Genomic DNA, 57,445 nt, shown 5'->3' with positions numbered 1-57,445 from the left:
CGTGGTGCAACTGGCCTGTCCCGGGGTGTTGTCCGGCGTAGATATCGATACCAGTTTCTTTACCGGTAATTATCCGCCGGCCGCGGCCCTGGAGGGCTGTCCGGCCGGTGCTGATCCGCTGCAGGCGTCTTCCTGGCAAGTGTTGTTGCCGGTGACCGCCTTGTCCGGGAATGCCCATCACCTGCTGCCGCTGCAAGGCACTGGGCAGCCGTTTAGCCATGTGCGGCTACAGATTTTCCCCGATGGGGGGGTCGCGCGCTTGCGCGTCTACGGGCAGCCCCGGCAGGGCGGGTTGCCGCCGAACGAGGAGGGCTTGTACGAACTATCCGCCCTGATCGGCGGCGCGCGGGCGCTGGCATGGAATGACGCGCATTTCGGACGGCCCGACAAGCTGTTGCTGCCGGGCCGTGGCCTGGACATGGGCGATGGCTGGGAGACGAGGCGGCGGCGCGAACCGGGGTACGACTGGTGTGTAATCAAGCTGGGCGTGCCGGGCGTTCCCGTGCTCGTCGAGGTCGATACCGTCCATTTCAAGGGGAACTTCCCGGATCGCTGCTCCTTGCAGGGGGCCTGGCTGCCGGACGCCGCGTCGGCTGCGTTGCCCGCGCAGTCGCAATTCTGGCCGACCTTGCTGCCCGAGCAGCCGCTCTCGGCCGACTTCATCCATAAATTCCGGCTGGAAGGCGCGAGTGCCGTCACGCATCTGCGTTTCAACCTGCATCCGGATGGCGGGGTCTCCCGCTTGCGCGTGTGGGGGCTGCCGGAGAACCTGTCGTGAACGCGCTACGGATGGAGCCGCTGACGGCGGGGGCCTTCGCGCCCTTCGGACAAGTGATCGAGGCCGGACAATTGGGCTGCCACTACCCGATCAACGGGGGCAGTTGCGTCCGCTATCACGATCTGGCCCGGCTGGACCCGGGCTTCGGGGGGGAGCTGATTGCCAGCGTGTTTCGTGCTCAGCCGACTGCGCTGCCTCGTTCGGTCGCCCAGTTCGAGCGGCATCCACTAGCGTCGCAGGCCTTTATCCCGCTATCGGGGCGGCCGTTTCTGGTCCTGGTCGCGCCGCCGGCGCCAAGGCCGGACCCACAGTCGTTGAGGCTGTTTCTGGCGGATGCCTCGCAAGGCGTGAACCTTGACCGTGCCGTCTGGCACCACGCCTTGCTGGCGCTGGAGGGCGTCAGCGATTTCCTGGTGCTGGACCGCAAAGGGCCGGGTGCCAACTATGACGAAGCCTGGCTGGACCAGCCCTTATGGCTGGACGCACTGGAGGTCGTGCGATGAAAACCCTGCTGTTGCACGCGGATGTGCTGGTGACCATGGACGATGCCCGTCGTGAGATTGCCGATGGGGCGTTGTGGGTGGACGGTGGCGTGATCCTTGCGGTTGGCCGTAGCGACGAGTTGTCCGGTTTCGCGGCGCTCGCAGACGAGGTGCACGATTTGTCCGGGTGCGTGTTGTTGCCCGGCTTTGTCAATACCCACCACCATATGTACCAGAGCCTGACCCGGGTCATCCCGGCGGCACAGGACGCAGAGTTGTTTGGCTGGCTGCAGGCACTTTATCCGATATGGGCGGGGCTGACCCCCGACATGATCCGTGTGTCGACCCAGCTGGCGATGGCGGAATTGCTGCTCTCCGGCTGCACGACCAGCGCGGACCACCTTTATCTTTTTCCCAACGGCAGCCGGCTGGACGACTCGATCGAGGCCGCGCAGCAGATGGGCATGCGCTTCCATGCCTGTCGCGGCAGCATGAGTGTCGGCGTTTCCCAGGGCGGGTTGCCGCCGGACGCGCTGACGGAGGATGAGGACAGCATCTTGGCCGACAGCCGTCGACTGATCGAGCGCTGGCACCAGCCGCAGCGCCATGCGATGACGCGGGTGGCGCTGGCGCCTTGTTCGCCGTTTTCCGTCAGTACCGACCTGATGAGGGAAACGGCTTCGCTGGCGCGTAGCTATGGCGTGATGCTGCATACCCATCTGGCCGAAAACGATAACGACGTCCGCTACAGCCTGGCGCGCTTCGGGATGACCCCGGCCGAGTATGCCCAGTCGCTTGGCTGGCTCGGGCCGGACGTCTGGCACGCGCATTGCGTCAAGCTGGACGAGGCTGCCATCCGGTTGTTTGCCCAGACGGGTACCGGTGTTGCCCATTGCCCCTGCTCGAACATGAGGCTGGCCTCGGGCATCGCCCCGCTGCCTGCCTTCCGGCAGTCCGGGGTCCGCGTCGGTCTTGGCGTGGATGGCTCCGCCTCGAACGACGGTGCGCACCTGCTGGGCGAGGCACGCCAGGCCCTGCTGCTGGCCCGCGTTGGGCATGGCCCTGCCGCGATGAGCGCGCGCGAAGCGCTCGAACTGGCGACGGTGGGTGGCGCACGGGTGTTGGGCAGGGATGATATCGGGGTGCTGGCGCCGGGGATGTCGGCGGACATCGCCGCATTCCGTGTGGACGATGTCGCGCATGCCGGCGCTGCGGTCCATGACCCGGTGGCTGCGCTGGTGTTTGCCACGCCCGGAAATGTCTGGAAGTCATGGGTCGACGGGCACTTGCTGGTCGACGAAGGGCAATTGCGGAAGGTGGATTTGCCGGCATTGGTGAGCAGCCATAACCGGCTGGCTCGCCGGTTGCTGGCAATTTGACAAGCAATTTACCCTGGATCGTTATCAGGGTAACCACAGCGGTCACGCCAAATCGCCCCCTGCCTGCAAGCGGCAGGGGGCAATTCATTTAAGCCGCGCCGAAGTTGGCTGCGATTCGCTGTTACAGATAATCACCTGCTGTTATCGCAGGGTATTTGCCGGCGGGTCCCTGGATCAGCATGTTTCGGTTGGCCTAGCAAAAGAAAGCGATGCTGCAGGGGGCTAGCAAAGCCCTTTTCGCTAATGGCAGGGTCGTGCTGTCGCTACTTTATTTGTGATTACATATAGTCACTATAACCACCGAATTATTGTATTCATCGCTGCACTGCAGCATATTAAATTCAATCCAACCATTTCATGGTTTGTGGTGATTTGGTGCGAGGTGTTTGAATATTAAGGCGAGAGTTTAATTTAATTTGCGTAGGCTGTTCTGAGTGCGCGCCTGAATTTGGTGGCGGTAGTCGGTTTTGATTGAACTTTCAGGCTGGGTGAGGGGTGAAAAATGGAAGATGTAACAGATGTCAATTCGTCGGGGGTGTTGCCAGGTAGGTTGCCTTTGCCCGTTTTGCAGGAAAACTTCCTGGACGCTATCCCGCCTTTAACTGTACGGCAAGCTGCAACAGAAGCAGAACGGTGCCTGTATTGCTTTGACGCGCCTTGCGTTACGGCCTGTCCGACGGCAATTGATATCCCGACATTTATACAGCGGATCGCTCAGGATAATCTGCGTGGTGCAGCAGAGAGCATTCTTTCTGCTAACCCGCTTGGCGGAACCTGTGCCCGAGCTTGCCCAACGGAGACTTTGTGCGAACAGGCGTGCGTACGTTGCGCAGCCGACCAGGCGCCGGTGGCGATCGGTCAATTGCAGCGTTACGCCACCGATGCGTTTTTCTCTCAGGCCGAAGTACCACCGCTTTTCATGCGCAAACCGGCAACCGGCCGGCAAATCGCGGTAGTCGGGGCCGGGCCGGCTGGCTTGTCGGTTTCACATTATCTGGCGCGACTGGGCCATCAGGTCGAGCTGTTTGACAGTCGCGCCAAATTGGGCGGGCTGAACGAATACGGGTTGGCCGCCTACAAGATGACTGGCGATTTCGCCAGTCGAGAGGTCGGCTGGCTGCTGTCGATCGGAGGCATTGCCGCCCGCTGCAATCACCGTCTTGGCCGTGACTTTTCCTTGTCGCAACTGGTCGCTGAGTACGACGCAGTTTTTCTCGGTCTGGGGCTGCAAGCAGTCAAGCCGCTGGTCCTGGCCGGCGAAGATGCTGGCCCAGTCATGGATGCTGTCGATTTCATCGCTGAGTTGCGCCAGGCCGAACGGCTCGACCAGATCGCAGTCGGGCGCAGCGTGGTGATTGTCGGCGGCGGCATGACGGCAGTCGACGCAGCGGTGCAGTGTCGAAAACTGGGTGCCCGCGAAGTCACGATCCTGTATCGCCGTGGACCGTCGCAGTTGAGCGCGTCGCTGGAAGAGCAGCGCTGGGCGCAAATCAACGGCGTCAATATCCGTTGCTGGGCGTCCCCCAAGTCGTTGCTGGCCGAGCAAGGCCAACTGCACGCTGTGCGTTGTGCGGTGACGGCCGAGCGAGGCGGTCAACTGGTCGAAACCGGCGAGTACTTCGAGCTGGCCGCGGACTTGCTGATCAAGGCGGTCGGCCAGCAGTTGGGGCCGGATGACCTTGAGGGTCTCGTCCTGCAAGACGGCCGCATTCTGACGGACTTCGAGGGTCGCACCAGCCACCCGCGAGTATGGGCTGGCGGCGATTGTCGCTTCGGCAGCCGTGATTTGACGGTAGAGGCTGTTGAGCATGGCAAACGCGCCGCGTTTGCCATCGATGCATACCTGATGGGAGCGTGACGTTATGGCTGACATTCGCAGCAATTTTCTGGGCATCAAGAGCCCGAATCCGTTCTGGCTGGCCTCGGCACCGCCGACCGACAAGGAAGTCAACGTGGTCAGGGCATTCGAGGCCGGTTGGGGCGGGGTGGTCTGGAAGACCCTTGGGGAAGACCCCGCTGTGGTTAACGTGAACGGCCCGCGCTATAGCACCTTGCTCGGTCCGGACCGCCGGGTGCTCGGGCTCAATAACATTGAATTGATCAGCGATCGCTCCCTGCGCACCAACCTGGATGAAATTGCCCGGGTTAAACGTGCCTGGCCCGATCGGGCAATGGTTGTCTCGCTGATGGTGCCTTGCAATGAGGAGAGCTGGAAACACATCCTGCCTTTGGTCGAGGATACCGGCGCAGACGGTATCGAACTGAACTTCGGCTGTCCGCATGGCATGAGTGAGCGGGGGATGGGCGCAGCGGTTGGACAGGTGCCCGAGTACATCCAGATGGTCACCGCCTGGTGCAAGCACTACTCGAAGCTTCCGGTGATCGTGAAGCTGACCCCCAATATTACCGACATTCGACAGCCTGCACGAGCGGCCAAGGCCGGCGGCGCCGACGCGGTGAGCCTGATCAATACGATCAATTCGCTGATGGGCGTGGACCTGGATCGCCTGGTGATGAATCCCAGCATCGACGGCTGGGGCTCGCACGGCGGCTATTGCGGTCCGGCGGTCAAGCCGATCGCGCAGAACATGGTGGCCGAGATCGCGCGTGATCTGCAGACAGCGGGCCTGCCGATCTCCGGCATCGGTGGTGTCACAACCTGGCGCGACGCTGCCGAATACATCGCGCTGGGCTGCGGCACGGTGCAGGTTTGCACGGCAGCGATGGTCTACGGCTTCAAGATCGTGCAGGACTTGTGCTCGGGTCTGTCCAACTACATGGACGAGAAAGGCTACGCCAATATCGACGCGATGAGGGGGCTCGCGGTCCCGACAGTGAAGAACTGGAACCAGCTCAACCTGAACTACGCGGAGAAGGCAGTCATCAAGCAGGAGAGCTGCATCCAGTGCGGGCGCTGCCACATCGTATGCGAGGACACCTCGCACCAAGCCATTTTCGCCAGCAAGGACGGGCAGCGCCATTTCGAGGTCAACGAGGCCGAATGCGTGGGCTGCAATCTGTGCGTGTCTATCTGCCCCGTGCCCGACACCCTCACGATGCGCCGCGTGATGCCCGGCGAGGTCGATGCGCGCACCGGCCACCGGGTCAGCGGCGAGTACGCCAACTGGACCACCCATCCCAACAATCCCGCGTGCGTCAGCGCCTGAGCTGCTGTTCAGCACCAACCCTCACTTCATCAAGGACGGAGAACCGGCATGAATACACAGACTGAAGCACTCGGCGGCAACGCTGCGGCACCGGCGGACAATCCGCTGGCCAACGAAGACCTGCTGCCTACTACAGCAGACCAGCGGCACTGGAACTGGAAGGATTACGCCGCGCTCTGGGTGGGCATGGTGGTGTGCGTGCCGACCTACACCATGGCCAGTTCGATGCTGGACCAGGGCTTCAGCTGGCAGATGGCGGTCTGGCTGGTCTTCCTGGCCAACGTGATCGTGCTGATTCCGATGGTCCTGATCGGCCGGGTCGGCCCCAAGTTCGGCATTCCCTTTCCGGTGCTGGCGCGAGCCTCTTTTGGTGTCAAGGGTGCCAACCTGCCGGCGGTGCTGCGCGGCTTGGTGGCCTGCGGCTGGTTTTCGATCAACTGCTACTTCGGCGCACTGGCGCTGCATGGCTTCCTGAATGTGCTGGGCTTCGGCCTGGCCGGTCCGGCAGAAGGCCAGACCATCAGCGGCTCGCAGTTCGCCTGCTTCCTGGCTTTCTGGGCATTGCACATCTGGTTCATCTGGAAGGGGCCAGAGTCGATCCGTAAGCTGGAGGTGATCGCCGCGCCGCTGATGATCGGCGCCTCGCTGCTGCTGGTCGTGGTGCTGATGCTGAAAGTGCCCGGCGGCCAGTTGCTGGAGCTGCCTGCCAAGGTGGTCGAGGGCGGGCCCAAGACCTGGGCTGCGCTGACCGGCCTGGTCGGCTTCTGGGCCACGCTGGCGCTGAACATCCCCGACTTCACCCGCTTCGCCAAGTCCCAGAAGGACCAGGTGCTGGGCCAGGCCATCGGTCTGCCGATTCCGATGGCGCTGTTCTCGATGGTCGGCGTGATCGGCTTCTCCGCCTCGGCCATCCTGTACGGCAAGGCGCAGCTGTTCCCGGACGGCCTGCTGACACAGATGGGCCCGGTGGCCGCCAGCATCGGCCTGCTGGTGATCCTGCTGGCCAACCTGACCACCAATGTGGCGGCCAACCTGGTCTCGCCCTCGTATGACTTCAGCCAGATCGCGCCCAGCAAGATCAGCTTCCGCATGGGTGGCATCATTGCCGCGCTGATCGGCCTGGTCTTCATGCCCTGGAAACTGCTGGCCACTTCGGGCGGCTATCTGTTCACCTGGTTGGGTGGCTACGGCACGCTGCTGGGCGCCATCGCCGGCATCCTGCTGGTCGACTATTACCTGGTGCGCAAGACCGAACTGAAGGTTGACGACCTGTATCGCCGCGGTGGCGACTACGAGTACAGCGGTGGCTGGAATATCCAGGCGCTGATTGCCTTCTCGCTGGGCGTACTGCCCTGCCTGCCGGGTTATCTGGCCGTGTCCGGCATCCTCGCCAAGGACAGCGTGCCGCCACTGATGCTCGCGCTGTTTGACTTCGGCTGGTTCTTCAGCCTGTCCGTGGCGGGTATCTATTACTACCTGACGGCCAAGAAGCGCTGAGGCGTATTGCCCGTTCGCATCGCGAGGAGACATCGATGAACAACAAACCCTTGTTGATCCGCGGCGGTACCGTGGTCAATGCCGACCGCGAGTTCGCCGCCGATGTACTGTGCGTAGCCGGCAAGATCGCCGCCATCGGTGCGCGTGCACTGTCCGAGGCGCCGGCGGGCTGCCAGACGCTCGACGCCTCAGGGCAGTACCTGCTGCCCGGCGGCATCGACCCGCACACGCATATGCAGCTGCCCTTCATGGGGACGGTGACGATGGACGACTTCTTCACCGGTACGGCCGCGAGCCTGGCCGGCGGAACGACCTCGATCATCGATTTCGTCATTCCCGACCCGCAGCAGCCGCTGATGGAGGCCTACCGGACCTGGCGCGGCTGGGCGGAGAAGTCGGCTGCGGACTACGGCTTCCATGTCGCGGTCACCTGGTGGGGCGAGTCGGTACATGCCGATATGGGGCGCCTGGTCCAGGAGGAGGGCATCAACAGCTTCAAGCACTTCATGGCCTACAAGAATGCCATCATGTGCGACGACGAGACCCTGGTGAACAGCTTCAGACGCGCGCTGGAACTGGGGGCGATGCCTACCGTGCATGCCGAGAACGGCGAGCTGGTCTACCTGTTGCAGCAGGAGGTGGCCAGGATGGGCATCACCGGCCCCGAGGGCCACCCGCTGTCGCGCCCGCCGATGGTCGAGGGCGAGGCGGCCAACCGAGCCATCGCGATCGCCGACGTGCTGGGCGTGCCGATCTACATCGTGCATGTAAGTTGCATAGAAAGTGCCGAGGCCATCGCCCGCGCCCGCGCCCGTGGCCAGCGCGTCTACGGCGAGGTGCTGGCCGGCCACCTGCTGATCGACGACAGCGTCTACCGCCACCCGGACTTCGCCACGGCGGCGGCCCATGTGATGAGCCCGCCCTTCCGCCCCAAGGTCCATCAGGACTTTCTGTGGCGCGGCCTGCAAAGCGGCCAGCTGCACACCACCGCCACCGACCACTGCACCTTCTGCGCCCGGCAGAAGGCCGCGGGCCTGGGGAGCTTCGCCAAGATTCCCAACGGTTGCGGCGGCATCGAGGAGCGCATGGCGGTGATCTGGGATGCGGGCGTCAATAGCGGGCGGCTCACGCCCAGCGAATTCGTCGCGATCACGTCGAGCAACACCGCCAGGCTCTTCAACCTGTATCCGCAAAAGGGCTGCATCGCCGAAGGCGCCGATGCCGACCTGGTGCTGTGGGACCCGCAGGGGACAAAGACGATCTCGGTCAAGACCCAGCACAGCAAGGGCGACTTCAATATCTTCGAGGGCCGCACCGTGCGCGGCATTCCCAGCCACACCCTGAGCCAGGGCCGGCTTGTCTATGCGAACGGCGAGCTGCGCGCCACGCCGGGCGTTGGCCGCTACATCAAGCGGCAGCCCTTCGGCCCCGACTTTGCTGCGGCCAAGACTCGCGCACAGGATCTGGCCCCGGCTGCCGTGGCACGCTGAAGGAGGGCAGTGTGATGGACACCAAGATCAAGCAGGACATCGGCGCACTGCGCATTGACGGTCAGCGGCTCTGGAGCAGCCTGATGGAGCTCGCCAGGGTCGGCGCCACCGATAAGGGGGGCGTCTGCCGCCTGGCGCTGACCGAACTCGACAGGCAGGGCCGTGACCTGGTGACGCGCTGGGCACGCGAGGCCGGCATGAGCGTCACGGTCGACAAGATCGGCAACACCTTCATGCGCCGTCCGGGCCGCAACAACAGCCTGCCGCCGGTGATGACCGGCAGCCATATCGACACGCAGCCCACCGGCGGCAAGTTTGACGGCAACTACGGCGTACTGGCCGGGCTGGAGGTGGTGCGCACGCTCAACGACCACGATATCCGGACCGAGGCGCCGATCGAGGTGGCGTTCTGGACCAATGAGGAAGGTTCCCGCTTCGTACCGGTGATGATGGGCTCGGGCGTGTTCGCCAAGGCCTTCTCGCTGGAACACGCCTATGCGGCGACCGACGCCGAGGGCTTGAGCGTCAGGGACGAACTGGCGCGCATCGGCTACCTCGGTGCCGAAGAGCCCGGCGACCACCCTGTCGGCAGTTACTTCGAGACGCATATCGAGCAGGGGCCGGTGCTGGAGGATCACGACAAGACCATAGGCGTGGTCAGCGGCGTGCTGGGCATACGCTGGTACGACTGCACCGTCACCGGCATGGAGGCGCATGCAGGGCCGACGCCGATGCACTTGCGCCGTGATGCCCTGCAAGTGGCCACCAGCCTGATGCAGCAGGTCGTGGCCTGTGCCGGGCGGCACCCCCCGCACGGACGCGGCACTGTTGGCCAGGTCTGCGTTTTCCCGAATAGCCGTAACGTGATTCCCGGGCGCGTCACTTTCAGTATCGACCTGCGTAACGCGACGGACGCCCTGTGCGACGCGATGGACGCGGATATTCGCGAGGTGGCCGCCAGGCTGGCAGAGAGTAGTGGCCTTTCGATATCAATCGAACAAGTATCGGCCTACCCGGCACAGTCTTTCCATCCGGAGTGCATGGCCGCAATCGGTCATGCTGCCGAACGATTGGGTTACAGCCCCATGAAAATTGTCTCCGGCGCAGGTCATGATGCGGTTTACCTGGCAAGGCTCGCCCGAACAGGCATGATCTTCATCCCATGCAAGGATGGCATCAGCCATAACGAGAGCGAGTCGGCGACGCCGGAGCATGTGGCGGCCGGCTGCAATGTGCTGTTGCAGACAATGCTGGCGCAGGCCGTGCTCGCCGGATAGTTGGCGATGGCCCCCTTGCGTGCCGTCTTGTCGCGATGTGTATGGCGCGGCGCAAATGGCAGGAGTGCGTGGATCCGGTGCCGGTTGATGAGGCAGGGCATTCGCATCTGGGCCCGGAAGCGAGTGGGCGCCGCTTGGCATGTGCGCTGGCTATGGTCGTCTGGTTTACTCGTCCTGCATGCGGGCGTCGGCGCTGGGCAGCTCGGCAAAGCGCGTGGTGTAGCACGGGCTCGGCTTGTCGCGGCGCATCTGCCATCCGCTAGCGATCGCCTCGGCGCCCAGCCTGAGCGTGCCGCGGCCGTAGCGGTGGTTGACGGTGTCTAGCGCGCCCAGTAGCGCCAGGCGTGCGGGGTCGGTCTCCGGCGCGAGCCAGTCGGCCTGCCGTGTGGCGCCCGTTTGCAGCTCGGCCAGCATCACGCCGACCTTCTTGTACGCGTAGCCCTTCCTGTAAAGCCGATCGAGCAGCGCGAGCGCCGCGCGGATGAGCGCGAGCGTGTCACTGCTTGCCACCGGCAACGGCCGCCAGTCGCAGGCGTGGTACTGCGCGTCCTGCTCACGGAAGCGGTGGGTGTGCAGTTGCACGCCAAGCAGGCCGGCCACGCTGCCTTGCGCGCGCAAGTCGTGTGCCGCCTGCGCGGTGTGGTGGGCCAGCGCAGCGGCCAGCGCGTCGCGTTCGTGGAGCAGCTTGCCGAAGCTGCGGCTGCGTACCAGTTGCTGGCGCGGCGGCGCGACGTCCTCCAGCGCGAGGCAGGAGACTCCGTTGAGTTCGCGCACCACCCGCTCGACCACCACGCCGAAGCGGCGGCGGATCAGCGCGGGGTCAGCGCGGGCAAGCTGCAGTGCGTTGTGGACGCCCAGGCCCGCCAGTTGCTCGGCAAGACGGCGCCCGATCCCCCACACCTCGGCCGCCGGCTCGCTCGCCAGCGCCTTCGCCTGCCGTTCCGGGCTGAGGCCGCCCCAGTCGAGCACGCCGGCGAGCTTGCCGTGCCGCTTGGCCAGATGGTTGCAGAACTTGGCCAGCGTCTTGCTCGGGCCGATGCCCACGCAGGTGGGCAGGCCCACCCACTGTTCGACGCGCGCGCGGATGCGCTGGCCAAGGTCGGTCGGGTCGTCCGGCAGGCCGGTGAGGTCGGCGAAGCATTCGTCGATCGAGTACACCTCGAAGCGCGGCACCAGCGAGGCTATGGTGTCCATCATGCGCCGGCTCATGTCGGCGTACAGCTCGTAGTTGCTGGAGAACACCGTTAGCAGCCCCTTGCGCTCCAGGTGCGCGACCTCGAAATACGGTGCGCCCATGCGGATGCCGAGCGCCTTCGCTTCGCGGGTGCGGGTCACCACGCAGCCGTCGTTGTTTGAGAGCACCACGATCGGCGTTTTGGCCAGGTCCGGCCGGAACACCCGCTCGCACGAGGCGTAGAACGAATTGCCGTCGATCAGCGCGAACGTGGGCATGCGTGCTTGATGATGAAGGTGACCACGCCGACGAGCCGCCATTCCTCATCGCCGCCCGGGCGCAGGATCGGGTAGGGCACCCGCGCGTTTTCCGGATGCAGCTCGAGGCCGGCCGGCGTCTTGCGCAGGCGCTTGACGGTGAATTCGGTGGCAAGCTGCACGATCACGATGTCGCCGCTCAGCGGCTCTCGCGCGCGGTCGACCACCAAGAGGTCGCCGTCGTCGATGCCGGCGTCGCTCATCGAGTCGCCCGCCGCGTACAGCGCGAAGGTCGCCGGCGGGTGGGCGACCAGGTACTGGTTGAAGTCGAGCGTGCCGGCGGCGTAGCTCTCCGCCGGTGACGGGAAGCCCGCCTGCACGCGCGCGTGCATCAGCGCGGTGGTGGCGGCAGCCGGCGCGAGGGCGACGGGGTTTAGGTGCGGTGTCATCGCGGCAATCTTGAAATGCGAAACATTATTCAAGTTTGCCGCAGCGAACGCCGCCGTGCAACGGCGCGGCGGTCTTGGCGTGCATGGCCGGCCGTTTGCCTAAAAAACAGGCAGAGCGTGCAAGGCAGGCGGGGCAAGGGTTGCGGGGGTGACAGGCGCCGTGGCGGCCGGGTTTTCAACAGAATCTGTGTATATCAGCCAGGGCTGAAGTTTGCCGGGCACGGCCCCGCGCGGGCGGGGCCGTGGTTCAGGCAGGTGCGCCGCGCGCGTGCAGCCAGGCGGCCTGCGCCGCGGCAGCGCGCTCGACGGCGGCTTGTTCATGTGCGGCAAGCGGACGGTCGTCGACATGGTGCGGGTCGTCGAAGTCCATCGTCAGGCCGGTGATGCCCTCGACCACCCCCAGCGTCGCGATCGGCAGGTAGGGCAGGCTGTAGCCGCCTTCCTGCAGGCAGACGAGGCGCCCCTGGCACAGCGTGCCGGCGACTTGGGCGAGGGTGGCGGCGAGCCGGCGGTAGCCCGTCCGCGTCAGCCGCATCCTTCCTAGCGGGTCGTAGGCGTTGGCGTCCTGTCCGGCCGAGACGATGATCAGCTCGGGCTCGAAGCGCTCGAGCGCCGGGATCACCACCTGCTCGAACGCGTGCGCGTACGCGGCGTAGCCGCTGCCTGCGGGCAGCGGCACGTTGACGTTGCGGCCCAGCCCTGCGCCGCTGCCGCATTCCTGCTCGCTGCCGCCCTCCAGCGGGTAATTGCCTTCCTCGTGCAGCGAGACGAACAGCACGCTCGGGTCGCTGTAAAACACGTCCTGGGTGCCGTTGCCGTGGTGGACGTCCCAGTCGACGATCGCGACCCGGGCAAGCCCGTGCACCGCCTGCGCGTGGCGCGCGGCGATGGCCGCGTTGTTGTAGTAGCAGTAGCCCATCGAGTAGTCGGGGCCGGCGTGGTGGCCGGACGGGCGGATCAGCGCGTACACGTTGCGCACGCGCCCCTCGAGCGCCGCGTCGACGGCCGCGCACGCGGCACCGGCGGCGGCGCGTGCCACCTGCTCGGTCGCTCGGTTGCCGCGTGCGTCTTCGCCCAGCTCGATGCCGTCTTCCTCGGCGGCTGCGCAGCGGGCCGCCAGCGTTTGCAGGTAGGCCGGCGCATGCACGCGCAGCAGCGCCGCGTCGGCCGCCGGCGTGTACGGGATGGGGCGCAGGCGCGCGCTCATGCCGGTCGCGTCGAGCAGCGCCTTGCTGTAGGTCAGCCGCAGCGGGGTGTCGAATTCCTCACCGGCGTCGGCCACGCCCGCGCTGCCACGGTAGGTCTGCCTGCCCGCGTTGTGCGCAAGGAAGAATTCGTCGTAGATCAGGCCGGTTGCTGTGTGCATGGTGCGTCCTCCCTTATTTAGCGGTCTTAAAGCGTTGCCACAGCCGGGTCTGCAGGCGCAACGTGGCGGGGTCGAACGGTTTCTGCACCCAGAAGGTCTGCATGCGGCGCGCGTCCGGGAAAATCATCGGGTCGCCGGTCAGCTCCTTGCTCATCAGCTTGACGGCCTGCGCGTTGGGGCTCGGGTACATCACCGCGTTGCTGATGTTCGCGACCACGTCCGGGCGCAGGATGTAGTTGATGAACTTGTGCGCGTTCTCGACGTTCTTCGCGTCCTTGGGGATGGCCATGCTGTCGAACCATAAGGGCGCGCCCGCCTCGGGCAGGGTGTAGGCGATGTTCTGGCCGGTCTTGTTCTCGCGTGCGCGCAGCTTGGCGACCAGTACCGCGCCCGAGTAGCCGGTCGACACGCACACTTCGCCGTTGGAGAGCTCGTTCATCACCGGCGTCGCGATCATCCGTCGGATGTACGGGCGCATCTTCTTCAGCACGGCCGCCGCGTCTTCGTAGTCCTTGGGATTGGTCGAGTTCGGGTCGCGGCCCAGATAGCGCAGCGCCATCGGGAACATCACGCTGCCGGCGTCGTTGTAGGCGACGCCGCATTTTTGCAGCTTGGCGACGACCTCGGGCTTGAACAGGAGGTCGTAGCTGTTGGCGGGCAACTGGCCGCCGAGCGCCTTCTTCACCTTGTCGACGTTGTAACCGATCGCCGTGGTGCCCCACATGTACGGCACGCTGTACTGCATGCCGGGGTCGACCGCGTCGACCTTGGGGCGGAAGGCCGCGTCGAGGTTCTTCAGGTTGGGCAGCTTCTGCTTGTCGATCTTCCGGTAGACGCCGCTTTCGATCTGGCGGGCGAGAAAGTCGTTGGACGGGAAGACCAGGTCGTAGCCGCTGTTGCCGGCCAGCATCTTGGTCTGCAGCACCTCGTTGCTGTCGTAGACGTCGAGCCTGACTTTCACGCCCGACTCCTTCTCGAAGTTGGCGATGGTGTCCGGCGCGAAATACTCGCCCCAGTTGTAGATGTTGAGCTGGCCGGCAGCGTGGGCCGACAGCGGCAGGCAGGTGGAGAGGCAGACGGCGACGGTGGTGCGGATTCCCATGGCGGCGCATCCTTTGCGGTCAAGAGTTCGGGGGCATTCCCTTGACTATGGATGCAATCTTTATGCCATACAAATTTGTCGTGCGTGGCGGTCGGGGCTAGGCGGCCGGTTTGCGCGCGCGTCTGGCCGGCGCCTGGGCCGCCTGCGCGCGGTACCACGCCTCGAGCGCCTCCTGCGCGTTGAGGATGTGCTGGCGCAAGAAGGCGGCCGCGCTGACGTTGTCCTTTTGCCGGCACAGTTCGAGCAGCTGGCCGTGCTCGCGGTGGGCGCGGTCGCTGAAGCCGGTCAGCAGGATCTGCATGCGGGTGTAGCGGTCGGTACGGTTGTGCAGCTGTTCGATGAGCGCCAGCATCTGCGGGCGCTCGGCCGCCCGGTAGAGCGCGAGGTGGAAGCGCGCGTTGAGGATGCCCCATTCGGCGATGTCCTCGTCGCGCAGCGCGGCCTCGAAGCGCGCGAGCAGCGCCCCGGCCTCGGCGAGGTCGGCGCTGGTCTGGCGCGGGATGGCGGCCATCAGTACGTCACACTCGAGCAGCACGCGCACGTGCAGCAGTTCGACGACTTCCGGCAGCGACAGCTGCGACACCACCGCGCCCTTGTTCTCGACGATGGTCACCAGCCCCTCGGCCTCGAGCTGGCGCAGCGCTTCGCGGATCGGCACCCGGCTCATGCCTAGTTCGCGCGACAGCGCCTCCTGCCGCAACTGCCCCCCGTCTGACCACTCGCCGGCGAGGATGCGCTGGCGGAGGGTGTCGGTGGCGATCGCGGTCAGGCTCTGCGGGGCGGGGGTGGTCTGCGTCATGCGGTTTTCCTTGCCGGGGCGGCGCTACCTTACCACAGCCGCCACCGGCCATTCAGCCCTGCGTTCAGGACCCGGGCAGCGCGGGGCGGCAGGCCAGGCGCTCGTCGATCACGGCGAGCACCCGTTCGCGCTCGGCGCCGGCCAAAGGCAGGCGCGGCGCGCGCACATGCTCGGTGCCGACGCCGACCCTCGCCTCGCACAGCTTGAGGTTCTGCACGAGCTTCATCGAGACGTCCAGGTGCAGCAGCGGCGCGAACCAGCGGTACAGCGTGCGCGCCTCGAGCCAGCGGCCCGCGCGGGCGAGCCGGTAGATGGCGACGGTCTCTTCGGGGAAGGCGACCACCAGCCCGGCCACCCAGCCGTCGGCGCCCATCAGCAGGCTCTCCAGCGCGAGGTCGTCGACGCCGCAGAAGATCGCGTAGCGGTCGCCGACCGCGTTGATCACGTCGGTCAGCGTACGGATGTCGCCGCTGGACTCCTTGATCGCGACGAACTTCGGCTCGGCGGCCAGCGCCCGGTACATGTCGGGGCTGATGTTTACGCCGTACGCGACCGGGTTGTTGTAGATCATCACCGGCAGCGGGCTCGCGCCGGCCACGCGCCGGTAGTGGTTGAGCGTCTCGCGCTCGTCCGACACGTAGCGCATCGCCGGCAGCAGCATGATGCCGTCGGCGCCCTGCGCGTGGGCGGCGGCAGCGAGCGCGCAGGCGGCGCGGGTGCTGTCCTCGGCAACAGTCAGCAGCACCGGCTTGTCGCCGGCAACTGCCTTGGCCGCCTGCAGGATGGCGAGCTTCTCGTCGGCCGTGAGTGTCGACGCCTCGCCCAGCGAGCCGCACACGATGATGCCGTCGGCGCCGCAATCGAGCTGCCAGCGGATATGGCGGACGGTCGCGGCCAGGTCCAGCGATTCGTCGGCGTTGAACTTGGTGGTGACGGCGGGAAAGACGCCGCTCCAGCGTTGGGTCATGGCAGTGCTCCTTGCGTGGGGAATGCAGCTCTTTTTCATGCTGGTATTTCTGGATACAAAATTCAACGGCTTTGCATGCAAAAACAGCTTTTTCAGTGCGGTGTTGGCTGCCTTGATCAAGCGGTGTATTTTTACGACACAGCATCAAGTGCATGTTTTGTAACGTATATTTGTGAATTTCTGGTCGGCGCAGTTGTTTTGTTGCTGTTGTATTTCAGCAAATTTAAGCCGTTAGATTGTATTCAAAAACGCGTGATCCTAGAGTGAGACGACACACACGAGGAGCTCACGCGATGGCGACCACCGAATTCGAATGCATCGACGGCCACACCTGCGGCAACCCGGTCCGCCTGGTCACCCGCGGCGCGCCGGCGCTGGCGGGCGACAGCCAGGCCGCACGTAGGCTCGACTTCCTGGCGCGTTACGACTGGATGCGCACCGGGCTGATGTTCGAGCCGCGCGGCCACGCGCAGATGTCCGGCGCCTTCCTCTACCCGCCGACGCGCGACGATTGCGACGTGGCGGTGCTCTACATCGAGACCAGCGGCTGCCTGCCGATGTGCGGGCACGGCACCATCGGCGTGGTGACCATGGCCATCGAGCACGGCCTCGTCCAGCCGGCGACGCCCGGCGTGCTCAATCTCGACACCCCGGCCGGCAAGGTCGTCGCCCGCTACCGGCAGGAAGGCGGCAAGGTGAAGTCGGTGAAGCTCACCAACGTGCCGTCCTTCCTCTTGATGCGCGACGTCGAGGTGGAAATCCGCGCGCTGGGCCGGCTCAAGGTCGACATCGCGTACGGCGGAAACTTCTACCCGATCGTCGAGGCACAGCAGAACTACCGTGACATGGCCGACTACACGCCGGGCGAACTGGTGGCGATGGGCAACGAGCTGCGCGACTTCCTGAACGCGCACTACGACGTCGTGCACCCGCTCGACTCCGGCATCCGCGGCGTGCGCCACGTGCAGTGGACCGGCGCACCCAGGCAGCCCGGCTCGCACGCGGCCAACGCCGTGCTGTACGGCGCGGCGGCGCTCGACCGCTCGCCGTGCGGCACCGGCACCTCGGCGAGGCTCGCGCAACGCTACGCGCGCGGCCTGATGAAGGCAGGCGACGTGCTGGTGCACGAGAGCCTCATCGGCAGCCAGTTCACCGGCACCATCGAGGCGGAAACCGAGGTCGCCGGCCTGCCGGCCATCGTCCCGGGCATCGAGGGCTGGGCGATGACCACCGGCTACAACCGCATCCTGCTCGACGACGCCGACCCGTACGTGCACGGCTTCGTGGTGGGCTGAGGGTGAACGCGCGCGCAAGCCTCCGCCCCGGCCGGGTGCTCGTGGCCGGCGCCGGCGTGGTCGGCATCGCCACCGCGCTGCAATTGCGGCTGGCCGGCTGCGAGGTGGTGCTGGTCGACCGTGGCGAACCGGCGATGGCCACCAGCTACGGCAACGCCGGCGCCTTCGCCGTCAGCGACGTCATCCCGCTGGCCGAGCCGGGCGTGCTGGCCAGGGTGCCCGGCTGGATGCTCGACCCGCTGGGGCCGCTGGCGGTGCGCTGGCGCTACCTGCCGACGCTCGCGCCCTGGCTTGCCCGCTTTGTCGCCGCCAGCCGCCCGCGCAAGGTGGCCGCGCTGACCGCCGCGCTCGCCGCGTTGCTGGGGCGGGTCAACGACGACTACGCACCCCTGATCGGGCGCGCGGGGCTCGGGACGCTGTGGCGCCGCCACGGCAACCTGACGCTGTACCGCGACGAGGCGGAATTCTCCGCCGCCGCAGCAGCCTGGCAGACCAAGCGCGCGCACGGCGTGCGCTGGCGCAAGCTGGGCGGGGACGCGCTTGCCACGCTTGCGCCAGCGCTGGCGACCGAATGGCAGGTGGCCGTCGAGGTGCCGGACTGGTCGCACGTGGACGACCCCTATCTCTTCACCCGCGGCCTGTTCGACGCCTTCCTGCGCGAGGGCGGGCTGTTCGTGCAGGACGAGGTGATTGGCATCTCGCGCGAGGGCGGCGGTGTACGCGGCGTCGAGACCGCCGGCGGGCAGCTCCCGGCCGACTGCGTGGTGATCGCCTGCGGGGTGTGGAGCGACCGCTTCGCGCGGCAGGGGCGCTACCGCCTGCCGCTGGAGAGCGAGCGCGGCTACCACGTCACGCTGCCTAGGGCAGGCGTCCCGCTGCACCATTTCATTCAGTGCGCGAGCGAGAGCTTCGTGATCCTGCCGATGGCAGGCGGCGCGCTGCGCCTGGCCGGCACTGTCGAGCTTGCGCACCGCGATGCACCGCCTGACTGGCGGCGCGCGCACATCCTGCTGGACAAGGCTAGGCGCATCGTCGGCGATTTCGACACCGAGGGCATGAGCGTCTGGATGGGCAACCGCCCGTCGCTGCCCGACACCCTGCCGGTGATCGGCCCGGCGCCCGGCGTGCGCGGGCTCTACTTCGCGACCGGGCACGGCCACCTGGGGCTGACGCTGGCGGCGACCACCGGCGCCATGCTGACCGAACACATCCTGGGGCGGGCGACGGCTACCGACCCCCACCCGTATCGACTCGACCGGTTTTAGGCGGCCCTCGCGGCCATTCTTGGTGTGAAAGAGGAGGAGAACAGCATGGCACAGCAGGCTTTTCGCAAGCTTCACCTGGTCCTGGCGCTGGGCGGCATGATGGCGCCGTTCGCGATCGGCGCCGCGCACGCCGATAGCGTGGTCAAGCTCGGCTTTGCATCGCCGCTGTCCGGACCGCAGGCGCACTACGGCAAGGACAACGAGAACGCGGCGAAGATGGCGATCGACGACCTCAACAAGCAGAACCTGGTGATCGGCGGGCAGAAGGTGAAGTTCGAGCTGGTGCCCGAGGACGACCAGGCCGACCCGCGCGTCGGCACCCAGGTCGCGCAGCGCCTGGTCGACTCAGGCGTCAAGGCGGTGATCGGCCACTTCAATTCGGGCGTGTCGATCCCCGCCTCGCGCATCTACTCGGACGCCGGCATCCCGCAGCTGTCGGTGGCGACCAACCCGGCGTACACCGCCAGCGGCTACAAGACCGCCTTCCGGCTGGTCGGCTCCGACAGCCAGATCGGCGGCTCGCTCGGCCAGTACGCGGTCAAGCAGCTGAAGGCGCAGCGCATCGCGGTGATCGACGACCGTACCGCCTACGGGCAGGGCATCGCCGACGAATTCGTGAAGTCGCTGGCCGCGCAGGGCAAGCAGCCCGTCAAGCGCGAGTACACCAACGACAAGGCGAACGACTTCACCGCGATCCTCACCAGCCTGAAGGCGCAAAAGCCCGACGTGATCTTCTACGGCGGCGCGGACGCGCAGGCCGCGCCGATGGCGCGCCAGATGAAGCGGCTGGGCCTCAACGCGCGGCTGATGGGTGGCGACATGCTCAACACGCCGAACTTCATCAAGCTGGCCGGCGCCGACGCCACCGGCCACTACTCGGCGGTCGCCGGCGGCGAGCTGGGCGCGCGCCCGGCCGGCAAGGACTTCGAACAGCGCTACAAGGCGCGTTACAAGCAGGACGTCGTGCTGCTCGGGCCGCAGTTCTACGACGGTGTGATGATCGTCGCCGACGCGATGAAGCGCGCAGGCTCGACCGACCCCGCCAAGTTCCTGCCGTACATCGCCAAGACCGGCTACAAGGGCGTGACCGCCGACTTCGGCTTCGATCCGGCCGGCAACCTGAAGAACGCGCCGGTCACCATCTCTTCGGTGGAGAACAACGACTGGAAGGTCAAGTCGGTGGTCCAGTAAAACCCGCGCGGCAGGCTACAACGAAGCACGGCGCCCCGGTGCGGGGCGCCCGGCCTGCCATCGCCCGCCCTTGTGCTGGCGCGCGGCAGGCGCCTTCTTCTGACCTGCCGGGCCGGTTGCGTGAACCGGGCCAGTCTTGCGGCACACCCCGCCCGGCACCCTGAACCTGCGACCGGGCAGGCGGAGCGCACGCGATGGACCCTTTGCAGATTCCCCGCCTCAGCCTGCACGCGCTCGGGACGCTCGGCAGCGCCGCGCGCGAAACCCTCGGCGAGCTGGGCATCACCAGCGTCGCCGAGCTGCTGGCCTACCCGCCGTTCCGCCATGCGCGCGCCTTGCGCGCCGCCGAGGCCGGCCTGCTTGGCCGCGAAGAGGTGGCAGGCCATGTCGGGCCGGCCTGGCAGGGCAAACCGCTGGATGCCTTGCTCGACGCCCCGTGCGCCGTGCTCTCCGGGGTGGACGCGCGGCAGGCGGCGGCGCTGGCGCGGCTGGGCCTGGCAAGGGTGGCGGACCTTGCCGCCTTCGCCGCGCTGGACGAGGCCGAGGCGCTGGTGGCGGGCAGCAGCCGGGCAGGGGGCGGCGGCGCGGGCGTGCAGCGCTATACCAGTTTCTTCCGGGCGCGCGCGCTGAGGGACTCGAGCGTGTTGTGCCAGACGCCGGCGCGCATCGGGCAGCTGTTCAATTTCGACGGCGCGCAGCCGGGCGCCGCCGCGCTGGGCTACGCGGTGACGTACCGCCAGCAATGGGTGCAGCTTGGCGTGCGCCTGGGCAGCGTTTCGGGCGCCTCGCCGGCTACGCAGGCAGGGCGGCCGGCCTCGGCCGCGGGCCATGCCGGGAGTGCGCCGGGCGAAGTCGCGCGCGCGACCGCCCTGCAGCACCAGTGCGGCGCCAGCAGCGCGCTGGCCGCCACCGCGGCGACGGCCGGCCGCTTCCCGGGCGCGGCCGGCGGCGCGAACCCGGTGGTGGCGGCAGACACCGTCGTCTTCGGCGGCGTCGCGCTCGGTTACGTCGAAGCCGACGTCGAGGCAGACCGCGAGGCCTTCGCCGCCTCGGCGCTCAACCTGCAGCAGCGCACCGTGCACAACGCGTCCCTGTACCGGCCCGGCGCCGATCAGGCGGCGCAGCCGCTCCCCGGCGCCCTGTGCTTCGAGGTGCTCAACGACTACCGGGTCAGCATCGCGGCGCAGGACTTCACGCCGCTTTTGTTCCTGCCGTTCAAACCCCTGCACTTCAGCGCCGAACTGCTGGGCGAATACTGGTGGCTGATCCGGCCGGCCGTCGCCGACAGGGCGCTTGTCCGTCGGCTGGATGCCCGCTACTTGCGCCTGCGCCCCGATGCGGGGCCTGGCGCGTGGCCTGCCATGCCGGCAGCGCCGGAAGACGCCGAGGCCGGACGCGTCAGCGTGACCGTGCGCCTGTCGGGCGCGACGGCCGAGCAGGCGATCCGCCAGCGCGCCTGCGTGACGCCCGCGCTTGATGGTGACGACGACGGCAGCGTCGTCACCGCCGCGCTGGGCCGGTTCTGGCAAGTATTCGACGAGGAGAAGCGGCGGCACGTGAAGGCGGCCTTGCTGACCACGCAGGGCCCGGTCGAGCTGGTGTGCGAATCGGTCGACGGCGAGCGGGACGTCAGCTGGACGTTTGCGACCAGCCGCGCGGTGCGCGTCGCGGACATCACCGGCGTGCGCGTGGCCAACGGCAACGGCGAATTGAAGCTGGGCGGCGTCGCGCTGGGCACGCTCGGCTTCGACGAAGTCCGCGCCCGGCTGCAGGTCCGCGACGCCGACGCGTACGCCGCCCCTGCCGTCGCGCTGCTCGAAGCAGAGCAAAGGCTTTGCCGCGGCTGCGTGGTCGGCGCCCACGGCCAGAAGGACCTCGCCTGGCGGCCCGCCGCGCATCTGGAGGGCCAGACGGGCAGCCGCGACGCGGCAGCAGGCGTGGACAGCGCGGAGGCCGAGGCGACGCTGCTGGGCTTTCTCAACGCCAACCCGTACACCTTCACCCGGCACATCCTGCAGGGGCTCGAGCCCGGCGCGCTGGAGGAGGCGCTTGAGGGCGTGCACATCGGCGACATCGCGCTCGTAGACGTCGCGGTGACCACCCCCGTCGGCTTTTGCGCGGGCCATGTGCTGCTGCCGATGAAGGCGTGCAAGGCGGCGACGGCCAGGTACGGCAAGATCGGCGTCGACACCCTGAGGCTGGAGATGATGCTTGTACAGTTCGAGTGCGCGGCGCACGGCAAGCCGGCCGAGGCGGGCGCCGCACGTGCCGCGCTGCACGACTACCTCAAGAAGTTCCTGCAGATCGGCGCGGGCTCGGGCAACGGCTCGGTGCGCGAAGTGCGTCTGCTCGGCCACGTGCGGGCGCTGGCCGACTTGCTCGAACAGTTGTCGCGGCTCGCCGCGGCAGGCGGTGCCGGCCTGTTCGACGCCCGGCTGACGGCCGCGACCGGCAGGCTGCTCGACTTCTTGCATGCGCCGGTGCGCAGCAGCGGCAAGGACGCGGCGCTGTTGTGCGGCCATTTCGAAGCGCTCAAGGCGAAGTTTGGCCGGCGCATGGGGCAGTGCCTGGGCTCGGACGAGGTGAGCCTGCCCTCCGGCGGCCTTTACGCCGGGGCAGCCGAAAGCGACCGGGGCGCACCGCCAGCCGGCGGCGCCTGAGGCTGCGGCAAGAAGGATGGCCGCGCCACGCTGGCGCGGCGCGGCGGGTGGCCAGCGGGCGGCCCATCTTGATTAAGGGAGGGAAAAACATGCAACTGACCCGACAATGCGCGCTGGTCACCGGCGCAGCCAGCGGCATCGGCCTCGCCATCGCCCGCCGCTTCGCGTCCGCCGGCGCGGCGGTCGCGGTGGCCGACATACGGCCGGACGCGGCCGAGGCCGCCGCGCAGCAGCTGCGCGACGAGGGCGCGCACGCGGTGGCGGTCGCGATGGACGTGAGCGACGAGGCGTCGGTCGAGGCGGGTTTTGCCGAGGCGATCGGGCAGCTGGGCGGCCTGCACATTATGGTCAGCAACGCCGGCGTCCAGCATATCGCGCCGATTGTCGAGCTTGAGTTTGGTGACTGGCGGCGGCTGATTGCGGTGCACCTGGACGGTGCCTTCCTGTGCAGCCGCGCCGCGATGCGCCATATGCGCGCGCACGGCGGCGGCGCCATCCTGCTGATGGGGTCGGTGCACTCCAAGCTCGCGTCCCCGTTAAAAGCCCCCTACGTGTCGGCCAAGCACGCGCTGCTGGGCCTTGCGCGCACCATCGCCAAGGAGGGCGCCGCCGACAATATCCGCGCCAACCTGATCTGCCCGGGCTACGTCGACACGCCGCTGGTGCGCCGGCAGATCCCCGAGCAGGCCAAAACGCTGGGCATCAGCGAAGACGAGGTGGTGCGCCGGGTGATGCTGGGCGGGACGGTCGACGGCGAGTTCGTCAAGGACAGCGACGTCGCCGAGGCTGCGCTCTTCCTGGCGGCCTTCCCGAACAAGGCGCTGACCGGGCAGTCGCTGCTGGTCAGCCACGGCTGGTGCATGGAGTGAGGGAGTGGAGCAGGCGGGCGGTCGTTTGCGGCCGTCCCGCCTGTTTGGCGAGGCTTGTCACTCAGGCATCCTTCCGCCTTGCATCCAGCGCCGGCGCCAGGGCGCCGCATTGCGCCAGCACCAGCAGGCCGCCCGCGGTCGAGAGGTCGCCGATAAACAGGATCCACTGTGTCTCGTTGGCGAAGTCGTGGTGGAAGATCACCGCCGCGGCAACCGAAAAGGCCGCCAGCAGCAGGGCAATCCACCTGACTTTCCAGCCGGCGATCAAGGCCAACCCGCCGCCGACTTCGAGCAGGATGACGAGGGGCAGCAGTGCGGTGGGGACGTGGAAAGCCTGCATGTAGGCGGCGGTGCCGTCGTAGTTGGTGATCTTGCCAAGCCCCGCCAGCAGGAAGAATTGGGCCAGCAGCACGCGGCCAGCCAGGTTGAGCAGTGTGTTCATGGTGACGTCTCCTTGCCCATGCGGAATGTCTTGCCGGTATAGCAGGGCAGTCGGGCCTGTCACCCGCCAGGAAGTGGCGCAAGGCCGTGCCGCTTGCCGGCTTGCGCCGGCATGGCGGGCAGGGGGCAGTGAGAGTCCGGCCGGCTGTGGCTATAACCTTAGCTTGAGGGGATTTGCCCGTTCACGTTGAGGGAGAAGTCGATGGCCGAACAGCCAAGGAATGTTGCCGGGGTGCACGACTATGCGGGGCCGGCCGGTGGCTGGGGCGCGCTCAAGGCGCTGGCCGTCGCGGTGCGCGAGCAGATGGACACGGTCGAGGCGTCTGCCACCCTGCTCAGGACCAACCAGCCGCAGGGCTTTGACTGCCCGGGCTGCGCGTGGCCGGACAAGAACCACGCCTCGACCTTCCAGTTTTGCGAGAACGGCGCCAAGGCGGTGACCTGGGAGGCGACGAAGCACCGGGCGACACCCGCCCTGTTTGCAGCGCGGCCGGTCGCCGAACTCATGAAGCTGAGCGACCACGAACTGGAAGACTTCGGCCGGCTGACCGAGCCGATGCTGTACGACAAGGCGAGCGACACCTACCAGCCGCTCTCCTGGGACGCCGCCTTCGCGCGCATCGGCGCCGTTTTGGCTACGCTGCCGCCGCGGCAGGTCGACTTTTACACCTCGGGCCGCACCTCGAACGAGGCGGCTTTCCTCTACCAGCTGTTTGCCCGGATGTACGGCAGCAACAACTTCCCCGATTGCTCGAACCTCTGTCACGAGCCGACCAGCGTCGGCCTGCCGCGGTCGATCGGCATGGGCAAGGGCTCGGTGTCGCTGGACGACTTCGACAAGTGCGAGCTGATCATCTCGATCGGCCACAACCCGGGCACCAACCACCCGCGGATGATGGGCGTGCTGCACGACGCGGCGCGGCGCGGCGTGCCGATTGTCGTGTTCAACCCGATGCGGGAGCGGGCGCTGGAGCGCTTTGCCGACCCGCAGGACCCGGTGGAGATGGCGACGTACGGCGCGACGGCGATCGCGTCCAACTACCTGCAGGTGAAGGCGGGCGGCGACGCCGCCGCGATCAAGGGCGTGATGAAGGCCTTGCTGGAGATGGAGGCGCGGCAAGGCGGCGTGCTCGACCACGATTTCATCGCCGGGCACACCGTGGGCTTCGCGCCGCTGCAGGAAGACCTCACGGCCACCGGCTGGCCGGCCATCGAGTCGGCCAGCGGTTTGAGCCAGGCGAGCCTGGAAGAAGTCGCCCGCCTGTACGCCAAGTCCGGCGCGACCATCATCAGCTACGGGATGGGCATCACCCAGCACCGGCGCGGCACCGCCAACGTAAGACTGCTGTGCGACCTGCTCTTGCTCAAGGGCAACCTCGGCAAGCCCGGCGCCGGCATCTGCCCGCTGCGCGGGCACTCCAACGTGCAGGGCAACCGGACGGTCGGCATCACCGAGAAGCCGTCGGCGGCCTTCCTGGACGGGCTCGCCGCCACCTTCGGCTTTGCGCCGCCGCGCTGGGCGGGGCGCGACGCCGTGCGCTCGATGCAGGCCATCGTCAGCGGCGAGTGCCGGGCGCTGCTGTGCCTGGGCGGCAACCTGGCGGTCGCCTTGCCCGACCCGGGGCAGTGCTTCCCGGCGATGGCGTCGCTGGAGATGGCCGTCCACGTCGCGACCAAGCTCAACCGCTCGCACCTTTTGGTCGCGCAGACGACGCTGCTGTTGCCCTGCCTTGGCCGCACCGAGGCCGACCTGCAGGCCAGCGGCGTGCAGGCGGTCACCGTGGAAGACTCGATGTCGATGGTGCACGCGTCGGTCGGCAAGCTGCCGCCGGCGTCCATGCACCTTAAGTCCGAGGTTGCGATCGTCGCCGGCATCGCGCGGGCGACCCTGCCGGACAGCGGTGTCGACTGGGACGCGCTGAGTGCCGACTACGACCGGATCCGGGCGCTGATCGAACGGGTGATCCCCGGCTTCGACGACTACAACGCGCGCATCCGGGTGCCCGGCGGCTTCCGGCTGCCGCTGCCGGCCACCGGGCGCGTCTGGAACACCCCGTCGGGCAAGGCCGAATTCTATGTCTTTGACGGGCTGGACGAAGACCTGCAGCAGGGGGACGCGTTCCGGCTGGTGACCGTGCGCAGCCACGACCAGTACAACACGACTATCTACGCCTACGACGACCGCTACCGCGGGGTGTTCGGCCGGCGCGACGTGCTGTTCATGCACCCGGATGACCTGGAGGCGCTGGGGTTGGTGCACGGGGACAAGGTCGACGTCGAGCTGGCATCAGGTGGAGAAACCCGGCGCTACCCGGGGCTGACCGCCATTGCGCACGCGATTGCCCGCGGCACCGTCGCTGCCTACTACCCGGAAGCCAACTGCCTGATCCCGCTCGACCATATCGACGCCGAGAGCGGGACGCCGGGCTACAAGTCGGTGCCGGTCAGCGTCCGCAAGAGCGCCGGCGCCGCCGACGCGTAAGCCGGCGCCCGCCAGTCGGCAAGCCGTGGGCGTGAATCACGCACGCGCGGGCGGCTCGCCTGAAAACTGCTCGAGGATGTAGTTGAGCACACCACCGCTTTGGAAGTAATCCACTTCCATCCGCGTATCCAGCCGTGCACGCAGCTGGATGTCCCGCGTCGCGCCGCCCGCGTAGTGGAGGCGTGCGACAAGCAGCTGCTGCGGCTGCAAGTTTGCATCGATGCCCAGAATGTCGAAGGTGACCCCGGCGTCGAGCGACAGGGTGGTGCGATCGTCGCCCGGCAAGAATTCCAGCGGCAACACGCCCATGCCGACCAGGTTGGAGCGGTGGATGCGCTCGAAACTCTCGGCGATCACCGCGCGCACCCCCAACAGCAGCGTGCCCTTGGCCGCCCAGTCGCGGCTGGAGCCGGTGCCATACTCCTTGCCGGCGACCACCACGGTGGCCACGCCGCCCCTTTGGTACGCCATCGCCGCGTCGTAAATGAACACCCTGGCGCCGTCGCCGCCGCCCTTGGCGTGCAGCACGGTGTACCCGCCCTCGACGCCCGGGGTCAGCGCGTTGCGCAGGCGGATATTGCCGAAGGTGCCGCGCATCATCACTTCATGGTTGCCGCGGCGCGCGCCGTAGGAATTGAAGTCGGCGTCGGGCACGCCCTGGCTGCGCAGGTAGTGGGCGGCCGGGCTGTCGGGCGGGATCTGTCCGGCAGGCGAGATATGGTCGGTGGTCACCGAGTCGCCCAAAAGCGCGAGGATGGGCGCCCCGACGATGTCGCCCGAGTTGCCGCGCCAGCGCGGCTCGAAAAAGGGCGGCAGGCGGATATAGGTCGAGTCGGGGGCGAAGGCAAAGTTGGCGCCGGCGTCGGCCTTGATGGCCTGCCAGGCCGCGTCGCCGTCGAACACCGCACGGTAGCGGCCGGTGAACATCTGCCGGCCGATGGCGTGCACCCATTGGGCGATTTCGGCGTCCGACGGCCACAGCTCTTTGAGGAAGACGGGGGCGCCGTCGGGGTCGACGCCTAGCGGCTCGCGGCTCAGGTCGATGCGGGTGGTGCCGGCCAGCGCGTAGGCGACCACCAGCGGGGGCGAGGCCAGCCAGTTGGCCTTCACCTGCGGATGGATGCGCCCCTCGAAGTTGCGGTTGCCGGAGAGCACCGCGCTCACCACCAGCTGGTGGCGGCTGACCGCCTCTTCGACGGCGTCCGGCAGCGGCCCGGAGTTGCCGATACAGGTGGTGCAGCCGTAACCGACCAGGTTGAAGCCCAGCGCGTCCAGATGCGTTTGCAGGCCCGATTGCGCGAGGTAGTCGCTCACCACGCGCGAGCCGGGTGCCAGCGACGACTTGACCCAGGGCTTGCGCTGCAGGCCGCGCGCGAGCGCATTGCGGGCGAGCAGGCCGGCGCCGATCATCACGGCGGGGTTCGACGTGTTGGTGCAGGAGGTGATCGCGGCGATCACCACGTCGCCGTGGTGCAGGCTGCCCGCATCCCCGGGCAGCGCGAACGCCGTGTCCAGTTCCGCCGCCTTGCCGTTGTTCGCGATCACGGTCTCGGTCGCTTCGCGCAAGGCAGGCAGCAGCACGCGGTCTTGCGGGCGGCGCGGCCCGGCCAGCGACGGCTGCACCGTCGAAAGGTCCAGCGACAGGGTCGCAGCGTAATCGGGTGCGGCGCTGTGCGCGTCGCGCCACAGGCCCTGCGCGCGGCAGTACGCTTCGACCAGGGCGCAGGTATCCGCGTCGCGGCCGGTGGCGGCGAGGTAGTGCAGGGTTTGCGCGTCGACCGGGAAGAAGCCGCAGGTCGCGCCATACTCTGGCGCCATGTTGGCGAGGGTGGCGCGCTCCGGCAGCGGCAGGTGGTCAAGCCCCGCGCCGTAAAACTCGACGAACTTGCCGACCACGCCGAACGCCCGCAGCATCTGCACCACCTGCAGCACCAGGTCGGTCGCGGTGATGCCCGGCGCAAGCGCGCCGGTTAGCTCGAAGCCGACCACTTCCGGGATCAGCATCGGCACCGGCTGGCCGAGCATGGCCGCTTCCGCTTCGATGCCGCCGACGCCCCAGCCGAGCACGCCCAGCGCGTTGATCATCGTGGTGTGGCTGTCGGTGCCGACCAGCGTGTCGGGAAAGGCCAGCGGCGCGTCCGCCCCCGGCTGCTGCCACACCACTTTGGCCAGGTACTCGAGGTTGACCTGGTGGCAAATGCCGGTGCCCGGCGGTACCACCCGGAAGTTGGCGAAGGCACCCTGCGCCCACTTGAGGAAGCGGTAGCGCTCGTGGTTGCGCTGCATCTCCTGGCGCACGTTGATGTCGAAGGCGGCGGCGCTGCCGAAGCTGTCGACGTTGACCGAGTGGTCGATCACCAGGTCGACCTGCGTCAGGGGGTTGACCCTGAGCGGGTCGGCGCCGCGGCTGGCCAGCGCGTCGCGCATCGCGGCAAGGTCCGCCACCGCCGGCACGCCGGTGAAGTCCTGCATCAGCACCCGCGCCGGATGGAACAGGATTTCCTGGTCGACGGCACGGCCGCCGCTGCTGGCCAGCGCCTCGATGTGCTGGCGGGTGACGCTTACCCCGTCTTCGTGGCGCAGCAGGTTCTCAAGCAGGATGCGAGAGCTCACCGGCAGGCGGCGCACCGCCGCGCACCCTGCAAGCTCGCCGCCTTGCAAGGCGAAGTAGCGGTAGGTCTTGCCGTTGGCCTCAAGCGTGGACAGCGTGTTGAACGAGTTGGTCGGGGTGTGCATGGCTTGCCTCACTGACGCGGTGGTGGTCATCCCCGTCCGGTATAGCCGGCGGCGCGTGGCGCGGTGGAGCGGCCAGGCTCAGGGCAGTGGCAGGTTGACGTACTCGCGCGCCGCAAACCGGTCTGCTCGCGGCAAACCGGTGCTTGCAGGCGTTGCTGCGCACCCCGCTTGCTCAGTGGGCTAGCAGCAAGGGGAAGTCGGCCTCGGCCAGCAGGGTGCGGGTGGCCGAGCCGAACAGGCGGTCGCGCCAGCTGTTGCTCCCGAACGCTCCCATGGCCAGCGCGCGTGCGCCGTGCGCGGCAGATTCGGCGAGCAGGACCTCCGCGGCGGGCAGCGTGCTGCCGATGGCTGCCGGTACCGTTTCGATGCCGTGGCAGGCCAGGTAGCCAGCCGCCTCTGCCGCCAGGGCTTCCGCGTCCTGCTGGGATTTTTGCACCACGACCAAACGCTTTTCCGAGTGGGGCCACAGCCGCATGAAGGCGAGCTGCTGCAGCATGCGTGCGGCGCACGGGCTGCCGTCGTAGGCGATCAGGATGGGGCCGTCAGGGTGGCGGCTGTATTCGCTGGCGCTGCCCGGCAGCAGCAACAAGGGCCGCGGCGCGTCGGCGAGGTAGCTTGCGAGCTGCCGCGCGTCTTCGGACTGGCCCGCCGAACCCAGCCACGCGTCCGTCGCGCTGACGACCAGGTCGTGGCTGCGTGCTTCGCGCGCCAGCGCGGCGGCGGGCAAGTCGTCTTCCACGCACAGCCCGGTAAAGTTCACGCCGGAGAGTGCGGCCTGTTGCCGGCACGCGTCGATCAGCTCGTCGGCCTGTGTCCGCCACTCGGCAAGCCACTGCTGGTTGCGCTGCTCCTGGAACGCGAGCGCGCCGGCGGGGACCGCCTCGCCGTGGGTGAGCCGTTCCAGGTCGACCAGTGCCAGTGCTGTCAGGTCGGCGCCGCGTTCGCTTGCCAGGCGGATGGCGCGTGCACGGGCTTCGTAGGCCGAGGGGCTGTTGTTCAGCGTGAGCAGGATGCGTTTGATCATGATGGTTCCCTATGTGTCGTGCGTGCTGCTTTGGGCGATGAGTGACGGCCTTAGAACGAACCGGGCACGACCGGAGCGGTAAGTTCACCTAAGAGGATCGTAGTTAGCTGATCGGCGTGGCGCGGGCGCGTTTCATTTGGCGAGGACCTGGTCCGCCATGGCGCGGGCCAACTCGTCTTCGGCGACGAACACCGTCGCCCTCGCCCGGGTCCGCAGATGCCCGGCCTCGTCTTCGTTGCCGGCGTACAGGATGACCCGGATCTGCGGGTTCAGGGTGCGCGCAATCTCGACCATCCGGCACGCGGCGACCGTATCCTCGATGGCCGCCACCATGACCGCTGCGCGGGCGATGTGCGCCTGGATCAGCACGGCCGCCTCGCTGGCGTCGCCGCTGACCGCGGGCAAGCCTTGCTGGCGCAGCAGGTCGACCACCTCGCGGTTCTGTTCGGCGACAACGAACGGCACCTTGTTCGAGCGCAGCGTCTTCCCTATGCGGCGGCCCAGCCGGCCGTAGCCGACCAGCACCACTTGCCCGCTCAATTGGGAGAGGTCTGTCGTCATCGGTAACTGGGCCAAGGGGTCGTCGCGCGCTTCAAGGCGGCGGGCGAGGGCGGAGCGCTCGCGTATCCAGCGCTGCGCCGGCTCCACCAGCGCAAACAAGGCTGAATTGGCCGCGATCGAGATCAGCGCGCCGGCCAGGATCAGGCTGTGCGCTTCGGCGTCCAGCATGCCCAGCGCGACGCCGAGCCCCGCCAGGATGAAGGAGAATTCGCCGATCTGGGCAAGGCTGACGCCGACGGTCAGCGCGGTGTTCAGCGGGTAGCGGAACAGCAAAACCAGCGCGACGGCGGCCAGCGTCTTGCCGACCATGATGATGGCGACCACCACCAGCAGTTTCACCGGCTGGGCCAGGATCACGGCCGGGTCGAACAACATGCCGACCGACACGAAGAACAGCACGGCAAAGGCGTCGCGCAGCGGCAGCGACTCGTCGGCGGCCTTGTGGCTGAATTCCGACTCGCGAAGCATCATCCCGGCAAAGAAGGCGCCCAGCGCGAACGACACGTCGAACAGCTTGGCCGCCCCAAAGGCCACGCCGAGCGCCGCGGCCACCACCCCGAGGGTAAAGAGCTCGCGCGAGCCGGTGGCGGCGATCCACCACAACAGCCTGGGCAGCAGCCTGCGCCCGACCACGAGCATCAGCGCGACGAAGGCGACGATCTTGGCAAGCGTGAGCGCGAGCGCCCCCCACACGCTGGCCGGGCCGCCTGGCGCACCGTCAAGGATGCCGGCCAGCACCGGCAACAACACCAGTACCAGCACCATGAACAGGTCTTCGACGATCAGCCAGCCCACCGCGATCTTGCCGTTGATCGACTCGAGCACGCCGCGGGTTTCCAGCGCCTTCAGCAGTACCACGGTACTAGCAACCGACAGGCTAAGGCCAAATACCAGCGCGCTATCCCACGGCCAGCCCCAGGCGTAGGCGACGCCGCCGCCCAGCAGCGTCGCGGCGGCGATCTGCACCACCGCGCCCGGTACCGCGATGCGGCGCACCGCCATCAGGTCGGCCAGCGAGAAGTGCAGGCCCACGCCGAACATCAGCAACATGACGCCGATCTCGGCCAATTGGCCGGCGAGGCCCACGTCGGCGACGAAGCCCGGCGTGGCCGGGCCGATCATGACGCCGGCCAGCAGGTAGCCCACCAGTGGCGGCATCTTCAGGCGCTGGGCAAGGAAACCCAGCAGCAAGGCGAGCGAAAAGCCGACGGCAAGGGTGGCGATCAGGCTGATATCGTGTGGCATAAGGCAGTCTTTCGGCGCGGTCGATCAACAGGCTAACGTGGGGCGTGGCCAGGTTTTCATCACTGTCATGGGCAGACCGCGGCTGTTGATCCCAAGTTCCGGCCATGGCATGGGCGGTACGCCCGCCCATGCCTGCTCAGTACAGCACGCGGCAGCGTAAGGTGCCCTCCACCTGTGCGAGGGCAGCCAGCGCGTCCTGGCTTGCCGCGCTGTCGGTCTCGACCACCACGTAACCGATGTCGGCGTCGGTCTGCAGGTACTGCGCGGCGATATTGGCGCCGGCCTTGGCCAGTGCCTCGTTTACATGCGCGAGCACGCCGGGACGGTTGCGGTGGATGTGCAGCAAGCGGCACTTGCCTGCGTGCGCCGGCAGCGACACTTCCGGGAAGTTGACGGCGGAGAGGGTCGAGCCGTTGTCGCTGTAGCGCACCAGCTTGGCCGCCACTTCGTGGCCGATGTTGGCTTGCGCTTCCTGGGTGCTGCCGCCGATGTGCGGGGTGAGGATTACGTTGTCGAACGCGGTTAGCGCCGACACGAACGGCTCGGCGTTGTGTTCGGGTTCGTGCGGGAAGACGTCGACGGCGGCGCCGGAGAGCTTGCCGCGCTCAAGCGCGTCGGCGAGCGCCCCGATGTCGATCACGTTGCCGCGCGAGGCGTTGATCAGGCGCACGCCGTCTTTCATCATGGCAAGCTCGCCTGCGCCGATCATGCCTTGCGTCTGTGCAGTTTGCGGGACGTGCAGCGTGATGGTGTCCGCCCGGGCGCACAGTTCGGCGAAGGCGACCTGCCGCGCGTTGCCCAGCGGTAGCTTGTTTTCGATGTCGCAAAACAGTACCTGCATGCCCAGCGCCTCGGCCAGCACGCCGACCTGGGTGCCGATGTTGCCGTAGCCGATGATGCCCAGCGTCTTGCCGCGCACCTCAAAGCTGTCGGCGGCGGACTTGTCCCAGCCGCCGCGGTGCAGTAGCGTGTTCTTGGCCGGGATGTTGCGCATCAACAGGATGGTCTCGGCGATCACCAGCTCCGCCACCGAGCGGGTGTTGGAGAACGGCGCGTTGAACACCGGCACGCCGCGGCGTTTGGCCGCGGCCAGGTCGACCTGGTTGGTGCCGATGCAGAAGCAGCCGACGGCGATCAGCTTCTGCGCGGCGGAAAGGGCTGCTTCGTCCAGCTGGCTGCGCGAGCGGATGCCGACCAGGTGCGCGTCGGCAATCTTGTGGGCGAGCTCGGCCGGCGGCAGCGCCTTGTCGTAGCGTTCGATGCGGGTGTAACCGGCGGCGGTGAACACGTCGACCGCGCTTTGGTGTATGCCTTCGAGCAACAGTACCTTGATGCGGTCGCGCGGCAGGGAGAGGGCTTGGGTCATGGTACACCTATGTTGAGTAAATTACTCGGGTTTAGTTATTATGCGGCGTGTAAATGACGTTTGAAAAGAGGGAGAAAACCATGTCGACCATGCCGGATTTGCAGGCACTGTTGGCGGAAGCGTCGGCGTTGCGCGTCGCCACCGACGAGGAGAGCCGCGCCAGCTACGGGCTCGACTGGACCCGCTACTGGCAGGCCGATACCCCCGCCGTGCTGTTCCCGGGCACGGTGGACGAGGTGGTCGCCATCGTGCGCTGGGCGCGGCAACACCAGGTCGCGCTGGTGCCCTCCGGCGGGCGTACCGGCCTCTCCGGCGGCGCGGTGGCGGCCAGCGGCGAGGTGGTGGTGTCTTTCGAACGGATGAACCGCATCGGGCGCTTTGACGCGCTGGACGGCATCGTCGAGGTCGAGCCCGGCGTAATCACCCGCACCCTGCAGGACTTCGCCCGCGAGCACGGCATGTACTACCCGGTCGACTTCGCGTCCAGCGGCTCCAGCCAGATCGGCGGCAATATCGCCACCAACGCCGGGGGCATCCAGGTGCTGCGCTACGGCATGACCCGCGAGTGGGTCGCCGGCCTGACGGTGGTGACTGGCGCCGGCGAGGTGCTGGAACTCAACCGCGGGCTGGTCAAGAACAACACCGGCTACGACTTGCGCCACCTGTTCGTCGGCTCGGAAGGCACGCTGGGCTTCATCGTCGGCGCGGCGATCAGGCTGACGCAAGCGCCGCCCGAGACGGCGGTGATGGTGCTCGCCTTGCCCGACCTCTCGTGCGTGATGCGGGTGTTCGACGCGTTCAGGCGCGCGCTTAGCTTGCAGGCGTTCGAGTTCTTCTCCGACAAGGCCTTGCGCCACGTGCTCGCGCGCGGCGCGGCACGCCCGTTCGAGTCTGCGGCGCCATATTACGTGCTGCTCGAGTACGTGCGCCCGGCAGGCGGCGCCGAGCCAGACCTTGCCGTGTTCGGCCACTGCGCGGAGCAGGGCTGGGTCGTCGATGGGGTAGTGTCGCAAAGCGACGCGCACGCGCGCGCGCTGTGGCGCTTGCGCGAAGACATCAGCGAGGCGATCACGCCGCACACCCCGTACAAGAACGACATCGCGCTGCGCATTTCGGAGGTAGACCCCTTCGTCGCCCGCCTCGACGCTTTACTGGCAGAAGCCTACCCCGACTTCGAGGTGGTCTGGTTCGGCCACATCGGCGACGGCAACCTGCACATCAACGTGCTGCGCCCGGCCAGCATGGCGCTTGCGGCGTTCCGCCAGGCGTGCGAGCACGTCAACCAGGCGGTGTTTGAACTGGTGCGCGAGGCGGGCGGCAGCGTATCGGCCGAGCACGGGGTGGGGCTCTTCAAGCGTGACTACCTGTCGTACACGCGCAGCCCCGAAGAGATCACCCTGATGCGCGGAATCAAGCAACTGTTCGACCCGGACGGGGTGATGAACCCGGGTAAGTTGTTGGCTTGAACCGCCGAGTGTGTCGAGGTCACGCCGCGAGGGCATGATGGATTGTTTCGTGGGTGCGGGGTTCTGTCGCGTAGGCTCACCAAAACAAAAAGCCCTGAAAATCAGGGCTTTTTGTTTGAATGTTTGGCGGAAGCGGTGAGATTCGAACTCACGGAGGGCGTGAACCCTCGTCGGTTTTCAAGACCGGTGCATTAAACCACTCTGCCACGCTTCCGTTCCGGATGAGGGCGCCATCATAGCGAAATGGCGCCGCTTTGCCTAGCCTGCTCAGGCGTTGGCTTCGAGCATTTCCGCGGCGTGCTGGCGCGTGGTGTCGGTGATCGCCTCGCCGCCCAGCATGCGCGCGAGTTCGTCGACGCGCGCGCCGGTGTCAAGCACGCTGATGCGGCTGACGGTGCGGCCGCCTTCGTCGCGCTTGGCGACGCGCCAGTGCGCGTCGCCGCACGAGGCGACCTGCGGCAGGTGGGTGATCGCCAGCACCTGGTAGCGGCGGCCCAGTTCCTTCAGGAGCTTGCCGACCACCTCGGCGACGCGCCCGCCGATGCCGACGTCGACTTCGTCGAAGATCAGCGTCGGCACAGACGCGACCTGGCTGATCACCACCTGCATGGCGAGGCTGATGCGCGAGAGTTCGCCGCCGGAGGCGACCTTGGCCAAGGGGCGCAAGGTGGCGCCGGCGTTGGCGGCGACTAGGTATTCGACCGACTCCATGCCGTGCGCGGTGGGGTCGGCCAGCGCCGAGAGTTCGATCGCGAAGCGCGCGCCGCCCATCGCCAGGTGGTGCATCTCCCTGGAGATGCGCCCGGAGAGCTCGCCGGCGGCCTGGCGGCGCTTGGCCGACAGGCTCTCGGCCTGCGTCCGGTAGCGCGCGAGCGCGGCCTGTTCGGCGACGGCGAGCGCGGCCTGGTCGGCGCTCGCTTCGAGCTGATCGAGTTGCTGTTGCCAGTCGGCGAGCTTCTCGGGCAGGTCCTGCGGCTGGCAGCGGTACTTGCGCGCGAGGGACATCGCCTGGTCGATGCGCACCTCGATGCGCACGAGCTCGGCCGGGTCCTCGTCGAGGCCGCTTGCGTAGTCGCGCAGGCTGTACACCACTTCGCGCAGTTCGGCGTCGACCGAGTCGAGCAGCGCCAGCGTCTCCGCCAGGCGCGGGTCGACGCCGGCAAGGCGCGACAGGCGGTTCTGCACCAGGCCGAGCAGCGACAGGCAGTTGCCGTCCATCTCGGAGAGCGCGTCGACCGCGTGCTGCGCGCTCTGGGTCAGTTCGACGGCGTTGGCCAGGCGGGAGTGCTGCTGGTTGAGGTCCTTCCACTCATCGGCGGTGAGCGCAAGCTCGGCCAGTTCGCCGATCTGCCAGGTCAGCCGTTCGCGTTCGACCTCGGACTCGCGCGACAGCCGCTCGGCGTCCTCGCGCGCGCGGCGCGCGTGCTGCCAGTCTTGCCACGCGTCGGCGACGTCGGATGCGAGCGCCAAGGCGCCTGCGTACGCGTCGAGCAGGCCGCGCTGGGTGTCGGCGCGCACCAGCGACTGGTGAGCGTGCTGGCCGTGGATGTCGAGCAGGTGCTCGCCGATCTCGCGCAACTGGGCCAGCGTCGCGATGCGGCCGTTGACCTGCGCGCGGGAGCGGCCGTTCTTGTCGAGCGCGCGGCGGATCAGCAACTCGTCGTCTTCGCCGGCCAGGTCGTGCGAGGCGAGCCAGGCGGCGAGCGCGGGCAGGCGGGCGATGTCGAACACGGCGGCCAGTTCAGCGCGGTCGGCACCCTCGCGCACTTCGCCGCCTTCGGCGCGGTCGCCCAACAAGAGGCTCAGGGCGTCGAGCAGGATGGATTTGCCGGCGCCGGTCTCGCCGGTGAGCACGGTAAAGCCTTCGGTAAAGTCCAGTTCGAGTGCGTCGACGATCACGAAGTCGCGCACGGAGAGCGAAATCAGCATGGCTTCTTAAATAGGGTGGCTCAGAGCAGGCGCTCGCCCCAGTGCAGCTTGTGGCGGAGCATGTCGTAGTAGTTGTAACCGGCCGGGTGCAGGATGCGCAGCGGGTTGCGGTAACGGCGGATGATCACGCGGTCCATCTCCATCAGGTCGCAGTGCGACTGGCCGTCGAAGTGGACGCGGGTGTCGAGGCCGCGGGTGAGCATGAACTCGACCTCGCAGCTGTCGGAGACGGCGATCGGGCGGTTGCTCATCGACTGCGGGCAGATCGGCACCAGCGCGATCGCCTGCAGGGTCGGGTGCAGGATGGGGCCGCCGGAGGCGAGCGCGTAGGCGGTCGAGCCGGTCGGGGTGCTGATGATCAGCCCGTCCGAGCGCTGGCTGTACACGAACTGGTTGTCGATGAATACCTCGAACTCGATCATCGCGCCCAGGCCGCCGCGGTTGACGACGATGTCGTTGAGCGCCAGCGCGCTGGCCACCTCGGCGTCCTCGCGCAGCACCGACGCCGACAACAGGATGCGGTCCTCGGGGACGAAGTCGCCGTTCAGGATGGCGTCGATGCTGGTGAGCATCTCGTGCAGCGGGATGTCGGTCATGAAGCCCAGCCGGCCCTGGTTGACGCCGATAAGCGGCACCCGGTAGGGCGCGAGCAGGCGGGCGATCGACAGCATGGTGCCGTCGCCGCCGAGCACGACGGCCAGGTCGGCCAGCTTGCCCATGTCGCTGCGCGATACGCGCTGGTGCGCGCCGGCTTCCTCGGCGCTGGCGCTTTCCTCGTCGATCAGCACGACGACCCCGCGCGAGGCGAGGTGGTCGGCCAGCTCGCGCAGCGACGCGACGATATGCGCTTTGCCGTGGCGGGCGAACAGCCCGACCTTCTTGAATAGACAAGTCATGGTCGAATCTTAACGTGTTGTGGCTGGCATGCCAAAACCGCTATGGCATGGGTGTGGCGCTGGCCACCCGGTCGGCCGACAGGTAGAGGCGGATCAGTTCGGCCAGCGAGCCGACTTCCAGCTTGGCAAACAGGCTGGCGCGGTGCGCTTCGACCGTGCGCGGCGAGAGGTCTAGCTCGCGGGCAATTTCCTTGCTGGAGCAGCCGTCGACAACCCGCTCGAGGATGTCGTGTTCGCGCTCGGAGAGCCGGGCGAGCCGTTCGCTTGCGTCCTTGATCGCCACGTCGCGTGCCTGGCGGCTGATGCTCAGGCGAAAGGCGCGGCGCAGGCTGTCGATCAGCTGCGCGCGGTTGACCGGCTTGGGCAGGAAGTCGATCGCGCCGCCGCGAAATGCGCGCGCGCACTGCTCGACGTCACCGTGGCCGGTGATGAAGATGATCGGCAGCTTGGCCGCACGCTCGGCGAGCATTTCCTGCAGTGCGAGCCCGGACAAGCCTGGCATGCGGATGTCGAGGATGATCGCGCCGATTTCGCCCGGGTCCGGCAGCGCGAGGAAGGCGTCACCGCTCTCGTGGCTGTGCACGGTGTAGCCCTGGCTGGCGAGCAGCAGCTCGAGCGCGGCGCGGACCGCGGCGTCGTCGTCGATCAGGTGGACGACGGCTGTGGCGAGGTGGTCGGACATGGGGGCTCCTCGAAACGGGGGACGGGTAGTTCGAACATGAATTCGGCGCCGCCTTCGGCCAGGTTGCGCGCATAGAGGGTGCCGCCGAACGACTCGATCAGCGTCTGGCTGATGGTCAGCCCCAGCCCCATGCCGCCACCCTGGCTCTTGCCGCTGTAGAAGGGGTCGAATATGCGCGGCAAGACGTCTGCCGGGATGCCGGGGCCGCTGTCGCTGACCCTGACGCGCACGCCGCCGGTGCACGCTTCGCTGGCAATCGTGATCCGCCCCCAGCCCGTCTGGCTGCCGGTGGCGTCCAGCGCGTTGCGAATCAGGTTCAGCAGCACCTGCTCGAGCTGGATCGGGTCGGCCTGCACGCGCGGCAGGCTGTTTGCGAGACGGGTGTTCACGTGGGTCGTCGTGTAGCGCAGCTCGGGCGCGGCCAGCAAGAGCGCGTTGCGTACCGCCTGGTTGACGTCGACGCTGATGAGTTCGGGGCGGCGCGCGGCGACGAAGTTGCGCAGCCCGCGCACGATATGCCCGGCGCGTTCGACCTGCGCGAGGCTGCCTTCGAGCGCGGTCCTGATAAGTATTGGGTCGGCGTCGCCGTCTTCCAGCATGGCTAGCGCGGCCTCGTTGTAGCTGTTGATCGCGGAAAGCGGCTGGTTGATCTCGTGCGCGATGCCCGACGCCATCTCGGCAAGGCTGGACGCGCGCGCAGACTGGGCGTAGGCGGACGCGTGCGCATGCAGCCGTTCGTCGCGCCGGTGCCGTGCGTCGCCCTCGTCCGCGTCCGGCAGCAGGGTCAGCGCGATCAGCGCGCCGCCGCCAAACGGCGTCAGCCGTCCTTCGATGTACTGTTTGCCGGCCGGGGTGTCGACGTAGGCGTGGGCGGGCAGCGAGACCCGGGTCTGCCGGGCCAGGCACTCCGATAGCGGGTCGTCGCCCCGGGTCGCCAGCTCGATGTGCAGGGGTAGCAATTCGTCGATGCGGGTGCCTTCGGCCAGCGCCCGCGTCGTCGCGGCCATCTCGAGTGCCCGCGTATTGAGCGCGACGATGCGCCGTTGTGAATCGACGACCAGTACCGCGTCGGTGACGCCTTCGAGCAGGGCGTCTTCACGGCGGCGGGTGGACGCCGCGTGCGGCTGCGGGTTGTTGTGGCGCCGGCGCGCCCGCGCGTATCGGGTGTGCAGCACGCTGGTGGCCGCGGCCATCAGCGCGGCGAGCGCCGCGGTGGCCGCCAGCCACGGTGCCGCTGCAAAATTGCCCGGCAGCGCCGGCGCCTGCACCTCGACACGGTAGGGGAAATCCGGCCGCAGTTGCGGCAGGTGCGCGCCGGGTGTGCCGAACAGGCGGCCCGCCAGGCCGGCGAGGCGGGGTTCGGTGCGCGCGGGCGCCGCAAGCGGGATGGCCTCGGCGCTGCCGGTGTGCGCGAGCCGCACGCCGGCTTCGGCGGGCAGGGCAACGCCCGAGAGCAGGCGTTCGCTGCTCAGCGCAATCAGCGCGATGCCGTCCAGCGCCAGGTTGTCGCGCCGGTTGTCGGTGAGCCTGGGCTGGCGGCGCAGGATGGGCTCGACCAGGATCACGCCGCGCTCACCGTTGCTCAGCGTCAGCGGTTCGGTGATGGCGAGCGCCGCGCTGCGCAGGCTGCGCCGCACCGCGGTGCCGATAGACGGGTTGGCCAGGAGGTCGAGGCCGACCATGAAGCGGGCGGGGTAATGGCGATCCGGCGCGGTTTGCGTCAGCGGCAGGTAGTAGTCGCGCTCGGGGGCCACCTGCCAGTAGCGCGCGTCCCGCCACGGGGCCTGCTGCCCCAGCGGTGGGCGGAAGTCGCGGATGCGAACGGGGCCGCCGTACTGCAGGCTGAGCGTTTTTTCGTAGTCCGCGCGTGCCGCGCGCGGAATGTAGGGCTGGCGGCCCATCACGTAGACAAAGGGGAAGTCCTGTTGCAGGTGTGCGGCACGTGCGTGCAGGGTGTCGTGGGGCGCGGGCGCATCGTTCGCCAGCAGGGAGAGCAGGTGTTCGGCTGCGGCGAGACGGGCGAGCAGCACGGTGCGCGCGGTTTCGGCCGTCTGCCTGACGTGTGCCTGCTGCTCGCGGTGGGCGATGCCCAGCACGAGCAGCATCAGGCTTGCCCACAGCACGGCCCACAGCGACAGCGCCATCGCATGGCGGCGCGCCAGCCGCAGTAGGCGCTGTGCTAAGGGCGGGGCCGGTTGGAAGGTCATACCTTGCCGCCGTGGCGGCCGATGATCATCAGTGACGCGCCATTTTGCAGCCGTGTGGCAGGGCCCGGGTTGAATAGCACATCTTCGCCGGGTGTTTCCAGGGCGATCACCATGGTGCGGCCATCGTCCAGCGCTAGGCATTCGCCAAGCAGCTTGCCGTCCCACTCGGGATGTACGGGAACCACTTCGGCGCGGAAGGTGTTGGGGTAGCGGGTATGTAGCCGCTCGAAAAAGTGCAGCGTCTCGGGATTGACGACCAGATTGGCGAGGTTGACGCCGCCCAAGTAGGAGGGGACAACCACTTTGTGTGCGCCGACCGCGAGCAGCTTGCGGCGAGACGCCTCGGTTTCAGCCTTGGCGACCAGCAGCAGTTGCGGATTGAGCGTGCGGGCGGTAACGATTACGAAGGCATTTTCGGCATCCGAAGTCAGACAACTGATCAGCGCCCGCGCGTTGAGCGCGCCTGCCGCAGTCAGGTTGGCATCCTCGGTCGCGTCGCCGACGATATAGGGGATGTCCAGCGAGTCGAGCGCGCGTGCAGCCGCTTCGTCACGTTCGACGGCAACCACGGGGTGGCCGCTGTGGGTCAGCTCGTCGATGGCGGCAAGCCCAGTGTGCGATAGCCCGCACACGATGATGTGGCCTTGCAGCCGGGCAATTTCTTTTTCCATAGCCCGTCTTTTCAGGATTTGCGGCAGGTCACTCTGGAACAGCAGCAGTGTCAGCGAGGAGAGTGTGTAGCCGACCACGCCGGTGCCGAAGAAGACCAGCGCAATAGTGAACGCGCGCCCCACCTGCGAGAGGGGATGCGTCTCCCCGTAGCCGATGGTCGCCAGCGTAATGACTGTCATGTACAGGCTATCGAACAGCGGCCAGCCTTCGATCAGCGTATAGCCTGACGTGCCGGTCAGGATGACAGCGCCGAGTAGCGCGGTCAGCAGCAGCAGTTTCCGGGTAAGAGCCTTGCCCATGGATGACGCTCAGCCAAATGGGCGGATGTTATCCGATTTGCATTATTTTTGGCAGCGGTCGCCGGCGCGGCCGTCCGGAAAATAGTGCGCGAATTTGGCGAGCTTGGGCGCGATCACCGCCTGGCAATACGGCGCGTCGCCGTGACGTTCGAAATAGTTCGAGTGTTCGGCCTCGGCCGGCCAGAACGGGCCGGCCGCGGTCACTTCGGTGACGATGGGCGCGCCGAACGCGCCTGTCTTGTCTAGCCGCGCGATCGCCTCGCGGGCTGCGCGGGCCTGCGCGTCGTTCAGCGTGAAGATCGCCGAGCGGTACTGTGAGCCGATATCGTGCCCCTGGCGGTTGAGCGTGGTCGGGTCGTGGCTGGCGAAGAACACCGACAGCAGCGTCGGGTAGTCGATCAAGGTTTCGTCGTAACGCACGCGCACCGCTTCGGCGTGGCCGCTGTCGCCGCGGCATACCGCCCGGTAGCCGGGGTTCTCGAGCGTGCCGCCGGTGTAGCCCGGCTCGACGGTTAGCACGCCCGGCATGCGCGAGAACGCCGCCTCCGTGCACCAGAAGCAGCCGCCTGCGAAGATCGCTGTCTGCATTTCAGTCTCCCGTGCGTTCGAAACGCGGCCGCAGTGCCCCGTCCACACTGACGTTTTCCATGAACATTCCGGCGGGGCGCACCCACAGGGCGCCTTCGCCGTAGAGGGGGCGGTACAGCACCAGCCACTCTTCGGTCTCGCTGTGGCGGACCAGGTCGATCACCTGATAGTCGCGCCCCTTGTAGTGGCGGTATCGGCCGGGAAGGATGGAAGGTCTTGCGTTCATGCCAGGTTCTCCCAAAGCCGGGTCAGGGCTTCGTATTGCTGGAGGTTGATGCGCGGCGGCATCGCCGCGCCCTTGATCGGGTGTTCGGGTGTAGTGGTGTCGAGGATGTGTTGCGGCGCGTCGGGCAGGACAACCAGCGGGCTCTGCGCCGAGGCGCCCCGCTTGACGACCACGCCAAGCTCGCCGCCGGCCAGTTCGACAAAGCCGCCGGGCGGGTAGAAGCCCAGTTCGCGTACCAGGAGCGAGACCAGGCGCACGTCGAACTGTTCGTCGCGGTTCTGGTAGAGCTGGGCCAGCGCCTGGCGGGCCGGCAGACGGCTCCGGTAGCCGCGCGGCATCAGCTTGGCGCACGCGATGTCGGCCAGATGCACGATATGGGCGGCGTCCCCGATCTCTTCCTGATTGAGCAGGAAGGGGTAGCCGCGGCCGTTCCATTCCTCGTGGTGGGTCTGCACCGTTTCGTGCCAGCGCGGGTCGGTCACCCCCATCTCGCGCAGCAGGGCCGACGAGAGGATGGGGTGCAGGCGGATCAGCTGGCGCTGCGAGGTGCTCGGCGGGCTGGCCTGCCCGGCCAGCAGGTCTTGCAGGCGGACGGTGCCGATATTCATGGTCATCGCGGCCAGCGTCACGGTTTCCAGTTCGTCCGCATCCAGTTGTGCCTGCATGCCGAGCAAGGTGGCCAGCACGCTCGCGTTCAGCGCGTGCTGCAGGGTGTATTCGGGGCAGGGCGTGATGAGGATGGCGGCGATGCACGCGTCCGGCGAGCGGCGGACAAGCGCGTCGACCTGTTGTCCCATTTCGCGCAAGCGGCCTGCTGCGTCGTTGCAGGCAAGCGGGTCCCGGAAGATTTCGCCCAGCCGTTTGCGCAGCAAGGCCAGGCTGCGCATGGGTTCGCTTGCCGTGCCGTCTTCCAGCGCCATGTGCGCCGGGTGCGGTTGGTACAGGGAGCGGCCGCGGGCTGTCAGCCGGAATACGCCTTCGTCGTCCATCTCCAGGTGGTTGCGGGCGAATAGCGTGTCGGGCAGGACTCTAGGCGGCATGGGCAGCATCAACGTGAAAACCGAATATCATTATACGTCGAATGGTTGTCGTGCAAACAGGCGACAGCCGGCACGCCATCGCATAAAATGCCGGCCTTTTGTGAAGGGTGGGCGAAGTCATGGCGATTGTTCTGGCACCGATGGAGGGGCTGGTCGACGAGGTGATGCGGGACGTGCTCACCCGTGTCGGCGGCATCGACTGGTGCGTGTCGGAGTTCATCCGCGTCACCGACACCCTGTTGCCGGTGAAGACCTACCAGCGGCACGCGCCCGAACTGTTCGGCAGCGGCGCGACCCGCGCCGGCGTCCCGCTGCGCGTGCAATTGCTGGGGTCGGACCCGCAGGCGCTCGCGATGAACGCGCTGCGTGCCGTCGAGTGCGGCGCGCGCGTGATCGACCTGAATTTCGGCTGCCCGGCCCCCAGCGTCAACCGCCACCGGGGCGGCGCGGCACTCCTGAAGGAGCCCGCGCTGATGCACGAGATTACCCGCGCCGTGCGCGCGGCTTTACCCCCGGCTGTACCGCTGACTGCCAAGATGCGGCTGGGCTTCGAGGACACCGCGCTGACCATGGACTGCGCGCACGCGCTCGCCAGTGGCGGGGTCGCCGAGCTGGCCGTGCACGCACGCACCAAGGTCGAGGGCTACCGCCCGCCCGCGCACTGGGAGTGGATAGACCGCATCCGCCGCGAGCTTGCGCCGCTGAGGGTGATCGCCAACGGCGAGGTGTGGACGCTGGACGACTACCTGGCGATCGTCGAGGCGAGCGGCTGCGAGGACGTAATGATAGGGCGTGGCCTGATCGCGTCGCCCGACCTTGCCCGGCGCATCGTGCACTACCGCGCGACGGGAGAGCGGCTGGACGCGATGCCGTGGGACGAGGTGCGGCCGTGGATCGTCGACTTCTTCGCGCAATGCCGCGTCAAGGGCGGCGCCACGCCGTTTGCCGTGGCGCGCCTCAAGCAGTGGCTGGGCCAGCTCAAGCGCAGCTACCCGCAGGCAGGCGAATTGTTCGAGACGGTACGCCGGCTGACCGACCAGGACGCGATCGCGGCGGTGCTTACAGGGGGGCACTAGGTATTTCTACGGATACCGCGATGCGGCGGCGGCAGGCATACTTGCCGCAAGTCCGGATCGCAAGGTCTGGCTGGGCCAGCCCTCAGCTGGCGTTGCACTTCCCCATAGCAAATTGGTCCCCTTTCACCGTGTGGAAGGGGCTTTTTTTCGTCCCTTTGCGGCGCGCCGGCGGTTTGCGCGGCCGGATGTGCGTGATAAAGTAAATTCTTATTTACCGAACAGACGCCGCCCAGGCGCCGCATCAGGAAGGACAAGCCCGTGACCCGAATCGCCGACCTCGCCCCGCAAGCCGTGTGGAGCCATTTCCAGACCCTGTGTGAAATCCCCCGTCCGTCCAAGCACGAGGGCGCGCTGCGCGACTACCTGAAGGGCTGGGCCGAACTGAAGGGCTTCGAGACTTCGGTCGACGCCACCGGCAACCTGCTGATCCGCAAGGGTGCGACCTCGGGCATGGAAGGCCGCAAGGGCGTGGTGCTGCAAGGCCACCTCGACATGGTGTGCCAGGCCAACGCCGGCACCGCGCACGACTTCTTCAAGGACCCGGTGCGCCCGGTGCTGAAAGACGGCTGGCTGGTGGCCGAGGACACCACGCTGGGAGCCGACAACGGCATCGGCGTCGCGCTGGGGCTCGCCGCACTCGAGGCCGACAACCTCGCGCACGGCCCGCTCGAAGTGCTGCTGACTGTCGACGAGGAGGCCGGCATGGGTGGCGCGCTGGGGCTCGAGTCCGGCTGGCTGCAAGGCGAGCTCCTGATCAATATCGACACCGAGGAATGGGGCGACTTCTATCTCGGTTGCGCGGGCGGCGTCGACGTCAACGTGCGTACCGGCTACGCGCGCGAGGCACTGCCGGCGGGCCATGTCGGCGCTTCGCTCGCCGTGCGCGGCCTGAAGGGCGGCCACTCCGGCTGCGACATCCACCTCGAGCGCGGCAACGCCAACAAGCTGATGCTGCGCCTGATCCGCGAGCTGCAGGCCGATTGCGGCGCGCGCGTCGCCTACTTCCGCGGCGGCACCGCACGCAACGCGCTCGCCCGCGAGGCCGAGGCGCGCATCAGCTACCCCGCCGCGATGCACGCCGCGGTCGAAGGACGTGTCGCAGCCTACCAGGCGTTGCTGCGCGACGAATTGGCCGGCGTCGACGACGGCGTGACGGTGAGCGTCGCGCCGGCCGAGGTGATTGATGTGATGGCGCAGGCCGACGAGAAGCGCGTGTTCGCCGCGCTGCACGCCGCGCCGCACGGGGTCAAGCGCATGAGCCGCAAGGTCGAGGGCGTGGTCGAGACCTCGAACAACCTTGGCGTGATCGTGGTCGAGGACGGCGCGGTGTTCGCCAACCTGATGGTGCGCTCCCTGCTCGAGTCGGGCACCCGCATGTTGGCCGACGAGATTGTCGACCTGTTCACGCTCGCCGCGTACGACATCGAGCGCGAAGGCGAGTACCCGGGCTGGGCGCCGAACCCGGGTTCGGCGCTGCTCGACCTGTTCCAGCGCGTGTACGCACGCGAGTTCGGCGGCGAGGCGGGCGTCAAGGTGATCCACGCCGGTCTCGAGTGCGGCCTGATCGGCGCGCGCTACCCGCATATGGACATGGTGTCGTTCGGTCCGGACATCCGCGGCGCGCACGCGCCGGGCGAGCGCGTCAATGTCGAGTCGGTCGCCCATGTGTGGCGCCTGTTGCAGGCGGTCCTCGCCGACGTGCCGGCGCGCGGCTAGGCGCTCGCCACCGCCTTCCGATCAGGCCCGGCCGAGTGCCGGGCTTTTTTTGCGCACATGACATGCCTGTCGGGTATGCGGCGGTTTTTGGTGGCTTTGGTCTGCGGGGTTTGATCTGGGTCAAGTTTTCTGTAAACCCATGTCGCATAGCTGATTGGGTGCTATGGAAGGCTTGAATTAGAATCGCCAAAAACCCACAAAGCCGTCACTACAAAGGAAAGCGTCACATGAGTCAGGCAGTCACCCGTTCGACCTTTGACGAGGTCATGGTTCCCAACTACAGCCCGGCCGGCTTTATTCCTGTGCGCGGCGAAGGCTCGCGGGTGTGGGACCAGTCCGGCCGCGAGTACGTGGACCTCGCCGGCGGCATCGCGGTCAACTCGCTCGGGCATTGCCATCCTGAACTGGTGGCCGCGCTCACCGAGCAGGCCGGCCAGCTCTGGCATGTCTCCAACGTGTTCACCAACGAGCCGGCGCTCAAGCTCGCGTCGCTGCTGGTCGAGAAGACCTTCGCCGAGCGCGTGTTCTTCTGCAACTCGGGTGCCGAAGCCAACGAGGCGGCGTTCAAGCTGGCGCGCAAGTACGCGAGCGACCATTTCGGCGCGCACAAGCACGAGATCCTGTCGACGCGCAATTCCTTCCACGGCCGCACGCTGTTCACGGTGTCGGTCGGCGGCCAGCCCAAGTACACCGAGGGCTTCGCGCCGGTGCCCGCCGGCATCCGCCACTTCGATTACAACGATATCGAGTCGCTGGAAGCGCTGATCAGCGATGCGACCTGCGCGGTGGTGGTCGAGCCGGTGCAGGGCGAGGGCGGCGTGCTGCCGGCCAACCAGGCCTTCCTCGAGGCGGCCCGCGCGCTGTGCGACAAGCACGGCGCGCTCCTGATCTTCGACGAGGTGCAGACCGGCGTCGGCCGTAGCGGCTCGCTGTACGCGTACATGGAATACGGCGTCACGCCGGACATCCTGACCTCGGCCAAGTCGCTCGGCGGCGGTTTCCCGATCGGCGCGATGCTGACCACCAGCAAGGTCGGCGCCAGTTTCGTCGTCGGCACCCACGGCTCGACCTACGGCGGCAACCCGCTGGCGTGCGCGGTCGCGCTGCGCGTGATCGAGATCGTCAGCCGCCAGGAGACGCTGGACGGCGTGCGCGCCAAGGCCGCACGCCTGAGCCGGGGGCTGTCCGAACTTGGCGAGCGCTTTGGCGTGTTCGAGTCCGTGCGCGGCATGGGCCTGTTGCTCGGCTGCGTGCTCACTTCCGCGTACGCCGGGCGCGCGCGCGACGTGCTCAAGGCTGCCGAGGAAGAGGGGCTGATGCTGCTGGTCGCCGGCACCAACGTGGTGCGGCTTGCGCCCAGCCTCTTGGTATCCGACGCGGACATCGACGAGGGCCTCTCCCGCCTCGAGCGTGCGCTGTCTCGCCTGACCCGCTGATCCGTTGAACCAGGCGCCGGGCCGGCCGGCCCGGCGCGCATTACCCGCCACCAGAAATCCCGCCCGCGAGGCGGGGCGGGCCTGCCTGCGCCCGAATAACGAGGGGAGAAGCACCATGCTGACCGTAAGACCCGCCACCATCGGCGACTTGCCCGCGCTCGAAGCGATGGCCGTCGCCAGCGGCGTTGGCGTCACCAGCCTGCCGGCCAACCGCGAGAAGCTGTATGACAAGCTGCGCCGTTCCGAGGCGGCCTTCGAACAGGAGGGCGCGGACAGCGACTACTACATGTTCGTGCTCGAGCGCGAGGGCGCTGTGGTCGGTACCGCGGCGATCGCCGCGCAGGCCGGTTTCGACGAGCCGTTCTACAGCTACCGCAGCGAGACGCTGGTGCACGCCTCGCGTTCGCTCGGGGTGAACAACCGCATCCACGCGCTGACCATGTGTCACGACCTGACCGGCCTCGTGCAGTTGTGCGGCTTTTACTGCGAGCGTGCATTTGCCGCCGAGGCGGCCGAGTTGCTGTCGCGTGCCCGCCTGCTGTTCATCGCGAACGAGCGTGCGCGTTTCGGCCGCCGCGCGATCGCCGAGATGCTCGGCGTACACGACGTCGCCGGGCAGTCGCCGTTCTGGGACGCGATCGGCCGCCGCTTCTTCAACATGGACTTCAACGAGGTCGAGCGTGCGTTCGCCGAACACAGCAAGACCTTCGTCGCCGAACTGATGCCGGCGTACCCGATCTACGTGCCCTTGTTGCCGGACGCTGCGCAGGCGGCGATCGGCCAGGTCCACCCCGACTTCGAGCAGCCTTGCCGCATCCTTGGCGCCGAGGGTTTCGAGGCCGACCAGTACCTCGACATCTTCGATGGCGGCGCGGTGCTGACTGCCGACATCGATGCGCTGCTGGCCGTGCGTACCGCGACGTCCCTGCCGCTGGGCGTCACCGCGAGCCTGCCGGACGGCGCGGCGCCGACGCTCCTGAGTGCCGGCGAGCGCGCGGCGTTCCGTGCGACGGTCGGGCGAGCGTTCGTCAGCGACGGCAAGGTTTGGGTCGACCCGGATACCGCCCAGGTGCTGGGTGCGGTGGACGGTCAGATGGTACGCGCGGTCGCGCAACTGGGTCTTTGAGGGTTTACAACATGGTGTGCATTCGTCCCGTCCGTTTCCAGGACCTAGACGGCCTGATGAACCTCGCGCGCAGCGCCGGGGTCGGCCTCACTTCCCTGCCGGTCAACGAGGAGCGGCTGACCCGCCGCATCAGCCGTTCGGTGTTGAGCTTCGCCGGTGACCTCGAGCGCGGCGACCAGGGTTACGTGTTCGTGCTCGAAGACGTCGCCACCGGCGCGATTGGCGGCATCTGCGCGCTGGAGGCCGCGGTCGGCCTCAAGGAGCCGTGGTACAACTACCGCGTCGGCACCATCGTGCACGCGTCCGAGGAAATGGGCGTCTACACCCGCCACGAGACGCTGTTCCTCTCCAACGACCATACCGGCTACAGCGAACTGTGCACGCTGTTCCTGCACCCGGACTTCCGCGTCAACCGCAACGGCAGCCTGCTCTCCAAGTGCCGCTTCCTGTTCATGGCGCAGTTCCCGCAACTGTTCGGCAAGGTGACCGTCGCCGAGATGCGCGGCTACTCGGACGAACAAGGCTCGTCGCCGTTCTGGGAGGCGCTTGGCCGCCACTTCTTCTCGCTCGACTTCGCGCACGCCGACTACCTGACCGGTATCGGCCAGAAGGCCTTCGTCGCCGAGTTGATGCCGAAGTACCCGGTGTATATCGACTTTTTGGCGCCTGAGGCGCAGGCGGTGATTGGCCGCACGCACGACAACACCCGCCCGGCGGTGGCGATGCTCGAGGCCGAAGGCTTCCGCTACGAGGGCTACGTCGACATCTTCGACGCGGGCCCGACCGTGCAGACGTATACCAGCGAGATCCGCGCGGTGCGCGAGAGCGCGCTGAAAATCGTGCGCGTGGTCGACCCGCTGCCGGCCGAAGGCGGCCAGGCGGTGCTGGTGTCGAACACCGCGTTTGCCGACTTCCGTTGCCTGCTGGCCGTCACCGCCGTCGACCACAAATCCGTCGCGCTGACGCCCGCGCTGGCCGAGCGCCTCGGCGTCGCCGAAGGCGACACCGTGCGCGTCGTCACCGTCAACCCTGCGGAGAAAATCGCATGAGTACCCACCTGATCAACGGGCGATGGCTGGCCGGCCACGGCGCGGCGTTCACCAAGCTTGACCCGGCCAGCGCCGAGCCCCTGTGGCAGGGGCAGGCGGCCGACGCCCCGCAGGTCGCCGAGGCGGTCGCGGCCGCCCGGGCTGCCTTCGTGCCTTGGGCGCGGCTGGGCCTAGCCGCGCGGCTGGAAGTCATCCGCCGCTTCGCGGTGCTGCTGGGGGAAAACAAGGAACACCTCGCGTCGGTGATCGCGCGCGAGACCGGCAAGCCGCGCTGGGAGGCGCTGACCGAGGTGGCGACCATGTCGGCCAAGGTCGAGATCTCGGTGAAGGCCTTCGAAGAGCGTACCGGTGAGCGCGCCGCGCCGATGGCCGACGCGCAGGCTGTGCTCAGGCACAAGCCGCACGGCGTCGCCGCGGTGTTCGGGCCTTACAACTTCCCGGGCCACCTGCCCAACGGCCACATCGTACCCGCGCTGATCGCCGGCAATACGGTGGTGTTCAAGCCATCCGAGCTGACGCCGTGGACGGCGGAGGAAACGGTGAAGCTGTGGCTGGCGGCCGGCCTGCCGGACGGCGTGCTGAACCTGGTGCAGGGCGGCAAGGAGACCGGCGTCGCGCTCGTTGCTGACGAGGATATCGACGCGCTGTTCTTTACCGGCAGCTCGGCAACCGGCGCCGCCTTACACCGCCAGTTCGCCGGGCGCCCGGACAAGGTACTCGCGCTCGAGATGGGCGGCAACAACCCGCTGATCGTGTGCGAGCTCTCCGACGTCGACGCCGCGCTGCACCACGTGATCCAGTCGGCCTTCGTGTCGGCCGGCCAGCGCTGCACCTGCGCGCGTCGCCTGATGGTGCCCAAGGGTGCGTGGGGCGACGCGTTTGTCGGCCGCCTTACCGCGGCCACCGCCGCGATCCGCGTCGGCCGCTGGGACGAGGAGCCGCAGCCCTTCATGGGGGCGCTGGTGTCGGTCGCGGCGGCGGATGCCTTGCTGACCGCACAGTACCGGCTCGAAGCGCTGGGCGCGCGCGTGCTGCTGCCGATGCGTAGGCTGCACGAGGGCAGCGCGCTGTTGTCGCCGGGGATTGTCGACGTGACCGGCGTGCAGGGCGTGCATGACGAGGAGTATTTCGGCCCGCTGCTGCAGCTCTACCGTTACGGCGACCTCACCGAGGCGATCGAATTGGCCAACGCTACCCGCTTTGGCCTGGCCGGCGGGGTGCTCTCCGACGACCGCGACAGCTACGAGCGTTATCTCGTCGAAGGGCGTGCCGGCGTCGTCAACTGGAACAAGCCCTTGACCGGTGCGTCCAGTGCGGCACCGTTCGGCGGGGTGGGGGCGTCCGGCAACCACCGTCCGAGCGCGTACTACGCGGCCGATTACTGCGCGTGGCCGGTGGCGTCGCTGGAGAGCGAGGTGCTGGCGCTGCCCGCGCAGCGCTCGCCCGGCCTGCCTTTCTGAGGTAGCCGGGTCGGCAAGGAGCAGGGGCCATGCGCGAGCATGGCCTTTTTCTTGCATGAATGTTGCCGGGCTTGCCGGCGCCGGCGGCTTTAACGCGTTAGTTAAAAACACGCGCGGCCAATCGCCGGCTGATCGTGGATCTGGTTGTGCGTGCTGAAAAATGCAATAAAAACAACTGATTGCATTGAGTTATTTGTGCAAACCTTAGCATGGAATTTTCATGCATTCTTCATTGACAGGCGATTGTATGCAGAAGCATAATCGCCTCACAATGGCCGGCTAAGTGCCATAAAGTTGTGCAATGCACAGGGGATACGGCGGTCAAGCAAGAGGCAAAAGCCCGCTCGCCGTGAAGCAGTCAAAACAAAGGAGTCTTTCGTGGACATCTTCATCCAGCAAATCCTGAACGGCCTGGTGCTGGGCAGCATCTACGCGCTGATCGCGTTGGGCTACACCATGGTCTACGGCATCATGGGGCTGATCAACTTCGCGCACGGCGAAGTGGTGATGGTCGGCGGCATGGTGACCGTCTCCGTGGTTACCGCCTTGATGGCGGCCGGGCTTGGCCTGCCGCCTCTGGCGCTGATCCTGATCGGCCTGATGGTCGCCGTCGCCGCGTGCATGCTGCTCGGCTTCACCATCGAGCGCATCGCCTACCGTCCGCTGAGAAAGGCGCAGCGTCTGGCGCCGCTGATCACCGCGATCGGCGTGTCCATCGTGCTGCAGCAACTGGCCATCCTGGTGTGGGGCCGCAACTACATCCCGTTCCCGCCCATCCTCGACCATGACGTGATCCAGATCTTCGGCGCCAGCATCACCCGCTTGCAGATGGTGATCATCGTGCTGTGCCTCGCGATCATGGGCGGCCTCTTGCTGGTGGTCGAGAAGACCAAGCTCGGCCGCGCGATGCGCGCGACCAGCCAGAACCCGGCGGTCGCCGGCCTGATGGGCGTCAACGTCAACACCATCATCTCGGCCACCTTCGTGATCGGCTCCGCGCTGGGCGCGATCGCCGGCCTGATGGTCGCGACCAACTATGAGCAGGTCCACTACTACATGGGCTTCATGATCGGCCTGAAGGCGTTCACCGCGGCGGTGTTGGGCGGCATCGGCAACCTGGCCGGCGCGGTCGCCGGCGGCATCCTGCTTGGCATTATCGAGAGCCTGGGCGCCGGCTATATCGGCGACCTGACTGGCGGCTTCCTGGGTTCGCACTACCAGGACATCTTCGCCTTCGCGGTGCTGATCGTGGTGCTGATCTTCCGTCCGTCCGGCCTGCTGGGCGAAAAGATGGCTGACCGCGCGTAAGGATGGGGAGAACAAAACCATGAACACCATGACCAAACAACCGGCCAGCGCCAAGAAGGTCGCCACCTTCGTCGCCAGCGCCATCGTGCTGGCGGTGCTGCCCTTCATCGTTGGCGGCACCTTCGGCAACTCCTGGGTGCGCACGCTGGACTTCGCGCTGCTCTACGTGATGCTGGCGCTGGGCCTCAATATCGTGGTCGGCTTCGCAGGCCTCTTGGACCTGGGCTTCATCGCGTTCTACGCGGTCGGTGCCTACACCTTCGGCTTGCTCGCGTCGCCGCACTTCAGCCTGGACATGCCGTTCTGGATCACGCTGCCATTGGGCGCGCTGTTCGCGGCGATGTTCGGCGTGATGCTGGGCACCCCGGTGCTGAAGCTCAAGGGCGACTACCTGGCGATCGTGACGCTCGGTTTTGGCGAGATCATCCGCATCTTCCTGAACAACCTGAACGCGCCGGTCAACATCACCAACGGCCCGCAGGGCATCAACCTGATCACCCCGATCGAGGTGGCCGGCTTCTCGTTCGGCAAGCCGCACGAGTTCTTCGGCATCACCTTCAACGGCGTGTACATGTACTACTACCTGTTCCTCGCGCTGACGGTGCTGGTGGTGATCATGGCGTGGCGCCTGCAGCACTCGCGGATCGGCCGCGCGTGGGTCGCGATGCGCGAAGACGACATCGCCGCCGCCGCGATGGGGATCAACATCCGCAACATCAAGCTGTTGGCGTTCGCGCTGGGAGCGCTCTCCGGCGGCGTGGCTGGCGGCCTGTTCGCGTCGTTCCAGGGCTTCATCTCGCCCGAGTCGTTCGGCCTCCTGGAGTCGATCATGATCCTGGCGATGGTCGTGCTGGGCGGCATGGGCAACATCCCGGGCGTGATCCTCGGCGCCGTGGTGCTGACCGTCGTGCCGGAAGTGCTGCGCGACGTGATCGGCCCGCTGCAGATGGCGACCTTCGGCAAGATGATCATCGATCCGGAAAACGCCCGCATGCTGCTGTTCGGCCTCGCGCTGGTGGTGATGATGCTGGTCCGTCCGGAGGGGATGCTGCCCTCCAAGCGCCGCAAGGCGGAATTCGAAGACGCGAAGGAAGGTGTGTGAGCCATGGCTGAAGTCCTGCTGAAAATCGACGGCATCGTCAAACGCTTCGGCGGCCTGGTCGCGCTCTCGGAGGTCGGCCTGACCATCAACAAGGGCGAGATCTACGGCCTGATCGGTCCGAACGGCGCCGGCAAGACCACGCTCTTCAACGTGCTGACCGGCCTTTACATGCCCGACGAGGGGAGCTTCGCCTTTAACGGGCAGAACCTGTTCCGTGCCAAGCCGCACGTGGTGGTCGGCGCAGGCATCGCGCGCACCTTCCAGAACATCCGGCTCTTCAAGGAGATGACGGCGCTGGAGAACGTGATGGTCGGCCGCCACATTCGCTCCAAGGCGGGCGCGCTGGGCGCCGTGCTGCGCGACCCGCGCACCATGGCCGAAGAGCGTGCGATCCGCGACAAGGCGATGGAGTTGTTGGCCTACGTCGGCATCACCGAAGTCGCGCACGAGTTTGCCAAGAACCTGAGCTACGGCCACCAGCGGCGCCTGGAGATCGCCCGAGCGCTGGCGACCGAGCCGAAGCTGCTGGCGCTGGACGAGCCGGCCGCCGGCATGAACCCGCGCGAGACCGAAGAGCTGAAGGCGCTGATGGAAAAGATCCGCGCGTCCGGCGTGACCGTGCTGCTGATCGAGCACGACGTGAAGCTGATGATGGGTTTGTGCGACCGTATCGCGGTACTCGACTACGGCAAGAAGATCGCCGAGGGGGTGCCTGAAGTCGTCCGCCGCGACCCTAAAGTGATCGAGGCCTATCTGGGGGTGGCCCACGAATGAGCATGCTGAAAGTCAACAATCTAGAGGTCGCCTACGGCGGCATCCAGGCGGTCAAGGGCATCGACCTGACCATCGAGAAGGGCGAACTGGTCACGCTGATCGGCGCCAACGGCGCGGGCAAGACGTCCACCTTGCGCACGCTGGTCGGCATGGAAAAGAAGTCTGGCGGCAGCATCGTCTACGACGGGCAGGATACCTCGGGCGTGCCGGTGTATGATTTCGTGCGCCGCGGCCTGGTGATGATCCCCGAGGGGCGCGGCGTGTTCGCCAAGCTCACCGTCGAGGAAAACCTGCGCATGGGCGCGTACTGCCGCAATGACGAGGACGGCATCAAGGCCGACATCGAGCATGTGTACGAGCTGTTTCCCCGTCTGAAGGAGCGCCAGAAGCAGCTCGCCGGCACGCTCTCCGGCGGCGAGCAGCAGATGGTCGCCATGGGCCGCGCCATCCTGTCGCGCCCCAAGCTTCTGCTGCTGGACGAGCCGTCGATGGGCCTCGCGCCCCTGATCGTCGAGAAGATCTTCGAGATCGTGCGCAAGATCTCGGCCGAGGGCGTCACCATGCTGCTGGTCGAGCAGAACGCCAAGCTCGCGCTGGAAGTGTCGCAGCGCGGCTACGTGATGGAGAGCGGCCGCATCACCATGAGCGGCAACTCGAAGGACCTGCTCGACGACGAACGCGTGCGTAACGCCTACCTCGGCGAATAAGCGCGTCCTTGACTTGTCCGGCGCCGTGGCGACACGGCGCCTTTTGCTTTTTGTGGAGGTTGGAATGCCGGTGGAAACCGCGCCGGGCGTGCTCGCCCGGCTTGCGCTGGGCAGCGTGCTGCTGCCGCCAGTCAACATGTTGCTGCTCGCCGCAGTGGGCGGCGTGCTGGCCTGGCGCGGGCGGCGGCGCCTGGGCTTGTCTCTGCTGGTTCTGGCCGCGCTCGTCACCTACCTGATGGCGACCCCGCGCGTCGCGATATGGCTGAACGCCGGGCTCGAACCCTCCGAGATTGCCCGCGTGCCGGACGTCGCCAAAACCGGCGCCATCGTCGTGCTTGGTGGTGGCAAGAAGCCGGCGCCCGAATACGGCGGCAACGAGCTGACTGCCGATTCTTCCGGCCGCCTGCGCTACGCGGTTTTCCTTTCGCGGCAAAGCGGCGTGCCGTTATTGCTGACCGGCGGCGCGCCCTTGGGCGGCGAGCCCGAGGCGTGGGTGATGCAAAGGACACTGACGCGCGACTACCGGATTGAGCCCAAGTGGGTCGAATCTGAGGCGGTCAACACCGAGGGCAACGCGCGGCTCGCCGCGGCGATGCTCAGGACCTCGGGCGTCACGCACATCACCCTGGTGTCGCAGGCCTGGCACCTCAAGCGCGCGATCCCGCTGTTCGAGGCGCAGGGGCTCAAGGTACTGCCGGCGCCGACCGGCTTTACCCGCTACGACGGCGGCGGTCTGGTTTGGTGGCTGCCAAGCGGGCGCGCCATGCAGGAATCACATCAGGCGCTGCGCGAATATGTGGGCTTGCTATACCATGCACTTGGTAAAGCAAGCTGACGGAGTGATTATGGATTTTTCGGCGATCATCATCGGGGACGAACTGCTGAGCGGCAAGCGCCAGGACAAGCATCTGGCGGCGCTGATCGGCATCCTTAGTGCGCGCGGGCTTGGCCTCGCGCGCGTCGTCTACCTGGTCGACACGCCCGCGGCGATCACGCGCGAGCTTGAGCGGGCGTTTGCCTCAGGCGAGGCGGTGTTTTCCTTTGGCGGCATCGGCGCGACGCCGGACGACCATACCCGCCAGTGCGCGGCCGACGCGCTCGGCGTGCCGCTCGCCATCCACCCCGAAGCGCGCACGATCATCGAGGCGCGCTTCGGTGCAGAGGCCTATCCGCACCGCATCAATATGGGCAACATCCCGCAAGGCGCGGCGCTGATCCCCAACCCGGTCAACCAGATGCCGGGCTTCTCGGTACGCGACGTGCATTTCGTGCCGGGCTTCCCGAGCATGGCGTGGCCGATGGTCGAGTGGGTGCTGGACACCCGCTACCGCCACCTGTTCGCGAGCGTACCCGACGTCGAGTCGACGGTGATCGCGCTTGACGCGCGCGAGGGCGACCTGATCACGCTGATGCAGGCGTTCACAGCGCGCTACCCGGCCTTGCGCTTCTCCAGCCTGCCGAACTTCGGCAACGAAGCCATCCCGCAGATGCATATCGAGTTCGGTTTCCGCGGTGACGCGGCAACCGTCGCCGAGGCGATGGATCAGTGGCGGCAGGCGCTTGCCGAGGCCGGCTACACCCTGCTCGAACGCCCTCATTAACCCGCTGCCCTTGCGCGCACGCCCGACAAAAGGTAGCGTGCGCGCTTTTTATTACCCATGAAACTCTGGTTGATCCTTCTGCCGGCGCTCGTGCTCGCCGGCTGCCTGTCCGAGCGCGCGCCAGAACCCGCCGCCGCCCAAGCCGCCTCCACTGCGGCGATTCCCGCCGCAAGCGCGGGCCCGCTCACCGCTGTCCAGTTGGTCAACGGCCGCAAGGCGGTCGGCCACCGCGACTTTGCCGACGCCAAAAAGGTGCTGCCGGCCGTTTTCAGCGGGCTGGAGGAAGACTTCTACTGCGGCTGTCCGTATACCGGCAAGGCGATGGACCTAGAAGCGTGCGGCTATCAGGTGCGCAAGAACCTCGAGCGGGCCAGCCGCCTCGAGTGGGAGCACGTGGTGCCGGCGTGGGTGCTCGGCCACCAGCGCCAGTGCTGGCAGCAGGGCGGGCGCAAGGCGTGCACCAAAACTGACGACGTGTTCCGCATGGCCGAGGGTGACCTCGTCAACCTGGTGCCGGCCATCGGCGAGGTGAACGGCGACCGCAGCAACTACTCGTTCGGCGCGTGGACGCGCAACCCCGAGCCGATGTACGGCCAGTGCCGCACCATCGTCGACTTCAAGGGGCGCCGTGCGCAGCCGCGCGAGGAGGTGCGCGGGCGCATCGCGCGCATCTACTTCTACATGCACGAGCGCTACGGCCTGAAGATGAGCCGGCAGGACAGCCAGCTGATGTGTGCGTGGGCGCGCAGCTACCCGGTCGACGGGT

General features: G+C 67.4%; 47 protein-coding genes and 1 tRNA gene (2 of these 48 cut by a window edge). 28 read left to right on the top strand and 20 right to left on the bottom strand.

The genetic code is table 11. The features are described from left to right. From alc to E5K04_RS01455, 8 genes are all read left to right on the top strand, one after another. Nucleotides 1-778 carry the 3' portion of an allantoicase gene (alc, locus tag E5K04_RS01490; protein ID WP_136551129.1) on the top strand. 242 nt of this gene lie to the left of the window's left edge, so only the last 778 of its 1,020 coding nucleotides appear in the window; the start codon falls outside the window, past its left edge; the stop codon is at nt 776-778. After that, nucleotides 775-1,281 (top strand): ureidoglycolate lyase, encoded by a 507-nt coding sequence (locus E5K04_RS01485; RefSeq protein ID WP_235844208.1) that lies wholly within the window; start codon nt 775-777, stop codon nt 1,279-1,281. Before alc ends, E5K04_RS01485 begins: the two co-directional genes overlap by 4 nt. After that, nucleotides 1,278-2,639, top strand: a complete 1,362-nt coding sequence (locus tag E5K04_RS01480) for an 8-oxoguanine deaminase (RefSeq protein WP_136551128.1) — start codon at nt 1,278-1,280, stop codon at nt 2,637-2,639. Before E5K04_RS01485 ends, E5K04_RS01480 begins: the two co-directional genes overlap by 4 nt. A 502-nt stretch (nt 2,640-3,141) precedes the next feature. Then, a complete protein-coding gene (locus E5K04_RS01475) occupies nt 3,142-4,497 on the top strand; it encodes an NAD(P)-dependent oxidoreductase (protein ID WP_136551127.1) in 1,356 nt (451 codons plus the stop codon). Nucleotides 4,498-4,501: 4 nt separating this feature from the next. Next, nucleotides 4,502-5,806: an NAD-dependent dihydropyrimidine dehydrogenase subunit PreA gene (preA, locus tag E5K04_RS01470; protein ID WP_136551126.1), complete on the top strand. Its 1,305-nt coding sequence runs from the start codon at nt 4,502-4,504 to the stop codon at nt 5,804-5,806. A gap of 48 nt (nt 5,807-5,854) precedes the next feature. Further along, nucleotides 5,855-7,303 carry an NCS1 family nucleobase:cation symporter-1 gene (locus tag E5K04_RS01465; protein WP_136551125.1) on the top strand — a complete coding sequence of 483 codons (1,449 nt, stop codon included), beginning with the start codon at nt 5,855-5,857 and terminating at the stop codon, nt 7,301-7,303. Between the two features lie 35 nt (nt 7,304-7,338). After that, nucleotides 7,339-8,793 carry a dihydropyrimidinase gene (gene hydA, locus E5K04_RS01460; RefSeq protein WP_136551124.1) on the top strand — a complete coding sequence of 485 codons (1,455 nt, stop codon included), beginning with the start codon at nt 7,339-7,341 and terminating at the stop codon, nt 8,791-8,793. A 14-nt stretch (nt 8,794-8,807) separates the two neighbouring features. After that, nucleotides 8,808-10,070: a Zn-dependent hydrolase gene (locus E5K04_RS01455; RefSeq protein WP_136551123.1), complete on the top strand. Its 1,263-nt coding sequence runs from the start codon at nt 8,808-8,810 to the stop codon at nt 10,068-10,070. Nucleotides 10,071-10,235: 165 nt separating this feature from the next. Here E5K04_RS01455 and E5K04_RS01450 read toward each other — a convergent pair whose 3' ends face one another. The 6 genes from E5K04_RS01450 to E5K04_RS01425 form a co-directional block, all read right to left on the bottom strand. Continuing rightward, complete coding sequence (locus E5K04_RS01450) at nt 10,236-11,522, bottom strand: Y-family DNA polymerase (protein WP_136551122.1); 1,287 nt, start codon at nt 11,520-11,522, stop codon at nt 10,236-10,238. Then, nucleotides 11,504-11,950, bottom strand: coding sequence for a LexA family protein (locus E5K04_RS01445; protein WP_136551121.1), 447 nt, complete (start codon nt 11,948-11,950; stop codon nt 11,504-11,506). The genes E5K04_RS01450 and E5K04_RS01445 overlap by 19 nt, the downstream gene beginning before the upstream one ends. Before the next feature lie 247 nt (nt 11,951-12,197). After that, the gene (locus tag E5K04_RS01440) at nt 12,198-13,316 is read right to left on the bottom strand and encodes an arginase family protein (RefSeq protein WP_136551120.1); all 1,119 of its coding nucleotides are present in this window, start codon (nt 13,314-13,316) and stop codon (nt 12,198-12,200) included. A 13-nt stretch (nt 13,317-13,329) separates the two neighbouring features. Further along, entirely contained in the window at nt 13,330-14,418 is a 1,089-nt protein-coding gene (locus tag E5K04_RS01435) for a polyamine ABC transporter substrate-binding protein (protein WP_136551119.1), read from the bottom strand. 97 nt (nt 14,419-14,515) lie between these two features. Continuing rightward, entirely contained in the window at nt 14,516-15,217 is a 702-nt protein-coding gene (locus tag E5K04_RS01430) for a GntR family transcriptional regulator (RefSeq protein ID WP_136551118.1), read from the bottom strand. A 64-nt stretch (nt 15,218-15,281) separates the two neighbouring features. Then, a complete protein-coding gene (locus tag E5K04_RS01425) occupies nt 15,282-16,184 on the bottom strand; it encodes a dihydrodipicolinate synthase family protein (RefSeq protein WP_136551117.1) in 903 nt (300 codons plus the stop codon). Between the two features lie 293 nt (nt 16,185-16,477). Here E5K04_RS01425 and E5K04_RS01420 point away from each other — a divergent pair, with 293 nt between their 5' ends. The 5 genes from E5K04_RS01420 to E5K04_RS01400 all read left to right on the top strand — a co-directional run bounded on the left by E5K04_RS01420 (nt 16,478) and on the right by E5K04_RS01400 (nt 23,464). Continuing rightward, a complete protein-coding gene (locus E5K04_RS01420) occupies nt 16,478-17,479 on the top strand; it encodes a 4-hydroxyproline epimerase (protein ID WP_136551116.1) in 1,002 nt (333 codons plus the stop codon). Between the two features lie 2 nt (nt 17,480-17,481). Further along, a complete protein-coding gene (locus tag E5K04_RS01415) occupies nt 17,482-18,744 on the top strand; it encodes an NAD(P)/FAD-dependent oxidoreductase (RefSeq protein ID WP_205700261.1) in 1,263 nt (420 codons plus the stop codon). A 45-nt stretch (nt 18,745-18,789) separates the two neighbouring features. Beyond that, complete coding sequence (locus E5K04_RS01410; protein WP_136551115.1) at nt 18,790-19,935, top strand: branched-chain amino acid ABC transporter substrate-binding protein; 1,146 nt, start codon at nt 18,790-18,792, stop codon at nt 19,933-19,935. Between the two features lie 194 nt (nt 19,936-20,129). Further along, on the top strand, nt 20,130-22,595 hold the full coding sequence (locus tag E5K04_RS01405; RefSeq protein ID WP_136551114.1) for a hypothetical protein: 2,466 nt from the start codon (nt 20,130-20,132) through the stop codon (nt 22,593-22,595). 89 nt (nt 22,596-22,684) lie between these two features. Next, the gene (locus E5K04_RS01400) at nt 22,685-23,464 is read left to right on the top strand and encodes a 3-hydroxybutyrate dehydrogenase (RefSeq protein WP_136551113.1); all 780 of its coding nucleotides are present in this window, start codon (nt 22,685-22,687) and stop codon (nt 23,462-23,464) included. A gap of 61 nt (nt 23,465-23,525) precedes the next feature. On the opposite strand, the gene E5K04_RS01395 is transcribed toward E5K04_RS01400, so the two are convergent. Continuing rightward, nucleotides 23,526-23,906, bottom strand: coding sequence for a DoxX family protein (locus E5K04_RS01395; protein ID WP_136551112.1), 381 nt, complete (start codon nt 23,904-23,906; stop codon nt 23,526-23,528). A 201-nt stretch (nt 23,907-24,107) separates the two neighbouring features. Between E5K04_RS01395 and E5K04_RS01390 the strand changes: the two genes are divergently transcribed. After that, nucleotides 24,108-26,387, top strand: coding sequence for an FdhF/YdeP family oxidoreductase (locus tag E5K04_RS01390; protein ID WP_136551111.1), 2,280 nt, complete (start codon nt 24,108-24,110; stop codon nt 26,385-26,387). A 36-nt stretch (nt 26,388-26,423) separates the two neighbouring features. On the opposite strand, the gene acnA is transcribed toward E5K04_RS01390, so the two are convergent. The 4 genes from acnA to serA form a co-directional block, all read right to left on the bottom strand. Then, complete coding sequence (gene acnA, locus E5K04_RS01385; protein ID WP_136551110.1) at nt 26,424-29,123, bottom strand: aconitate hydratase AcnA; 2,700 nt, start codon at nt 29,121-29,123, stop codon at nt 26,424-26,426. 172 nt (nt 29,124-29,295) lie between these two features. Next, nucleotides 29,296-30,147, bottom strand: a complete 852-nt coding sequence (locus tag E5K04_RS01380; RefSeq protein WP_136551109.1) for a universal stress protein — start codon at nt 30,145-30,147, stop codon at nt 29,296-29,298. Between the two features lie 132 nt (nt 30,148-30,279). After that, on the bottom strand, nt 30,280-31,953 hold the full coding sequence (gene ybaL, locus E5K04_RS01375) for a YbaL family putative K(+) efflux transporter (RefSeq protein ID WP_136551108.1): 1,674 nt from the start codon (nt 31,951-31,953) through the stop codon (nt 30,280-30,282). Between the two features lie 136 nt (nt 31,954-32,089). Next, a complete protein-coding gene (gene serA, locus E5K04_RS01370) occupies nt 32,090-33,319 on the bottom strand; it encodes a phosphoglycerate dehydrogenase (RefSeq protein WP_136551107.1) in 1,230 nt (409 codons plus the stop codon). Between the two features lie 80 nt (nt 33,320-33,399). Here serA and E5K04_RS01365 point away from each other — a divergent pair, with 80 nt between their 5' ends. Continuing rightward, on the top strand, nt 33,400-34,785 hold the full coding sequence (locus E5K04_RS01365) for an FAD-binding oxidoreductase (protein ID WP_136551106.1): 1,386 nt from the start codon (nt 33,400-33,402) through the stop codon (nt 34,783-34,785). A gap of 124 nt (nt 34,786-34,909) precedes the next feature. On the opposite strand, the gene E5K04_RS01360 is transcribed toward E5K04_RS01365, so the two are convergent. The 9 genes from E5K04_RS01360 to E5K04_RS01320 all read right to left on the bottom strand — a co-directional run bounded on the left by E5K04_RS01360 (nt 34,910) and on the right by E5K04_RS01320 (nt 43,324). Beyond that, nucleotides 34,910-34,999 (bottom strand) — tRNA-Ser (locus E5K04_RS01360). A 53-nt stretch (nt 35,000-35,052) separates the two neighbouring features. Continuing rightward, nucleotides 35,053-36,714 (bottom strand): DNA repair protein RecN, encoded by a 1,662-nt coding sequence (recN, locus tag E5K04_RS01355; protein WP_136551105.1) that lies wholly within the window; start codon nt 36,712-36,714, stop codon nt 35,053-35,055. A gap of 20 nt (nt 36,715-36,734) precedes the next feature. After that, on the bottom strand, nt 36,735-37,610 hold the full coding sequence (locus E5K04_RS01350) for an NAD kinase (protein WP_136551104.1): 876 nt from the start codon (nt 37,608-37,610) through the stop codon (nt 36,735-36,737). 40 nt (nt 37,611-37,650) lie between these two features. Further along, complete coding sequence (locus tag E5K04_RS01345) at nt 37,651-38,292, bottom strand: response regulator transcription factor (RefSeq protein WP_136551103.1); 642 nt, start codon at nt 38,290-38,292, stop codon at nt 37,651-37,653. Further along, a complete protein-coding gene (locus E5K04_RS01340) occupies nt 38,256-40,499 on the bottom strand; it encodes an ATP-binding protein (RefSeq protein WP_136551102.1) in 2,244 nt (747 codons plus the stop codon). The genes E5K04_RS01345 and E5K04_RS01340 overlap by 37 nt, the downstream gene beginning before the upstream one ends. Next, the gene (locus E5K04_RS01335; RefSeq protein WP_136551101.1) at nt 40,496-41,470 is read right to left on the bottom strand and encodes a potassium channel family protein; all 975 of its coding nucleotides are present in this window, start codon (nt 41,468-41,470) and stop codon (nt 40,496-40,498) included. Before E5K04_RS01335 ends, E5K04_RS01340 begins: the two co-directional genes overlap by 4 nt. A 42-nt stretch (nt 41,471-41,512) precedes the next feature. Then, nucleotides 41,513-42,058: a peptide-methionine (S)-S-oxide reductase MsrA gene (gene msrA, locus E5K04_RS01330; RefSeq protein WP_136551100.1), complete on the bottom strand. Its 546-nt coding sequence runs from the start codon at nt 42,056-42,058 to the stop codon at nt 41,513-41,515. Between the two features lies 1 nt (nt 42,059). Then, nucleotides 42,060-42,284, bottom strand: a complete 225-nt coding sequence (locus tag E5K04_RS01325; RefSeq protein ID WP_136551099.1) for a DUF1653 domain-containing protein — start codon at nt 42,282-42,284, stop codon at nt 42,060-42,062. After that, the gene (locus tag E5K04_RS01320; RefSeq protein ID WP_168929124.1) at nt 42,281-43,324 is read right to left on the bottom strand and encodes an HD-GYP domain-containing protein; all 1,044 of its coding nucleotides are present in this window, start codon (nt 43,322-43,324) and stop codon (nt 42,281-42,283) included. The genes E5K04_RS01325 and E5K04_RS01320 overlap by 4 nt, the downstream gene beginning before the upstream one ends. Nucleotides 43,325-43,443: 119 nt before the next feature. Between E5K04_RS01320 and E5K04_RS01315 the strand changes: the two genes are divergently transcribed. From E5K04_RS01315 to E5K04_RS01255, 13 genes are all read left to right on the top strand, one after another. Continuing rightward, complete coding sequence (locus tag E5K04_RS01315) at nt 43,444-44,400, top strand: tRNA dihydrouridine synthase (RefSeq protein WP_136551097.1); 957 nt, start codon at nt 43,444-43,446, stop codon at nt 44,398-44,400. Nucleotides 44,401-44,658: 258 nt separating this feature from the next. Then, the gene (locus tag E5K04_RS01310; protein WP_136551096.1) at nt 44,659-46,116 is read left to right on the top strand and encodes an aminoacyl-histidine dipeptidase; all 1,458 of its coding nucleotides are present in this window, start codon (nt 44,659-44,661) and stop codon (nt 46,114-46,116) included. A gap of 227 nt (nt 46,117-46,343) precedes the next feature. Further along, nucleotides 46,344-47,552 carry an aspartate aminotransferase family protein gene (locus tag E5K04_RS01305; RefSeq protein ID WP_136551095.1) on the top strand — a complete coding sequence of 403 codons (1,209 nt, stop codon included), beginning with the start codon at nt 46,344-46,346 and terminating at the stop codon, nt 47,550-47,552. Nucleotides 47,553-47,667: 115 nt separating this feature from the next. Then, the gene (locus E5K04_RS01300) at nt 47,668-48,678 is read left to right on the top strand and encodes an arginine N-succinyltransferase (RefSeq protein WP_136551094.1); all 1,011 of its coding nucleotides are present in this window, start codon (nt 47,668-47,670) and stop codon (nt 48,676-48,678) included. 11 nt (nt 48,679-48,689) lie between these two features. Next, nucleotides 48,690-49,727 carry an arginine N-succinyltransferase gene (gene astA / locus E5K04_RS01295; protein ID WP_136551093.1) on the top strand — a complete coding sequence of 346 codons (1,038 nt, stop codon included), beginning with the start codon at nt 48,690-48,692 and terminating at the stop codon, nt 49,725-49,727. After that, complete coding sequence (gene astD, locus E5K04_RS01290) at nt 49,724-51,187, top strand: succinylglutamate-semialdehyde dehydrogenase (RefSeq protein WP_136551092.1); 1,464 nt, start codon at nt 49,724-49,726, stop codon at nt 51,185-51,187. The genes astA and astD overlap by 4 nt, the downstream gene beginning before the upstream one ends. Nucleotides 51,188-51,565: 378 nt before the next feature. After that, the gene (locus E5K04_RS01285) at nt 51,566-52,495 is read left to right on the top strand and encodes a branched-chain amino acid ABC transporter permease (protein WP_136551091.1); all 930 of its coding nucleotides are present in this window, start codon (nt 51,566-51,568) and stop codon (nt 52,493-52,495) included. A gap of 28 nt (nt 52,496-52,523) precedes the next feature. Continuing rightward, nucleotides 52,524-53,597 carry an ABC transporter permease subunit gene (locus tag E5K04_RS01280; RefSeq protein ID WP_407920070.1) on the top strand — a complete coding sequence of 358 codons (1,074 nt, stop codon included), beginning with the start codon at nt 52,524-52,526 and terminating at the stop codon, nt 53,595-53,597. A 3-nt stretch (nt 53,598-53,600) separates the two neighbouring features. Next, the gene (locus tag E5K04_RS01275; protein WP_136551089.1) at nt 53,601-54,371 is read left to right on the top strand and encodes an ABC transporter ATP-binding protein; all 771 of its coding nucleotides are present in this window, start codon (nt 53,601-53,603) and stop codon (nt 54,369-54,371) included. Continuing rightward, complete coding sequence (locus tag E5K04_RS01270; RefSeq protein ID WP_136551088.1) at nt 54,368-55,078, top strand: ABC transporter ATP-binding protein; 711 nt, start codon at nt 54,368-54,370, stop codon at nt 55,076-55,078. Before E5K04_RS01275 ends, E5K04_RS01270 begins: the two co-directional genes overlap by 4 nt. Nucleotides 55,079-55,142: 64 nt before the next feature. Continuing rightward, complete coding sequence (locus E5K04_RS01265; protein WP_136551087.1) at nt 55,143-55,913, top strand: YdcF family protein; 771 nt, start codon at nt 55,143-55,145, stop codon at nt 55,911-55,913. 10 nt (nt 55,914-55,923) lie between these two features. Beyond that, complete coding sequence (locus E5K04_RS01260; RefSeq protein WP_136551086.1) at nt 55,924-56,679, top strand: competence/damage-inducible protein A; 756 nt, start codon at nt 55,924-55,926, stop codon at nt 56,677-56,679. A 69-nt stretch (nt 56,680-56,748) separates the two neighbouring features. Beyond that, nucleotides 56,749-57,445, top strand: the 5' portion of a protein-coding gene (locus E5K04_RS01255) for an endonuclease (protein WP_328591009.1). 104 nt of this gene lie beyond the right edge of the window; the window shows 697 of its 801 coding nt (coding positions 1-697); the start codon lies at nt 56,749-56,751; its stop codon lies beyond the right edge, outside the window.

Source organism: Crenobacter intestini, assembly GCF_004919095.1.
GTDB lineage: Bacteria > Pseudomonadota > Gammaproteobacteria > Burkholderiales > Chromobacteriaceae > Craterilacuibacter > Craterilacuibacter intestini.
Note: the sequence above shows the minus strand (reverse complement) of the source record. Positions and strands in the feature narration are given on the sequence as shown.

Excerpts from the sequence above, each read along its gene's own strand:
- E5K04_RS01320 (WP_168929124.1), bottom strand. The coding sequence starts at position 43,324 with ATGCCGCCTAGAGTCCTGCCCGACACGCTATTCGCCCGCAACCACCTG.
- E5K04_RS01365 (WP_136551106.1), top strand. The coding sequence starts at position 33,400 with ATGTCGACCATGCCGGATTTGCAGGCACTGTTGGCGGAAGCGTCGGCG.
- E5K04_RS01405 (WP_136551114.1), top strand. The coding sequence starts at position 20,130 with ATGGACCCTTTGCAGATTCCCCGCCTCAGCCTGCACGCGCTCGGGACG.
- E5K04_RS01430 (WP_136551118.1), bottom strand. The coding sequence starts at position 15,217 with ATGACGCAGACCACCCCCGCCCCGCAGAGCCTGACCGCGATCGCCACC.
- acnA (WP_136551110.1), bottom strand. The coding sequence starts at position 29,123 with ATGCACACCCCGACCAACTCGTTCAACACGCTGTCCACGCTTGAGGCC.
- astD (WP_136551092.1), top strand. The coding sequence starts at position 49,724 with ATGAGTACCCACCTGATCAACGGGCGATGGCTGGCCGGCCACGGCGCG.
- E5K04_RS01480 (WP_136551128.1), top strand. The coding sequence starts at position 1,278 with ATGAAAACCCTGCTGTTGCACGCGGATGTGCTGGTGACCATGGACGAT.
- E5K04_RS01300 (WP_136551094.1), top strand. The coding sequence starts at position 47,668 with ATGCTGACCGTAAGACCCGCCACCATCGGCGACTTGCCCGCGCTCGAA.
- E5K04_RS01345 (WP_136551103.1), bottom strand. The coding sequence starts at position 38,292 with ATGTCCGACCACCTCGCCACAGCCGTCGTCCACCTGATCGACGACGAC.
- E5K04_RS01475 (WP_136551127.1), top strand. The coding sequence starts at position 3,142 with ATGGAAGATGTAACAGATGTCAATTCGTCGGGGGTGTTGCCAGGTAGG.
- E5K04_RS01450 (WP_136551122.1), bottom strand. The coding sequence starts at position 11,522 with ATGCCCACGTTCGCGCTGATCGACGGCAATTCGTTCTACGCCTCGTGC.
- hydA (WP_136551124.1), top strand. The coding sequence starts at position 7,339 with ATGAACAACAAACCCTTGTTGATCCGCGGCGGTACCGTGGTCAATGCC.
- E5K04_RS01380 (WP_136551109.1), bottom strand. The coding sequence starts at position 30,147 with ATGATCAAACGCATCCTGCTCACGCTGAACAACAGCCCCTCGGCCTAC.
- E5K04_RS01315 (WP_136551097.1), top strand. The coding sequence starts at position 43,444 with ATGGCGATTGTTCTGGCACCGATGGAGGGGCTGGTCGACGAGGTGATG.
- preA (WP_136551126.1), top strand. The coding sequence starts at position 4,502 with ATGGCTGACATTCGCAGCAATTTTCTGGGCATCAAGAGCCCGAATCCG.
- E5K04_RS01270 (WP_136551088.1), top strand. The coding sequence starts at position 54,368 with ATGAGCATGCTGAAAGTCAACAATCTAGAGGTCGCCTACGGCGGCATC.
- serA (WP_136551107.1), bottom strand. The coding sequence starts at position 33,319 with ATGACCCAAGCCCTCTCCCTGCCGCGCGACCGCATCAAGGTACTGTTG.
- E5K04_RS01420 (WP_136551116.1), top strand. The coding sequence starts at position 16,478 with ATGGCGACCACCGAATTCGAATGCATCGACGGCCACACCTGCGGCAAC.
- msrA (WP_136551100.1), bottom strand. The coding sequence starts at position 42,058 with ATGCAGACAGCGATCTTCGCAGGCGGCTGCTTCTGGTGCACGGAGGCG.
- E5K04_RS01260 (WP_136551086.1), top strand. The coding sequence starts at position 55,924 with ATGGATTTTTCGGCGATCATCATCGGGGACGAACTGCTGAGCGGCAAG.
- E5K04_RS01350 (WP_136551104.1), bottom strand. The coding sequence starts at position 37,610 with ATGACTTGTCTATTCAAGAAGGTCGGGCTGTTCGCCCGCCACGGCAAA.
- E5K04_RS01325 (WP_136551099.1), bottom strand. The coding sequence starts at position 42,284 with ATGAACGCAAGACCTTCCATCCTTCCCGGCCGATACCGCCACTACAAG.
- E5K04_RS01280 (WP_407920070.1), top strand. The coding sequence starts at position 52,524 with ATGACCAAACAACCGGCCAGCGCCAAGAAGGTCGCCACCTTCGTCGCC.
- ybaL (WP_136551108.1), bottom strand. The coding sequence starts at position 31,953 with ATGCCACACGATATCAGCCTGATCGCCACCCTTGCCGTCGGCTTTTCG.
- E5K04_RS01395 (WP_136551112.1), bottom strand. The coding sequence starts at position 23,906 with ATGAACACACTGCTCAACCTGGCTGGCCGCGTGCTGCTGGCCCAATTC.
- E5K04_RS01425 (WP_136551117.1), bottom strand. The coding sequence starts at position 16,184 with ATGACCCAACGCTGGAGCGGCGTCTTTCCCGCCGTCACCACCAAGTTC.
- recN (WP_136551105.1), bottom strand. The coding sequence starts at position 36,714 with ATGCTGATTTCGCTCTCCGTGCGCGACTTCGTGATCGTCGACGCACTC.
- E5K04_RS01340 (WP_136551102.1), bottom strand. The coding sequence starts at position 40,499 with ATGACCTTCCAACCGGCCCCGCCCTTAGCACAGCGCCTACTGCGGCTG.
- E5K04_RS01465 (WP_136551125.1), top strand. The coding sequence starts at position 5,855 with ATGAATACACAGACTGAAGCACTCGGCGGCAACGCTGCGGCACCGGCG.
- E5K04_RS01455 (WP_136551123.1), top strand. The coding sequence starts at position 8,808 with ATGGACACCAAGATCAAGCAGGACATCGGCGCACTGCGCATTGACGGT.
- E5K04_RS01440 (WP_136551120.1), bottom strand. The coding sequence starts at position 13,316 with ATGCACACAGCAACCGGCCTGATCTACGACGAATTCTTCCTTGCGCAC.
- E5K04_RS01265 (WP_136551087.1), top strand. The coding sequence starts at position 55,143 with ATGCCGGTGGAAACCGCGCCGGGCGTGCTCGCCCGGCTTGCGCTGGGC.
- E5K04_RS01400 (WP_136551113.1), top strand. The coding sequence starts at position 22,685 with ATGCAACTGACCCGACAATGCGCGCTGGTCACCGGCGCAGCCAGCGGC.
- astA (WP_136551093.1), top strand. The coding sequence starts at position 48,690 with ATGGTGTGCATTCGTCCCGTCCGTTTCCAGGACCTAGACGGCCTGATG.
- E5K04_RS01390 (WP_136551111.1), top strand. The coding sequence starts at position 24,108 with ATGGCCGAACAGCCAAGGAATGTTGCCGGGGTGCACGACTATGCGGGG.
- E5K04_RS01275 (WP_136551089.1), top strand. The coding sequence starts at position 53,601 with ATGGCTGAAGTCCTGCTGAAAATCGACGGCATCGTCAAACGCTTCGGC.
- E5K04_RS01445 (WP_136551121.1), bottom strand. The coding sequence starts at position 11,950 with ATGACACCGCACCTAAACCCCGTCGCCCTCGCGCCGGCTGCCGCCACC.
- E5K04_RS01305 (WP_136551095.1), top strand. The coding sequence starts at position 46,344 with ATGAGTCAGGCAGTCACCCGTTCGACCTTTGACGAGGTCATGGTTCCC.
- E5K04_RS01410 (WP_136551115.1), top strand. The coding sequence starts at position 18,790 with ATGGCACAGCAGGCTTTTCGCAAGCTTCACCTGGTCCTGGCGCTGGGC.
- E5K04_RS01335 (WP_136551101.1), bottom strand. The coding sequence starts at position 41,470 with ATGGGCAAGGCTCTTACCCGGAAACTGCTGCTGCTGACCGCGCTACTC.
- E5K04_RS01435 (WP_136551119.1), bottom strand. The coding sequence starts at position 14,418 with ATGGGAATCCGCACCACCGTCGCCGTCTGCCTCTCCACCTGCCTGCCG.